The sequence below is a fragment of the Microbacterium sp. Root180 genome (assembly GCF_001428485.1).
GTDB lineage: Bacteria > Actinomycetota > Actinomycetes > Actinomycetales > Microbacteriaceae > Microbacterium.
Genome location: NZ_LMHS01000003.1, coordinates 930,922 through 988,592 on the forward strand (window position 1 = coordinate 930,922; position 57,671 = coordinate 988,592).

General features: G+C 71.1%; 49 protein-coding genes, 1 pseudogene and 1 riboswitch (1 of these 51 running past the window's edge). Of the genes and pseudogenes, 24 read left to right on the top strand and 26 right to left on the bottom strand.

The window, feature by feature from the left end; genetic code table 11:
- Positions 1-159 precede the first annotated feature (159 nt).
- The 5 genes from ASD93_RS11825 to ASD93_RS11845 are packed head-to-tail and all read left to right on the top strand — an operon-like array spanning position 160 to position 3,903.
- Positions 160-486: a hypothetical protein gene (locus tag ASD93_RS11825; protein WP_056122657.1), complete on the top strand. Its 327-nt coding sequence runs from the start codon at positions 160-162 to the stop codon at positions 484-486.
- A 13-nt stretch (positions 487-499) separates the two neighbouring features.
- Positions 500-1,864 (top strand): hypothetical protein, encoded by a 1,365-nt coding sequence (locus ASD93_RS11830; protein ID WP_056122660.1) that lies wholly within the window; start codon positions 500-502, stop codon positions 1,862-1,864.
- 10 nt (positions 1,865-1,874) lie between these two features.
- A complete protein-coding gene (locus tag ASD93_RS11835; RefSeq protein ID WP_056122662.1) occupies positions 1,875-2,471 on the top strand; it encodes a hypothetical protein in 597 nt (198 codons plus the stop codon).
- Positions 2,450-3,010, top strand: a complete 561-nt coding sequence (locus ASD93_RS11840; RefSeq protein ID WP_056122665.1) for a hypothetical protein — start codon at positions 2,450-2,452, stop codon at positions 3,008-3,010. The genes ASD93_RS11835 and ASD93_RS11840 overlap by 22 nt, the downstream gene beginning before the upstream one ends.
- Positions 3,007-3,903, top strand: coding sequence for a hypothetical protein (locus tag ASD93_RS11845; protein WP_056122669.1), 897 nt, complete (start codon positions 3,007-3,009; stop codon positions 3,901-3,903). Before ASD93_RS11840 ends, ASD93_RS11845 begins: the two co-directional genes overlap by 4 nt.
- A gap of 1 nt (position 3,904) precedes the next feature.
- Here ASD93_RS11845 and mmsB read toward each other — a convergent pair whose 3' ends face one another.
- The 3 genes from mmsB to ASD93_RS11860 form a co-directional block, all read right to left on the bottom strand.
- Positions 3,905-4,810 (bottom strand): 3-hydroxyisobutyrate dehydrogenase, encoded by a 906-nt coding sequence (gene mmsB, locus ASD93_RS11850; protein WP_056122672.1) that lies wholly within the window; start codon positions 4,808-4,810, stop codon positions 3,905-3,907.
- Position 4,811: 1 nt separating this feature from the next.
- Positions 4,812-5,975 (bottom strand): acyl-CoA dehydrogenase family protein, encoded by a 1,164-nt coding sequence (locus tag ASD93_RS11855; RefSeq protein WP_056122675.1) that lies wholly within the window; start codon positions 5,973-5,975, stop codon positions 4,812-4,814.
- 127 nt (positions 5,976-6,102) lie between these two features.
- Positions 6,103-6,282, bottom strand: coding sequence for a hypothetical protein (locus tag ASD93_RS11860; RefSeq protein ID WP_056122677.1), 180 nt, complete (start codon positions 6,280-6,282; stop codon positions 6,103-6,105).
- Positions 6,283-6,442: 160 nt separating this feature from the next.
- On the opposite strand from ASD93_RS11860, the gene ASD93_RS11865 reads away from it, so the two are divergent.
- Complete coding sequence (locus tag ASD93_RS11865; RefSeq protein ID WP_056122680.1) at positions 6,443-6,787, top strand: hypothetical protein; 345 nt, start codon at positions 6,443-6,445, stop codon at positions 6,785-6,787.
- A gap of 15 nt (positions 6,788-6,802) precedes the next feature.
- Here the strand turns inward: ASD93_RS11865 and ASD93_RS11870 are convergent, their stop codons facing one another.
- The gene (locus ASD93_RS11870) at positions 6,803-7,279 is read right to left on the bottom strand and encodes a MarR family transcriptional regulator (protein WP_235566947.1); all 477 of its coding nucleotides are present in this window, start codon (positions 7,277-7,279) and stop codon (positions 6,803-6,805) included.
- A 97-nt stretch (positions 7,280-7,376) separates the two neighbouring features.
- Between ASD93_RS11870 and ASD93_RS11875 the strand changes: the two genes are divergently transcribed.
- Positions 7,377-7,715: a hypothetical protein gene (locus ASD93_RS11875; RefSeq protein ID WP_056122683.1), complete on the top strand. Its 339-nt coding sequence runs from the start codon at positions 7,377-7,379 to the stop codon at positions 7,713-7,715.
- A gap of 60 nt (positions 7,716-7,775) precedes the next feature.
- Here the strand turns inward: ASD93_RS11875 and pulA are convergent, their stop codons facing one another.
- From pulA to ASD93_RS11905, 6 genes are all read right to left on the bottom strand, one after another.
- Positions 7,776-13,583 carry a pullulanase-type alpha-1,6-glucosidase gene (gene pulA / locus ASD93_RS11880; RefSeq protein ID WP_056122686.1) on the bottom strand — a complete coding sequence of 1,936 codons (5,808 nt, stop codon included), beginning with the start codon at positions 13,581-13,583 and terminating at the stop codon, positions 7,776-7,778.
- A 310-nt stretch (positions 13,584-13,893) separates the two neighbouring features.
- Positions 13,894-14,349 (bottom strand): hotdog fold thioesterase, encoded by a 456-nt coding sequence (locus tag ASD93_RS11885; protein WP_082569305.1) that lies wholly within the window; start codon positions 14,347-14,349, stop codon positions 13,894-13,896.
- Positions 14,346-15,536 (bottom strand): bifunctional 2-methylcitrate synthase/citrate synthase, encoded by a 1,191-nt coding sequence (locus tag ASD93_RS11890; protein WP_056122688.1) that lies wholly within the window; start codon positions 15,534-15,536, stop codon positions 14,346-14,348. The genes ASD93_RS11885 and ASD93_RS11890 overlap by 4 nt, the downstream gene beginning before the upstream one ends.
- Before the next feature lie 12 nt (positions 15,537-15,548).
- Positions 15,549-16,448 carry a methylisocitrate lyase gene (gene prpB / locus ASD93_RS11895; protein WP_056122692.1) on the bottom strand — a complete coding sequence of 300 codons (900 nt, stop codon included), beginning with the start codon at positions 16,446-16,448 and terminating at the stop codon, positions 15,549-15,551.
- On the bottom strand, positions 16,448-17,974 hold the full coding sequence (locus tag ASD93_RS11900; RefSeq protein ID WP_056122695.1) for an MmgE/PrpD family protein: 1,527 nt from the start codon (positions 17,972-17,974) through the stop codon (positions 16,448-16,450). Before ASD93_RS11900 ends, prpB begins: the two co-directional genes overlap by 1 nt.
- A gap of 7 nt (positions 17,975-17,981) precedes the next feature.
- Positions 17,982-18,608 (bottom strand): GntR family transcriptional regulator, encoded by a 627-nt coding sequence (locus tag ASD93_RS11905; RefSeq protein WP_056122698.1) that lies wholly within the window; start codon positions 18,606-18,608, stop codon positions 17,982-17,984.
- Between the two features lie 173 nt (positions 18,609-18,781).
- On the opposite strand from ASD93_RS11905, the gene ASD93_RS11910 reads away from it, so the two are divergent.
- Genes ASD93_RS11910 through ASD93_RS11925 form a run of 4 tightly spaced genes read left to right on the top strand, consistent with a single transcriptional unit; the run spans position 18,782 to position 22,338 of the window.
- Positions 18,782-19,705 (top strand): ABC transporter ATP-binding protein, encoded by a 924-nt coding sequence (locus ASD93_RS11910; protein ID WP_056122701.1) that lies wholly within the window; start codon positions 18,782-18,784, stop codon positions 19,703-19,705.
- A complete protein-coding gene (locus ASD93_RS11915; RefSeq protein ID WP_056122705.1) occupies positions 19,702-21,321 on the top strand; it encodes an ABC transporter permease in 1,620 nt (539 codons plus the stop codon). The genes ASD93_RS11910 and ASD93_RS11915 overlap by 4 nt, the downstream gene beginning before the upstream one ends.
- A gap of 8 nt (positions 21,322-21,329) precedes the next feature.
- Positions 21,330-21,797: a GbsR/MarR family transcriptional regulator gene (locus tag ASD93_RS11920; RefSeq protein WP_056122707.1), complete on the top strand. Its 468-nt coding sequence runs from the start codon at positions 21,330-21,332 to the stop codon at positions 21,795-21,797.
- 10 nt (positions 21,798-21,807) lie between these two features.
- A complete protein-coding gene (locus ASD93_RS11925) occupies positions 21,808-22,338 on the top strand; it encodes a ribonuclease H family protein (protein WP_056122710.1) in 531 nt (176 codons plus the stop codon).
- A gap of 109 nt (positions 22,339-22,447) precedes the next feature.
- Here ASD93_RS11925 and ASD93_RS11930 read toward each other — a convergent pair.
- Positions 22,448-22,926, bottom strand: a pseudogene (locus tag ASD93_RS11930) (NUDIX domain-containing protein).
- Between the two features lie 220 nt (positions 22,927-23,146).
- Between ASD93_RS11930 and ASD93_RS11935 the strand changes: the two are divergent.
- On the top strand, positions 23,147-28,501 hold the full coding sequence (locus tag ASD93_RS11935; RefSeq protein WP_056122713.1) for a PD40 domain-containing protein: 5,355 nt from the start codon (positions 23,147-23,149) through the stop codon (positions 28,499-28,501).
- Positions 28,502-28,508: 7 nt separating this feature from the next.
- Here ASD93_RS11935 and ASD93_RS11940 read toward each other — a convergent pair whose 3' ends face one another.
- The 3 genes from ASD93_RS11940 to rlmN all read right to left on the bottom strand — a co-directional run bounded on the left by ASD93_RS11940 (position 28,509) and on the right by rlmN (position 33,768).
- Entirely contained in the window at positions 28,509-30,608 is a 2,100-nt protein-coding gene (locus ASD93_RS11940) for an ABC transporter ATP-binding protein (RefSeq protein WP_056122715.1), read from the bottom strand.
- On the bottom strand, positions 30,605-32,338 hold the full coding sequence (locus ASD93_RS11945; protein WP_056122718.1) for an ABC transporter ATP-binding protein: 1,734 nt from the start codon (positions 32,336-32,338) through the stop codon (positions 30,605-30,607). Before ASD93_RS11945 ends, ASD93_RS11940 begins: the two co-directional genes overlap by 4 nt.
- 185 nt (positions 32,339-32,523) lie before the next feature.
- Positions 32,524-33,768: a 23S rRNA (adenine(2503)-C(2))-methyltransferase RlmN gene (rlmN, locus tag ASD93_RS11950; RefSeq protein WP_056122721.1), complete on the bottom strand. Its 1,245-nt coding sequence runs from the start codon at positions 33,766-33,768 to the stop codon at positions 32,524-32,526.
- Positions 33,769-33,826: 58 nt separating this feature from the next.
- Between rlmN and ASD93_RS11955 the strand changes: the two genes are divergently transcribed.
- Both ASD93_RS11955 and ASD93_RS11960 read left to right on the top strand, forming a co-directional pair.
- Positions 33,827-34,462 carry a hypothetical protein gene (locus ASD93_RS11955; RefSeq protein WP_157536942.1) on the top strand — a complete coding sequence of 212 codons (636 nt, stop codon included), beginning with the start codon at positions 33,827-33,829 and terminating at the stop codon, positions 34,460-34,462.
- An 18-nt stretch (positions 34,463-34,480) separates the two neighbouring features.
- A complete protein-coding gene (locus ASD93_RS11960) occupies positions 34,481-35,119 on the top strand; it encodes a LysE family translocator (RefSeq protein WP_056122727.1) in 639 nt (212 codons plus the stop codon).
- 60 nt (positions 35,120-35,179) lie between these two features.
- Here the strand turns inward: ASD93_RS11960 and ASD93_RS11965 are convergent, their stop codons facing one another.
- The 4 genes from ASD93_RS11965 to ASD93_RS11980 form a co-directional block, all read right to left on the bottom strand.
- Positions 35,180-35,557: a VOC family protein gene (locus tag ASD93_RS11965; protein WP_056122730.1), complete on the bottom strand. Its 378-nt coding sequence runs from the start codon at positions 35,555-35,557 to the stop codon at positions 35,180-35,182.
- 112 nt (positions 35,558-35,669) lie between these two features.
- Positions 35,670-36,506: an SDR family oxidoreductase gene (locus ASD93_RS11970; RefSeq protein ID WP_056122733.1), complete on the bottom strand. Its 837-nt coding sequence runs from the start codon at positions 36,504-36,506 to the stop codon at positions 35,670-35,672.
- 98 nt (positions 36,507-36,604) lie between these two features.
- Positions 36,605-37,381 carry an enoyl-CoA hydratase/isomerase family protein gene (locus ASD93_RS11975; protein WP_056122736.1) on the bottom strand — a complete coding sequence of 259 codons (777 nt, stop codon included), beginning with the start codon at positions 37,379-37,381 and terminating at the stop codon, positions 36,605-36,607.
- 9 nt (positions 37,382-37,390) lie between these two features.
- The gene (locus ASD93_RS11980; RefSeq protein WP_056122740.1) at positions 37,391-38,152 is read right to left on the bottom strand and encodes an SDR family NAD(P)-dependent oxidoreductase; all 762 of its coding nucleotides are present in this window, start codon (positions 38,150-38,152) and stop codon (positions 37,391-37,393) included.
- Between the two features lie 169 nt (positions 38,153-38,321).
- Between ASD93_RS11980 and ASD93_RS11985 the strand changes: the two genes are divergently transcribed.
- The 3 genes from ASD93_RS11985 (at position 38,322) to ASD93_RS11995 (ending at position 40,941) form a co-directional block, all read left to right on the top strand.
- Positions 38,322-39,620 (top strand): MFS transporter, encoded by a 1,299-nt coding sequence (locus tag ASD93_RS11985; protein ID WP_056122744.1) that lies wholly within the window; start codon positions 38,322-38,324, stop codon positions 39,618-39,620.
- Between the two features lie 86 nt (positions 39,621-39,706).
- The gene (locus tag ASD93_RS11990; RefSeq protein ID WP_056122748.1) at positions 39,707-40,432 is read left to right on the top strand and encodes an aminoglycoside 3'-phosphotransferase; all 726 of its coding nucleotides are present in this window, start codon (positions 39,707-39,709) and stop codon (positions 40,430-40,432) included.
- Entirely contained in the window at positions 40,429-40,941 is a 513-nt protein-coding gene (locus tag ASD93_RS11995; protein ID WP_056122751.1) for an SRPBCC domain-containing protein, read from the top strand. Before ASD93_RS11990 ends, ASD93_RS11995 begins: the two co-directional genes overlap by 4 nt.
- A gap of 37 nt (positions 40,942-40,978) precedes the next feature.
- Here ASD93_RS11995 and ASD93_RS12000 read toward each other — a convergent pair whose 3' ends face one another.
- From ASD93_RS12000 to ASD93_RS12010, 3 genes are all read right to left on the bottom strand, one after another.
- Complete coding sequence (locus ASD93_RS12000; protein WP_056122755.1) at positions 40,979-41,770, bottom strand: energy-coupling factor transporter transmembrane component T family protein; 792 nt, start codon at positions 41,768-41,770, stop codon at positions 40,979-40,981.
- Complete coding sequence (locus ASD93_RS12005) at positions 41,767-43,230, bottom strand: ABC transporter ATP-binding protein (RefSeq protein ID WP_235566948.1); 1,464 nt, start codon at positions 43,228-43,230, stop codon at positions 41,767-41,769. Before ASD93_RS12005 ends, ASD93_RS12000 begins: the two co-directional genes overlap by 4 nt.
- Before the next feature lie 4 nt (positions 43,231-43,234).
- Positions 43,235-43,882 carry an ECF transporter S component gene (locus ASD93_RS12010; RefSeq protein WP_056122760.1) on the bottom strand — a complete coding sequence of 216 codons (648 nt, stop codon included), beginning with the start codon at positions 43,880-43,882 and terminating at the stop codon, positions 43,235-43,237.
- Positions 43,873-43,984: riboswitch (TPP riboswitch) on the bottom strand. It overlaps the preceding gene by 10 nt.
- A gap of 36 nt (positions 43,985-44,020) precedes the next feature.
- Here ASD93_RS12010 and ASD93_RS12015 point away from each other — a divergent pair.
- Positions 44,021-45,601 (top strand): D-alanyl-D-alanine carboxypeptidase family protein, encoded by a 1,581-nt coding sequence (locus ASD93_RS12015; protein WP_056122762.1) that lies wholly within the window; start codon positions 44,021-44,023, stop codon positions 45,599-45,601.
- A 43-nt stretch (positions 45,602-45,644) separates the two neighbouring features.
- Positions 45,645-46,007 carry a VOC family protein gene (locus ASD93_RS12020; RefSeq protein WP_056122765.1) on the top strand — a complete coding sequence of 121 codons (363 nt, stop codon included), beginning with the start codon at positions 45,645-45,647 and terminating at the stop codon, positions 46,005-46,007.
- Here the strand turns inward: ASD93_RS12020 and ASD93_RS12025 are convergent.
- Genes ASD93_RS12025 through ASD93_RS12040 form a run of 4 tightly spaced genes read right to left on the bottom strand, consistent with a single transcriptional unit; the run spans position 46,004 to position 49,404 of the window.
- The gene (locus ASD93_RS12025) at positions 46,004-46,930 is read right to left on the bottom strand and encodes a nuclease-related domain-containing protein (protein ID WP_056122768.1); all 927 of its coding nucleotides are present in this window, start codon (positions 46,928-46,930) and stop codon (positions 46,004-46,006) included. The two genes, ASD93_RS12020 and ASD93_RS12025, sit on opposite strands and share 4 nt — an antisense overlap.
- 53 nt (positions 46,931-46,983) lie before the next feature.
- Positions 46,984-47,526, bottom strand: a complete 543-nt coding sequence (locus tag ASD93_RS12030) for a hypothetical protein (protein WP_056122773.1) — start codon at positions 47,524-47,526, stop codon at positions 46,984-46,986.
- Entirely contained in the window at positions 47,523-48,341 is an 819-nt protein-coding gene (locus ASD93_RS12035) for an LssY C-terminal domain-containing protein (protein ID WP_056122776.1), read from the bottom strand. The genes ASD93_RS12030 and ASD93_RS12035 overlap by 4 nt, the downstream gene beginning before the upstream one ends.
- Position 48,342: 1 nt before the next feature.
- Positions 48,343-49,404, bottom strand: coding sequence for an enoyl-CoA hydratase/isomerase family protein (locus ASD93_RS12040; RefSeq protein WP_056122779.1), 1,062 nt, complete (start codon positions 49,402-49,404; stop codon positions 48,343-48,345).
- A 139-nt stretch (positions 49,405-49,543) separates the two neighbouring features.
- On the opposite strand from ASD93_RS12040, the gene ASD93_RS15765 reads away from it, so the two are divergent.
- Together ASD93_RS15765 and ASD93_RS12050 are read left to right on the top strand one after the other, a co-directional pair.
- On the top strand, positions 49,544-51,448 hold the full coding sequence (locus ASD93_RS15765; protein WP_157536943.1) for an ABC transporter ATP-binding protein: 1,905 nt from the start codon (positions 49,544-49,546) through the stop codon (positions 51,446-51,448).
- Positions 51,445-52,266, top strand: a complete 822-nt coding sequence (locus tag ASD93_RS12050) for an ABC transporter permease (protein WP_056122782.1) — start codon at positions 51,445-51,447, stop codon at positions 52,264-52,266. The genes ASD93_RS15765 and ASD93_RS12050 overlap by 4 nt, the downstream gene beginning before the upstream one ends.
- Positions 52,267-52,273: 7 nt before the next feature.
- Here ASD93_RS12050 and ASD93_RS12055 read toward each other — a convergent pair whose 3' ends face one another.
- A complete protein-coding gene (locus ASD93_RS12055; RefSeq protein WP_056122784.1) occupies positions 52,274-52,735 on the bottom strand; it encodes a hypothetical protein in 462 nt (153 codons plus the stop codon).
- Between the two features lie 104 nt (positions 52,736-52,839).
- Between ASD93_RS12055 and cofG the strand changes: the two genes are divergently transcribed.
- The 3 genes in view from cofG to fgd are tightly spaced (each overlapping or abutting the next) and all read left to right on the top strand, a layout consistent with a single transcriptional unit that may run on beyond the window.
- Positions 52,840-55,356, top strand: coding sequence for a 7,8-didemethyl-8-hydroxy-5-deazariboflavin synthase CofG (gene cofG, locus ASD93_RS12060; RefSeq protein WP_056122787.1), 2,517 nt, complete (start codon positions 52,840-52,842; stop codon positions 55,354-55,356).
- Positions 55,353-56,894 (top strand): flavin-containing monooxygenase, encoded by a 1,542-nt coding sequence (locus ASD93_RS12065; RefSeq protein WP_056122790.1) that lies wholly within the window; start codon positions 55,353-55,355, stop codon positions 56,892-56,894. Before cofG ends, ASD93_RS12065 begins: the two co-directional genes overlap by 4 nt.
- Positions 56,891-57,671: the 5' portion of a glucose-6-phosphate dehydrogenase (coenzyme-F420) gene (gene fgd / locus ASD93_RS12070; protein ID WP_056122793.1), read on the top strand. The gene runs 233 nt beyond the window's last position; the window shows 781 of its 1,014 coding nt (coding positions 1-781); the start codon lies at positions 56,891-56,893; the stop codon falls past the right edge of the window. Before ASD93_RS12065 ends, fgd begins: the two co-directional genes overlap by 4 nt.

Genomic DNA, 57,671 nt, shown 5'->3' on the forward strand with positions numbered 1-57,671 from the left:
TGGAGAAGGCCATCGAGGGCATCTCCGACATGGGCGAGTCGCTGCGCAAGATGCAGCAGGCGATCAAGGACACCGACCAGGCACTCGCCGGCAACTGACGAAGAGCGGTGGGAGGGGGACGGACGTCCTCTTCCCACCGTCCTGTAGAAGGGGACGGCCATGGCCGACGTCTACATCAAGGTCGACCACTTGAACCGGCTGAACGGGTCGCTCAAGCAGATCATCGTCGAGTTCGAGGATGCGGAGGAGCGCACAGACGACCTCCAGGACCTCATCGGCCGGCCGGACGGCCGGGGCGGGCTGCACAAGCGCACGCACGAGTTCGAGGGCGGCTGGAACGATCGGCGCAAGCAGCTCCTCCAGAAGCTGTCCAACATCCAGGCGGCGGTCGAGTCGACCTGCGAAGGGTGGCAGGAGTTCGATCTCGAACTCTCCCGCGACCTCTCGCTGCGCGAGTCCGACGCCGACAACCTCCCCGTGCGCTGAGCAGGAACGACCGATGACGACGATCCACACCAACAGGCAGCACCGCGTCCACGTGATCGAGGGCGATGCGCAGGGCATCATCGACCGGGGCCGGGAGATCTCGCGCCTCGGCCGGCAGATGATCGGCGCCGCCGGCGTGCTCCGCGCGATCGCCGATGGGGCGGGCGAGGAACGCGGCCGCTCGATCGAGCGCATCCGTGACGAGGTCGGCGACGCTCACGAGGAGCTCGCACTCGCCGGGGAGCGCTACAAGCCCACCGGCACGGCGATGACGACCTACGGTCACGCCCTCGACGGGGTGCAGAGCAAGCTCCGTCCGCTCGTCCTCGAGATCGAGCAGGCCAAGCGCCAGCTCGAGGCCAAGATGTCGGCGGCGCAGGACGCGCAGGAGACGGCGGAGGACTCCTCCGACTACGACCCCACCGACTCCACCGCGCAGGGGACGCACGAGACCGACCGCTGGCAGGCGCGCGAGGCGGGGATCGCCGCCGGGAACGCCAAGATCCACTTCGACGGCCTGCTCGACGACTTCGACGACCAGTGGAACGCGTGGGACGAGGCGTACGACACCGCGCTCAACGCGATCGAGGACGCCACCGAGGGCAACGTCAGCGACTCGTGGACCGACAACATCGCCGACATCGTGCAGGTCATCGTCGACGTGGTCACCGTCATCGGACTGGTGGTCACGATCGCCGCTCTCGTCATCGGCGGCCCGATTCTCGCCCTCATCGCCGTCGCGCTCGCGGTCGTCGTGCTGCTGGGAACACTGCTTCTCTACGACGCCGGTCGCGCGAGCGGGGGCGACCTCGCGTGGGCCATCGTCGGCGTGCTGCCCTTCGGCCGGCTCGGCTCGCTCTTCAAGGCGGGCTCGCGCATGCAGGCGCTGAAGTTCCTGGCCGGCCCGGTCTTCGACATCGGCGACGCCATCGGCGACATCCGTCGCCTTCGCGGCGTCCGCGTCGCGGTCGAGACAATGGGGACCGGACACGGCCTCGGCAATGTCGCCCGTGCCGGTCTCGCCTCGCGCATCGCGGACACCTTCTCGGGTCTGCGCTGGGGCGACATCGGGCGGAGCACGCTGTGGGCCAACATCAACCGCGGCGGCGGCGCCTGGACGGTGAACATCGCCGACGAGTTCGCGGGCCTCTCGGCCCACCACCAGTCCGTGGTCAACGCGGTGTCGGATGCCTCGGACATCGTCGCGCGCGGCAACGAGGTCATCGACCTCCCACAGCGCCTGGCGAACCTGGGGGATTTCGGCGCGAAGGGACTGTCGTTCGGCCGGGACACGGTGGAGCTGGTCAGCGGCGCGTTCGAGCAGCCGTTCGAGCTGCCGGCCGACATCGACACCTGGCGCGAGCAGCTGGCGCGCTAGCCTGATGGTGATGGCCGAGCTCACCAGACCTGTCCCCGACTATCGGCTTCTCCTCCCCGACGGCTGGGAGCAGCTGCCCGCCGACCGAGCGGGAGTCGACGAACTGATCCGGCGGACGTCGGCGGTGTTCCGAGAGCAGCATCGCCCCGAGCTCGACGCCGAGATGCGCACCCTGCTCGAGGTCGCGTACCGGAAGATGCTGCAGGCGAAGGCTTTCGCGCTCTACCTGCAGACCTCCGCCGTCGAGACCCCCCTTCCGATGTCGATCGTGGCCTCCGTCGTGGAAGGTCAGCTGGGTGGCACCCTCGACCGGCAGGTGGCTCAGCTGTTCCGCGACAAGGGGGCGGAGTTCCTCACCGACGACCGCTCGATCCTGCGCTGGGAGGCCGATGTGGCCCAGCGCAAGGAGGTCGAGGGAGCCTCGGCCCACGTCATCGACTACCTGATCCCCGTGCCGGGCACCGAGCGGCGCCGGGCACTGCAGTTCACGACGACGATCCCGGTGCCGACCGGGGTCGACATCGACGTGCGGCCTGTCGTGGAGGGGCTCGTCCACCTCAGCGACCTGCTCATCAGCACCTTCACGTGGGAGTCCCGAGCGGCATGATCGCCTATCACCTCGACTACGACGCCGGCGCGTGGCTTCCCGTGCCCGCCGACAGCGGCGACGGATGGCCCGAGGCCGTCGTGGACCACTACCGGGCCGGCCTCGGCGACCTGACGCCGGCGCTCGAGGGCGCGCTTCGCCGCGTGGGCGAGACGGCTCTGCGTATGCGCACCGAGCTCACCGGTCATCTGCTCGTGTTCTGCCCGGTCTCCCTGGCCCCGGCCATCGGATTCCTTGGCGTCCAAGTGCTCCAGGATGCCGACACCGAGCTCGATGCGGCGGTCATGGACGACCCCGCCGCGGTCCTGCTCCCCAACGTCGAGTCGATCCACGACGAGTACTGGGGATCCGGACGCCGCGCCGCCGTCGTGACCGGATCCTCTCGCGAAGACGTGCAGGGCGGTCGGTTCAACTACGCCTTCCGCCGCGGCGACTCCCTGCTGGTCGCCACGGCCTTCGCCGACACCATCCCCTACGCCACGGTCATGCAGCCCTACGCCGACCGGCTGATCACGTCGGTGCGGCTGGAGGACGAGTGACCGATCTGCGATCCCGCGCTGTGACGGCCGCGCAGGCCCTCGGCCTCACCAGCGACGATGCTCCCCGGGCCGTCGCCCGCGGCCTGCAGGCCCCGCTGATCGCACACCTCGACTCCGGCGTCCGGGATCGGCTGGGGGCGGTCGACCGCCGCTTCGCAGCCCGCGTCGCCGCATGGGAGTCCGGCACCGAAGAGCCCCGCCGCGGGCCCCGACTCGTGACGCCCTGGCCGGACGCTGCCGGCTTTCTCGCCGTCGCCTGGGCCATGGGATCGGCCCTCGGAATGGGCCGCCTCACGGGCGGGACGGACCTCAACAGCCTGCCCGTCGTCGCCCCGACAGTCATCGTGAGCTACGCGATCGCCTTCGTGCTCTTCGCCGTCGGCGCCGGCTTCGTCCGCCGCGAACGCGAGGCCCTCCTCGCGGAGTACGAGGACTCCCGAGCGGTGACGCGCGAAACGGCACTGGGGACGAGTGCGATCTTCGCGGCGCTCTGCCTCATCGGCATGATCGTCCGCCTCTTCACCGACGACGTGTTCCCCACCGCGATCATCGCCGCGGGGGTGTCGGCCCTCGGCGTGATCGTCACCCTCCTGCTGGCGATCTCAGCGCGGCGTCTGGCCAAGGCGAGCGCGGCCGGCGGCCGCTGGATCCACCGCCCGAAAGGCACGACGCGCGGGCGTCAGCGCAACGAGGCGATGAGTGCGTCCGACGACGCCCGCGACGAAGCGGCCGAGGTGATGGAATCCGCCGCACCCGAAGCCCGGGAGGCCATCGCTGACGCATACTCGGCCGCGGTGTCCGAGGTGGCCGCGCGCCGCGTGCTCCCCGCCCAGACGGTGAAGCGGCTGACGTCTACGGATTGGATCGCCGCGCGCTACGTCGTCGAGGTGTGACTCAGGCGCTGTCGTCGCGGATCGTGTTGATGATCCCCGAGAAGTCCTGGCCAGCCCCGTCGCCGTCCGCGTACGCCCGGTAGATCTCGCGTGCGAGCATCCCCATGCGGGCCTCGACGCCGGTCGAGACGATCGCGTGCTCTGCGAGCCCGAGGTCCTTGTTCATGAGCGCGCCGGCGAAGCCCGGCTGGTAGTCGCGGTTCGCGGGACTCGTGGGCACCGGCCCCGGGACCGGGCAGTTCGTCGTGAGCGCCCAGCACTGGCCCGACGCGTTCGAGGCGACGTCGAAGAGAGCCTGATGCGAGAGGCCCAGCCGCTCGCCGAGCACGAAGGCCTCGGCGACGGCGATCTGCGACACGGCGAGGATCATGTTGTTGCAGACCTTGGCCGCCTGTCCGAGGCCGGCCCCGCCGCAGTGCACGATGCGGCGGCCCATCGCCTCGAGGATCGGGCGCGCGGCCTCGAAGTCGTCGTCGGAGCCGCCGACCATGAAGGCGAGCGTCGCGTTCTCGGCGCCGACGACCCCGCCCGAGACAGGAGCATCGAGTGATCGGTGCCCCGCCTCCTCGGCGAGCGCGTGCGCCGCACGCGCCTCGTCGACGGCGATCGTCGAGGAGTCGATGAACAGCGTGCCGGGCGCGGCCGCCGCGAGCAGCCCCTCTCCCCCGTCGACTCCGCGGTACGCGTCGAGGACCTGCCTGCCGGACTGGAACATCGTGATCACGACGTCGGCCGACGCCGCGCGGACGGCCGCGGCGCCGGAGCGCTGGACGGGCAGACCGGCAGCGGCCGCGGCATCCGTCGCTCCCGAGAAGACGTCGAACCCGACGAGCTCGTGGCCGGCGGCGGCGAGGTTGCGAGCCATCGGGAGACCCATGTGCCCGAGTCCGAGGAAGGCGATGCGCATGTCAAGCTCCCAGCAGCTGGCGGCCGATGATGACGCGCATGATCTCGTTGGTGCCCTCGAGGATCTGGTGTACGCGAAGATCGCGCACCACCTTCTCGATGCCGTACTCGTGCAGGTAGCCGTACCCGCCGTGCAGCTGGAGGGCCTCGTTCGCGACCCGGAAGCCCGCGTCGGTCGCGAAGCGCTTGGCCATCGCGCACTGCATCGACGCATCGGGGGCCTTCGCGTCGAGCGCGCCGGCGGCATCCCGCACGAGGGCGCGCGCGGCGCGCAGCTCGGTCGCCATGTCTGCCAGTGTGAAGACGACCGCCTGCTTCTCGGCCAGCGCCTCGCCGAAGGTGAAGCGCTCCTGCACGTAGCGCACCGCGCGGTCGAGGGCCCACTGGGCACCGCCGAGCGAGCACGCGGCGATGTTGATGCGGCCGCCGTCGAGGGCCGACATCGCGATCTTGAAGCCCTGACCCTCGCTGCCGAGCATGCTCGTCGCGGGAACGCGCACCTCGTCGAGGATGACCTGGCGCGTGGGCTGCGCGTTCCAGCCCATCTTCTTCTCGTTCGCGCCGAAGGACAGCCCGGCCGTCTCGGCGGGCACCAGGAAGGCGGTGACTCCGCGTGCGCCAGGCTCGCCCGTGCGCGCCATGACGATGTAGACGGATGCCGAGCCCGCGCCGGAGATGAACTGCTTGACGCCCGTCAGCACGTAGTCGTCGCCGTCGCGGATCGCGGAGGTGGTGATCGCCGCGGCGTCGGAGCCCGCGCCGGGCTCGGTGAGGCAGTAGCTGCCGAAGCCCTGCATCGACGCCAGGACGGGCAGCCACTCCCGGCGCTGCACGTCGCTGCCGTAGGTGTCGATCATCCACGCCACCATGTTGTGGATCGAGACGTAGGCCGCGATCGAGGGGTCGCCGGCGGCGAGCTCCTCGAAGATCGCCACGGCGTCGGAGCGGGAGAGACCCGTGCCCCCGACGTCCTCGCGCACGTAGATGCCGCCGAGGCCGAGCTCACCGGCCCGATGGAGCGTGTCGGCGGGGAAGGTCTTGGCCTCATCCCATTCGAGCGCGTGCGGTGCGAGCTCGGTCTGCGCGAAGTCGCGCACGGCCTCGAGGATCGCGGCGCGCTCGTCATCGGACAGAACCGGGACCGGGGTGGTGATCGTCATGGACATCGTCGCTCCTTCAGCTTCATCGCGACGCCCTCGTGAGGCATCCCGATGAAAGTCACCGTGCCGTCTTCAGCACGATGCTGATTTTACATGGACTTCCATGTATCTGCGAGGGGTTCGGAACATTCCCTCACAGCGCGCGGAGCGAAGTGCCCGCAGAACCTGCGCCCACCCAATCGGCGACCTCGACCGGGATATCCCAGAGCGGCTCCGACGGATCGGGGGCGACGGGGCCCGTCGCGCGATAGCCGCGCGGGAGGTCGTCGACGAGCTGTCGATCCCGTGGACCCCCGCGCAGGAGAAAGGCCATGCGGTGCACGCTACGCGCGATCGATCCCGTGCGCAGGGCGGTTGCGCACCACAGGTTGAGCGGCTAACGGGCGGTGAGGCCGTGAGCGGGCTAGGCACCGCGCCTGCCTGGCCTTAGGTTTGCGAGGAGGGGCCGCCGGTGGCCGGGAGGGAGGGACCCCATGCCGTTTCGCAGTCAGCAGACGCTCGAGCTCTGGCTCGAGGAGTTCCGCTCGCTCGGGTACACGATCGCGGGGACGATCAAGGTCATGCAGCAGGACGGCGGCGACGGCGACGACACCGGTCTCGTCGGCGTGCGGCTGGCCAACGCGGAGACGGTGACCTATGTCCAGCCGGAGGCGCCGTACTCCCCGAAATGGGTCGTCACGATGGAGGCGCGCGAGCAGCCGGTCGTGCTCGACTCGGTCGAGCTGCTGAACCTCGCTGCGGAGCTTTCGGTGGTCTCGGCGCTGTGCGCATTTCTGCAGGCGAAGTCCGCAGCGTATCTCGACCGCGACACGGTCTGAGTCCGGGCTCGGCCCTCAGAGCCGGCCGCGCTCGACCGTCGCCGACGTGAGCGATTCCAGCAGCGCCGTGAAGGTGTCGGACTCCCGTTCGTCGATCTCGTCGACGCCGAGGTCGAAGTCGTTGTCGAACCGCGACAGCTGCGACCACGGCTCCTCGTCGAGGTCGACCGTGACCGAGATGCGGTTCACCCGGCGATCGTCGGGGTCGACATCACGCCGGACCATCCCGCGATCGACGAGCCGATCGATGAGCGCGGTGATGCCCGCGGAGGTGATCCCGAGGTGCTCGCGAAGCTGCGTCGGGCGGATGCCGGGATTCCCGGCGATGTGCAGAAGGGCCTTGGCATCGCCTTCGCCCAGACCGAGCTCGCGGCGTGCGACGGTCAGTGCATCGGTGCGCGCCTGGACGTAGACCTGCAGGGCGGCGCGGACGCGGGAAGGGCCGGTGCGCATGCGGACCCCCTTCTTGTCGGGCACGAACAGGGACAGCATACCCGATATTTAGATGAGTGAATGATTAGATTATTTATCTAACTTAGTGAACTACCGGTACAGTGAGGGTACCGACGAAACCATGAAGGAGGGACGTATGGGACAGCTCTACTACGGCGACACCGCAGAGCCGATCGACATCCCCGATCGCCTGCTCGCCCACCTCAAGGTCGTGATCACGACCAAGCTGCGTCGCGCCGAGAGCTTCACGCTCACGTGGCGCCACCACGACGGCGACGCCGCAGGCCGCTCTTCGCTCTGGCTGCAGGAGTCCATCCCGCTGCGCTTCGTGTTCGAGTCCGCCGAGGCAGAACAGCTCGACGCCGGGGCCCTGCAGGACATGGCGCACCGCGCCTCCTCCTCCAGCGGACTGACCGTCGACTTCGATGACCTCCCCGCCGAACGCGGAATCGCGAGTCTCGCGACCGTCGCCTGACAGGCAGGACCAAAAGAAGCGGCCGCGGCGTATGCCGCGGCCCCTTCCTCATTCATCCGCTCAGCGCATCGGGAAGCAGGGGTGCTTCGGGCCCGTGCGGTCCTGCTTCTGAACCAGGACCGCCACCGAACGTGCGGGCACCGTCACCGTGCCGGTCGCGGCATCCCAGGTCGTCTTCTTCACCACGGCGTCAGAGCCCCGGGACTGCGCGGGCGTGAGCGCGAAGGTGCGTCCGGCAAGCGTCGACACCTTCTGCGTCGTGGCCGCGGGTGAGGCGTTGAACACCACCAGCGCCCCCGCCAGAGCCGGGTCGACGTCCGCGCCGACGCGGTCGTCGATGAGCATCACGATGACGCCGGGCGACGCAGCCGGTCCACTGTTCGGGAAGGTGACCTTCTGCTGGATCAGCTTCGCCGACCCGAGCTGCAGGAGGCCCACCTCTTCGCGCACGCGGAGCAGATCGAGAGCGGATGCCTCGGCCTTCGCGATGTCGGAAGCGCCGGGCTTGAGCGCCGGGTTCTCGAGGAGCGGCTTCATGAACGACCACTTCTCGGCGTTGTCGGATTCCCGCGGCAGGCCCGACCCGAAGGTCGACTCCTTTCCGGTCCAGTCGATGCGGTTGAACCAGTCACCCGAGTTGTAGCTGTTGCGATCCAGGGACTTGGAGCGCAGCAGCTCGGTGCCCGCGTGCCAGAACGATGGAGTCTGCGAGAACGTCGTCGTCGCGAGCGACAGCGTGTTCATGCGGACCCGGTCAGACATCGAGGTGTCGACCGGCAGCTTGAAGATCTGGTGGTCGAACAGCGTCTCGTTGTCGTGCGCATCGACGTACGTGATCACCTCATCGGGCTGGTCGGCGTAGCCGGCCGGTGAGCCGTTGTAGTCGAACTCGTCGCCGGCCTTCACCGTGCCGTCGGCGGCCGTCATCGTGAAGTCCCGCAGATTTCCGGCGAGACCGAGCTTGACCAGGTCGGTCTTGCGAGCGAGGTCGCCGGCCGCATCGCCCGGCACGTCCGGCCGCCCGTTCGGGTCGGTGAACAGGCCGGTTCCGTAGCCCTGGTAGAAGATCGACGAGCCGTCGACGGGGCTGCCGCCGTGGACGGCGTCGCGCAGCCGGTCGCTGAACGTGCCGATGCCCGTGCCGCCGAGCTGCCCCTGCGTGGCCTGCTCGAAGAGGGCGTTGTTCGCGACCTCGCCGAAGTTCCAGCCCTCGCCGTACAGATAGATCGCCTTGCCGTTCACGCCGTCGTTCTTGAGGGTGAGCTTGTCGAGCGCAGCGCGGATCTCGAGCATGTTCTGCTTCGAGTGATGCCCCATGAGATCGAAGCGGAAGCCGTCGACCTTGTACTCGCTCGCCCACAGCACGACCGAGTCGACCATGAGCTTCTGCGCGACCTCGTGCTCGGTCGCCACGTTCTGGCAGCACGTGGAGGTCTCGACGTTGCCCGCGAGATTGAGGCGGTGGTAGTACCCGGGCACGACCTGGTCGAGCACGGACTTGTCGCCCTGACCCGACTGGGCGGTGTGGTTGTACACCTCGTCGAGCACGACCTGCAGCCCGAGCCCGTGCAGGGCGCCGACCATCTCACGGAACTCGTGCACCCGGGCGCCGCCTTCCGGGTCGACCGCGTACGAGCCCTCGGGTGCCGAGTAGTGGTACGGGTCGTAGCCCCAGTTGAAGCCGTCCTCGTCGGCGACCGCCTCGATGCACGCCTGCTGCTCGGTGCCTGCGGGGCCGTACGACTCGAGGTCGCAGTCCGGCACCGCCTGCGCCGAACGGTCCTCCTCGATCGACGCGATGTCGAATGTGGGGAGCAGGTGCACGGTGTTGATGCCCGCGTCCACGAGCTGGCGCAGCTGCTTCGTGCCGTCGCTCTTGCGCGTGAACGCGCGGTAGGTGCCGCGCTCGTCGGCCGGGACGCTCTCGTCGGTGATCGAGAAGTCGCGCACGTGCAGTTCGTAGATCGCCCGGTCGACGGATCGCTTCACGACGGGGGCCTTCGTCTTCTCCCACTGCTTCGGCTTCCAAGCCTTGTCGTCGAGGTCGATCGCGACGGAGCGCTGCGAGTTGGTCGTCAGGGCGACCGAGTACGGGTCGGTCACGAGGTTCTTCTCGATCTCACCCGTGGACGGTGCGTACACGACGACCTCCCACAGGTACTCGTCGCCCGTCAGGGACTTCGCACCCTTCACCGTCCAGATTCCGGATGCCTCGTCCCACATCGCCTCGTGACGCTGCGGGTCTCCCCCGGCGCCCGCCTCCCAGGTGAGGAGCGTCGCCGACTGCGCGGTCGGCGCCCACAGACGGAACGTCGGCTTCTTCTTCGAGAAGGTCACGCCGAGTTCGGCGTCGGCGACCGCGTCTGCGTACAGGTCGTCGAGCACGCCCGGCAGCTGAACGCCGGTGTAGGCCCGCAGCGCACCCGCGGCATCGCGCTGCGACACCATGAGCTGACCCTTCAGCAGGGTGGCGGCATCCGCATCCTCTACGCGCAGCGCGGTGAAGCCGGCAAGCGCGGGGAAGCGCTCCTTCTGCGCCGCGGTGAGCCCGCCGTCGATGCGCGTCAGGTCGTACGCGTCGCCGCCGGTGATCTCTCCGTTCGCCTGCGCGAGGGATGCCTCGTCCGACGCGTGCAGCTGCCACGTCGCGTCCGCGGCCGCAGAGCCGAGGTCGGCCGGCCACGCGATCGTCTCGGCGTCGATCCAGTGCGCACGGAGCTCGCCCGTCCCCGCGACGGGCGGGTCGCTCGCCGTGACCGTCAGCACATGAGTCTCGATGTTGTACCGGAAGGTGACGACCTTGCCCAGGCTGGCGCTGAAGCTGATGTTCGGGCCGTTCGAGACGCCGCCTGCGCCGTAGTTCTCATCCCACGACAGGTCGTGGGCGACCTTGACGTCGTACGAGCCGGTGGGCAGGTCATCGGTCGTGTACTGGAACACGCCGTCGCCGTTCTGGTCGAACATCATCGTCGCGAGGCACTCGGGCTGCCAGTCCCCCGGGCAGCCGAGCTCGCTCTGCAGCGAGCCGGGGAGCGTGATCTCGTCGCCGTCGGCGGTGGACCAGATGTTCTTCGTGCGGGGGTCGAAGTAGAACGTGATCTCGCCGCCGTCGTGGTTCAGCACGATGTCGGACCCGCCCGGGGAGCCGCCTGCGCCGTAGTTCTCGTCCCACGACTTCTCGACCGCGATCTTGTAGGCGTAGTCGCCGGCGGGGAGGTCGTCGACGTGGAGGCGCCAGATGGTGCCGTTCACGAGCTCCATCTGCACGTCCGCGCAGCCGGGCTGCCAGTCGGCGGGGCATCCGACCTCGCTGTTGAAGCTGCCCGTTACGCTGACGAACTCGTACTCGGTGGGGTCCTGGGGCTCGGGCTCCGCCGGCTCCTCGGGCTCCTCCGGCTCTTCGGGAATCGTCGTGCTCACGCGGTTGCCCACCGACGCGTAGGTCGAGCCGGCGGAGCGGTTGCCTGCGGCATCCGTGGACACCGCCCGGTACTCGACGAGCGTGCCCGCCGCGAGGCCGGCCGTGTCGTGGAAGACGCGGGGCGTGGTGTCCTCGGCGGTGCCCAGGGCGTGCCACTCGTCGTCGCCGACCACGCGCCACGCGAAGCTCGTCTCGGACCACACGCCGTCGGCGACGTCGGCATCCACGGGCGCGACGCCGGTGACGCCCGCTCCAGCCTCGGGGACGGTGACGGCGAGGTCGCCGGCCTGTGCGGGCGCGGTGACCTTCTTGTCGGCGGTGAACACGACCGCCGACAGCGCGGGGACGGTCACCGATCCGATGCCGGCGGAGTCGGTCGTGAAGGCCTGGCCGCCGCCGTACAGCGGGGCGAACGACGCGCCGCTCGTCAGAGTCGGGATCGAGACCGTGCGGGCGGAGGTCGCATTGTTCGTCGCGACGAGGTACTCGACCTGGTCGACGCGGTCGACGCGGCTGAACGCGTAGACGCCGGCCGCGGCATCCTCCACGAAGCGCTCGATCTGCGCGCCGGTCGCCAGGGCGGGGTGACTCGCGCGCAGCTCGGCGAGCCCCGCGATGTGCTCGTAGAGCGGGGCGTCGGTGTCGTACCGGTCGGCCTGGCCGAGCTGCCCGCCCGTGACGAGCGGCTGGTTCGCGTACTCCGCGGTCTGAGTGGCGAAGAGGCTCTGGCGGGCATCCTTGTCGCCGCCACTGCCCGCGAAGCCCTGCTCGTCGCCGTAGTAGACGACCGGCTGACCGCGCGTGAGGTACATGAGCTCGTGGGCGAGCTCGTCGCGCTGCTGCGCGTCGGCGCCGGCGAGGAAGTACCCGACGCGGCCCATGTCGTGGTTGCCGAGGAAGGTCGGCAGCGCGGTGGCCGACGAGTCGGGCGTCGTGTACATGTCGTCACCGGCGAACAGCGTGCGCAGGCCGCTCGGCTTGCCGCCGGCCCCCGTGCCCTTGGCGTACGCGGTGGCTGCGCTCTGGAAGGTGAAGTCGAGCACCGAGTTCATGTCGGAGTTTCGAACGTACGGCGAGAGCTTCGCCGGATCGGCGTCGTACACCTCGCCGAACATGAAGAACTCGTCCTTGCCCTGGGCGTGGGCGTAGTCGAGCACCTCGGTCGACCACTTCTCCCAGAACTCGAAGTTCACGTGCTTGGCGGTGTCGATGCGGAAGCCGTCGATCCCCAGGTCCACCCAGTCCTGGTAGACGTCGACGAAGCCGTCGACGACGGTCGGATGCTCCGTCATGAGGTCGTCGAGACCCACGAAGTCGCCGAAGGTCACCGACTCGCCGGCCCAGGTCGAGTCGCCCCGGTTGTGGTACAGCGTCGGGTCGTTCAGCCACGCCGGCACCTTGACGTCCTGGTCGGCGTCGGCGATCACCGGCGTGTACGGGAAGCTCGTCGCGGGATCGAGGGCGGGGAAGGAGTCGGTGCCGGCGAAGGTCGCCGGGTCGAAGGCCGTGCCGCTCGCGTCGCGGTACGGTTCGGCCTCCTTCGTGATGTAGGTCTGCGCGCCCTCCGCGTAGGAGATCACGTCGGCCGTGTGGTTCGTGATGATGTCGAAGTACACCTTGATGTCGCGGTCGTGCGCGTCGGCGATGAGCGCCTCGAGCTCGGCGTTCGTGCCGAGGTGCGGGTCGATCTGGGTGAAGTCGGTGATCCAGTAGCCGTGGTAGCCGGCGCTGGCGTCCGCTCCCGCACCCTGGACCGGACGGTTCTTGAAGCTCGGGGTCAGCCAGATCGCGGTCGTGCCCAGACCCTCGATGTAGTCGAGCTTGTCGCGCAGGCCCGCGAGGTCGCCGCCCTGGTAGAACCCCTTGTCGGTCGGGTCGAAGCCGTTCGCCATGCGGTCGCCGGCGATGCCCGCGGTGTCGTTGGACGGGTCGCCGTTGGCGAAGCGGTCGGTCATGACGAAGTAGAACTGCTCGTCGCTGCCGGCCTGACGGACCGGGTCGGCCACGAGGGCGTCGTCGGCCGCGGTGTAGTCGCCGTCGAGCGCGACCGGCTCGAGCCCGACGCGCTTGGTGTTGTCGTCGAACACGAAGCGGAGCGTCGCCGGACCGGCGATCGTCAGCGGGATGTTGTCGCCGCCGCCGTTCAGGCCATAAGACTCGGTCCAGGCATCGTCGAGGGCGACCTTGTACTCGTACGAGCCGGCCGGCACGTCGAACTCAGCCGCGTAGACGCCGGCCGTGCCCGTCTGGGCGAGATCGGTGGCGTTGCAGTCCGGCTGCCAGTCCCCGGGGCACCCCAGTTCGCTCTGCAGACTGCCGACGAGGGCGACCGTGCGCTCCGCTGCGGAAGCGGGGGCGACGGCGATCACACCCCCGGTGAGGACGACGGCCGCCGCGGTGAGGAGGGCGGCGGAACGGCGGACACGTGCTGTTGTCGACTTCGACAAGGGGACTCCTGGGGAGGAATGGCACGACGACGTGCCGGGATGCAGTGTGCCGCTGACGCTAGCAAGGGTGACGCCGAATCTGCAAGCGCTTACATCGTGAGAAAGCGCTCATCTTCGCGGGACGGCGCGCGGAGGCATCCGCTTTCCGTTCCCGCTGCCGCAACCGCTTGCAGTGGGTGCCGCGCCGCCCCGCGCCGCCCCGCGCCGTCCCCTCGTTCCGTTTGTGCGGGCGAATGCACGAAATTCACACCGCTCGGCCGCCCATACGCCCGCACAAACGGATGCTGGCAGGCGGGGCGGGCGATGGGCGTCAGCCGCGCTCCTCGGCCGTCGCGTACGTCGAGCGCTGCTCGATCACGGCGAGGGTGCACCGGGAGATGCAGACGAGCTTGCCGGCGTCGTCCGTGAGGCGGATCTCCCACACGTGCGACCGGCGGCCGATCGCCGCGGGCGTCGCGGTACCCGTCACCCAGCCCGAGAACATCGGCCGGATGTGGTTCGCGTTGATCTCCTGGCCGACGACGTGGAATCTCTCGCGGTCCACCGCGAGGTATCCCGCCCATGAGGCGAGGGTCTCGGCGAGCGCCACCGAGGCACCGCCGTGGAGCACCCCCGCCGGCTGGACGGTCCTCGCGTCGACCGGCATCCGCCCGACCAGGGCGTCGTCGCGCAGTTCGACGATCTCGATGCCGAGATTCTCGATGAGCGTGCCCGACGCCATCGTCGCGAGGTCGATCGCGGCGACGTCCCCGAACCAGAGGCTCACTCCGCGGCCTCCTCCGCGCGCTCGGCAGCCTCGACGACGGCCGCGTCGGGCACGTAGCCCTCGATGTGCCGCTCGTCGGGGCCGTTGTACTCCGACAACGGGCGGATGAGCGCATTGGAGGAGAGCTGCTCCATGATGTGCGCGGTCCATCCGGTGACACGCGCCGCGACGAACAGCGGCGTGAAGGTGAGGGTGTCGAAGCCGATGAGGTTGTACGCGGGACCGGACGGGTAGTCGAGGTTCGGGTAGATGCCCTTGCGCTCGACGAACTGCGACTCGAGGGCGTCGTACAGCGCGGCGACGTCGGGCCGGTCGTAGTGCTCGACGAGGGTGTCGAGCGCCGCCCTCATCGTCGGCACACGCGAATCGCCGCGCTTGTAGACACGATGGCCGAAGCCCATGATCTTGCGCTTCTGCGCGAGCGCCTCGTCGAGCCACGGGCCGACGTTCTCGGCCGTGCCGATCTCGTCGAAGATGTGCAGCACCGCCTCGTTGGCGCCGCCGTGAAGCGGACCCTTGAGGGCGCCGATCGCCCCGACGACGGCCGAGTACAGGTCGCTGAGCGTCGAGGTGATGACCCGGGCCGTGAAGGTCGACGCGTTGAAGGAGTGCTCGGCGTACAGGACCATCGAGCGGTTGAAGGCGTCGACGACCACGTCGTCGGCCTCCTCGCCGAAGGTCATCCACAGGAAGTTGGCCGAGTAGTCGAGGTCGTCGCGCGGCGCGATCGGCTGCTGCCCGCGACGGCGGCGCTGGCCGTAGGCGACGATCGCCGGCAGGACGGCGAACAGTCGGATGCTGCGCGCCAGGTTCTCCTCGGCGCTGCCGCTGGCGTCGAGCACCGAGCCGGAGCCCGCGAGATCACGGGCGCCGATCAGGCTGACCGCCGTGCGCACCTCGTCCATGGGGTGGGCGTCGACCGGCACGAGGTCGATCGCGGCGCGCACGTCGGCGGGAAGCGAGCGATAGGCGCGCTCGGTCGCGCGCAGGTGCTGGAGCTGCACATCGGTGGGCAGCTCGCCGTGCCACAGCAGGTACGCCACGGCCTCGAACGGCTGCGTCGCAGCCAGCTCCTGCACCGGATAACCCCGGTAGAGGAGGGAGTTGGTCTCGGGGTTGACCTTCGAGACCGCCGTGTAGTCCACGACGACCCCGGCGAGACCCTTCTTGATGTCGGTCATGTTCATGCTCCTTCGCGGTCAGCGCTGGATCTGGAAGTTGAAGACGTTCTGGTCGAAGTGGTTGTACTGCTCGTAGTCGATCAGATCGTAGAGATCGGCGCGATGCTGCATCTCGCCGAGCTTCGACGTGAGGTGGCCGTCCTCGATCAGGGTGTCGAGGGCCCGGGATGCCGCCCCCATCGCGATCCGCAGCAGCGAGACCGGCCAGATCACGATGTTGACACCCACGCTCTGCAGCTGGTCGACGCTGAAGAGCTCCGACTTCCCGAACTCGGTCATGTTCGCGAGGATCGGCACGTCGACGGCCGCGCGGATCGCGGCGAACTCCTCGAGCGTGCGCATGGCCTCGGGGAAGATGGCGTCGGCCCCGGCATCCACCAGCGCCTTCGCACGGTCGATCGCGGCATCCATTCCCTCGACGGCGCGGATGTCGGTGCGCGCCATGATGAGGAAGTTCGGGTCGCGGCGGGCGTCGGCGGCGGCGCGGATGCGCTTGATCGCGGTGTCCTCGTCGACGACGGACTTGCCGTCGAGGTGGCCGCACCGCTTGGGGTTGATCTGGTCCTCGATGTGCGTGCCGGCAAGGCCCGCGTCCTCGAGGGTCTGGATCGTGCGTGCGACGTTCATCGGCTCGCCGAAGCCGGTGTCGGCGTCGATGATGGCGGGGAGGTCGGTCATGCGGGCGATCTGCTGCCCGCGGGCGGCGACCTCGCTGAGGGTGGTCAGGCCGATGTCGGGAAGGCCGAGGTCGGCCGACAGCACCGCCCCGGAGATGTAGACGCCCTCGAAGCCCTTGCGCTCGATGAGCCGGGCGCTCAGCGGATTGAAGGCGCCCGGGAACCGCAGCAGCTCGCCCGAGGCGAGCCGTTCGCGGAACGCCCGGCGCTTCTCGTGGGCGGGCACGGTCGAGTACAGCATCAGAACAGGCCCTTCGGGGCGGGGGCCGCGGCGAGGACGCCGAATTCCGCCGCGATCGTGAGCTGCTGCACCTCTTCGGCCGACAGCTCCGGGAGGCGTTCGGCGAGCCCGAGGAAGCGCTCGATCTCGTCCTCCGAGAGCACGGGCCCCGCCAGCAGGCGGAACTTGCGCACGTAGTCCTCGCGGGCGAACGGCCGGGCCCCGAGCGGGTGGGCGTCGGCGACGGCGATCTCGTCTTCGACGGTCTCGCCGTTCGCCAGCTGGATGACCACACGGCCGCCGAAGGCCTTCTCGTTCGGGTCCTCCGAGTGATAGCGGCGCGTCCACTCCGCGTCCTCGGCGGTCGTGATCTTGTGCCACAGCGCGACGGTGTCCTCGCGGCGCGCGCGCTCGGGCGTGTACGACTCGACGTGATGCCAGCCGCCGTCCTGCAGCGCGACGGCGAAGATGTACGGGATCGAGTGATCGAGCGTCTCCCGCGACGCGGTCGGGTCGTACTTCTGCGGGTCGTTCGCGCCCGAGCCGATCACGTAGTGCGTGTGGTGCGAGGTGTGCAGCACGATCGACTCCACGTTCGCCGGGTCGATGAGCTCGGGGTGCTCGCCGTGGAGCTTGCGGGCGAGGTCGATCCACGCCTGCGCCTGATACTCGGCCGAATGCTCCTTCGTGTAGGAGTCGAGGATGCCGCGCTTGGCCTCGCCCGCGGCGGGCAGCGGCACGTCGTACGCGGCATCCGGTCCGTCGAGCATCCAGGCGATCACGCCGTCCTCACCCTCGTAGATGGGACTGGGCGAGGTCTCGCCACGCATCGCGCGGTCCACCGCCTCGACCGCCATCTTCCCGGCGAACGCGGGGGCGTGCGCCTTCCAGGTCGAGATCTCGCCCTTGCGGGACTGGCGGGTCGCGGTGGTGGTGTGCAGCGCCTGGCCGACGGCCTGGTAGATCGTCTCGACATCGAGGCCGAGGAGCGTCCCGATGCCCGCGGCCGCCGAAGGGCCGAGGTGGGCGACGTGGTCGATCTTGTGCTTGTGCAGGCAGATCGCGCGCACCAGGTCGATCTGGATCTCGTAGCCGGTCGCCAGCCCGCGAACGAGGGCGGCGCCGTCGGATCCGACGTGCTGCGCGACCGCGAGGATCGGCGGGATGTTGTCGCCCGGGTGCGAGTAGTCCGCCGCCAGGAACGTGTCGTGGTAGTCGAGCTCGCGCACCGCCACGCCGTTCGCCCACGCCGCCCACTCCGGCGACGTGCGGCGGTCGAGGGCGCAGCCGAACACGGTGGCGCCCGCACCGCCGACCGAGACGGCGTGGTCGAGGGCCTGCTGGCGAGCGGCGCTCACGGGCGCACGGGTGAGGGATGCCGCGGCCACCGCCGCGTTGTCGATGACGCGGTTGATGATCATGTCGACGACGTCCGGCTCGACCGCGACCGGATCGGCGGCGACCTCGGCGATGTGCCAGGCGAGCTGGCCCTCGCGCGCGAGGTTCTCGTCGCTGCGGTGGACACGGAGGTGGTGGGTGACGGTCATGATCGTCCTATCTCAGTGATTCGAGGATGTTCGAGAGCGCGTTGTGGAGGTGCACATGCGTGGCGTGCGCCGCCAGGTCGGCGTCGCGCGCGGCGATGGCAGACGCGATGAGGCGGTGCTCGGCGACGGATGCCGCGAGCCTGTCGGGGTTGTCGCGCGCGAGCCGGCGCACGCGGACGAGGTGGGTGCGGACGGTGCGCAGTGCAGCCGTGAGGTAGTCGTTGGCGACGGAGCCGTCCAGCTCGCGGTCGAACCGGGCGATGAGGCCGTAGTACGCGTCGAGGCCGTCGGATCCGATGAGGTCGGCCGTCGCGAACTCGCGCTCCAGCTCGGCGAAGGCCGCAGCATCCCCCCGCTCCGCGGCGAGGCGCGCAGCGGACTCCTCGAGCGCGCGGCGCACCTCGAAGATCTCCCGGATGTCGTCGGCGTCGATCGGGGTGACCACGGTCACGCGGGGCGACTGCTGGGCGACGAGACCGTCGGCGGCGAGCCGGCCGAGGGCTTCGCGCAGTGGTGTGCGGCTCACGCCGAGGCGTGTGGCCTGCTCGACCTCGCCGAGCACGGCGCCCGGCGGCAGTGCGCCGTCCTGGATCTCGTCGAGGAGGGTCGCGTAGGCGCGGTCGCTTGCTCGCACGTCGCACCTCCTCGTTCCGGACCGTCGCCATTGTATACACAAACTGTCCTTTGCGGCACTTCAGGAGGGTCCTGGCTTCTATTCGTATACATAAGGCGCGGAGATGAGCCGCCACCGTAAGGATTCCGTTCGGATTCTTCAGGAATTTGTGAAATCGGCGTAGGGTCCGGAGCATGACCACCGTCATCCGCACCCACGGCCTCACCAAGCACTACGGGCGCGTCCACGCTCTGGACGGACTCGACCTCGAGGTCGAGGAGGGACAGATCCACGGATTCCTCGGTCCGAACGGGGCGGGGAAGTCCACTGCGATCCGCGTGCTGCTGGGCCTCGCGCGCAAGACCGGGGGCGCGGCATCCGTCTTCGGCGGCGACCCGTGGCGCGACGCCGTCGCCCTGCACCGGCGCATCGCGTACGTGCCGGGCGACGTGAGCGTGTGGCCGAATCTCTCGGGAGGCGAGGCGATCGACCTCCTGGCGCGTCTGCGCGGGGCGGCCCGCCACGGCGACGCCTACCGGGCCGAGAAGGAGCGCCTGTCGGAGGCCTTCCAGTTCGATCCGCGCAAGAAGGGCCGCGCCTATTCGAAAGGCAACCGCCAGAAGGTCGCGCTCATCGCCGCGCTCTCGGTCCCCGCCGACCTGTACATCCTCGACGAGCCCACGAGCGGGCTCGACCCGCTCATGGAGGTCATGTTCCGGCGCGAGATCGCGCGGGTGCGCGCGGCGGGGGCGACCGTGCTGCTCTCGAGCCACATCCTCTCCGAGGTCGAGCAGCTCTGCGACCGGGTGTCGATCATCCGGGCGGGGCGCGTCGTCGAGACGGGCACGCTGGCGGAACTGCGGCACCTCACGCGCACGGAGATCTCGTTCGAGGGGACGAATGCCGCGACCGCGGCGGGGATCGAAGGGGCCCACGACGCGGTGGCCGAGGACGGCCGCGTGCGGTTCACCGTCGACAGCGACGCGGTGGCCGGCATCCTGCCCGAGCTGTCCCGGCGGAACGTCGCGGGCCTGCGCATCGCGCCGCCCTCGCTCGAGGAGCTCTTCCTGCGCCACTACGGCGACGACCTCGCCGCGATGGAGGGGAACGGGCGATGAGCCGCTTCCTCGCCCTGCTCGGCCAGCGGCTGCGCCGGGACTGGCTGCAGGTGGTGCTGTGGACGGTGGGGACAGCGCTGCTGGCGTACTCGTCCTACGTCGGCGTGGCCGGCACGTACGGCAGCGAGCAGGACCGCACCTCGCTCCTCGCGGCCGCATTGGCGAACCCCGTGATCCTGCTGTTCCGCGGCCTGCCGTCCGGGGCGGACGAGGGCGCGTTCATGGTGTTCCTGATCTTCCCGTGGCTCGCGATCCTCGCCGCGTTCATGAGCACGTTCCTCGCCGTACGGCACACCCGCGGTGACGAGGAAGCCGGCCGCGCGGAGCTCGTCGCCGCCACGCCTGCCGCGCGCAGCCTGCCGATCGTCGCGACGGCGGTGCACGGGGTGCTCGCGAACCTGCTGCTCGCCGCGCTGACCGCCGGGGCGTTCCTCGCGGTCGGGCTCGACGCCGAAGGCTCGCTGCTGGCGGGCGCCGCGGCGGGCGCCGTCGGCGTGGTGTTCCTCGGCGTGGGGCTCTTCGCGGCTCAGCTCATGCGCACCTCGCGCGGAGCGAACAGCGTGGCGGTGTGGACGGTCATGGCGACCTTCGTCCTCGCCGGCATCGGCAACGCGATCGGCACGCCGTCGGACGACCTCACGAGCATGGAGAGCTCATGGCTCGCGTGGCTCTCGCCGTTCGGGTGGGGCGAGAACACGCGTGCCTTCGATGAGAACCTGTGGTGGCCGGCATTCCTGTGCCTCGGGGTCGGCATCGCCCTCGCCGCGACGTCGATCGCACTCTCGTCGGTGCGCGACCTCGGCGGCAGCTTCGTCGCCGAGCGCCTCGGCCGGGGCGCGGCATCCGCCGCCCTTTCGACGCCGATCGCGCTCGTGTGGCGCCTGACGCGCGGGGCCGTGCTGGGCTGGGCGGTGGGCGGGCTGCTCACCGGCATGCTGTCGACCTCGCTCGCCTCGATCGTGCAGGAGGTCGGCGCGCAGAACCCCGCAGTCGAGGAGATCCTGCGGCAGATCTCCGGCGAAGGGAGCATCGAGCAGGGCACCGTGACGACGTTCTTCACGATGCTCGGCGTGCTCGCCGCCTGCTGCGCCGTGCAGATCGTGTGCCGCGCGCGGCAGGAGGAGGCCCACGGCACCGCCGAGCCGCTCCTGGCCGCCCCGGTCGGCCGCGTGCGCTGGCTGGGCGATTATCTCGTCGTGGCGCTGGTCGGGATCGTGCTCGTGATCGCCGCGGCGATCGGCGGGGCGGCGATCGGCATCGCCGGGCAGGACGGCGAGTGGGACCTCATGACCACGGTGCTCGTCACCGGCGCGGGGCAGGTGGCCGCGGCATCCGTCTTCCTCGTCGTGACCGCGCTCGCCTTCGTGCTCGTGCCGCGCCTCACGATCCCGCTCGGCTGGACGCTCGTGCTGGTGGCGATGGTGCTGGGGCTGTTCGGGCCGCTGTTCGGATTCCCCGAATGGCTCGTGCACCTCTCCCCCATCGCCGTCACGCCGACGATCGATGGGAACGACGTGGACCTGCGGGGCCTGTGGTGGCTGGTCCTGGCCGCAGGGGTCGGGGCCGCGGCATCCCTCGCCCTCATGCGCCGGCGCGAGCTGACGGCGGCGGGCTAGGGGCGGCCATGGCGGAGCACCCCGGGACCGGAGCCGCCGAGCAGGCGGCCGCGCTGCTGACCGCGGCGGGCATGGCGCGCATGCCGGCCCGCGTGATGATGGCCCTCGTCGGCTCGCCCGACGAGGGCTACACCGCCGCCGAGCTCGCCGAACGCCTCGGGGTCTCGCCCGCGGCGGTGTCGGGAGCGGTGCGGTACCTCGTCTCGATGCGCCTGATCCAGCGGGTGTCGCGCCCCGGCGAGCGCCGCGACCGCTACGACCTCGTCGACGACGCGTGGTCGGGGATGATCACCGCGAACGCTCCGATGTACGCGGCCCTGGCCGCCGCGATGGACGACATCGCCGACGACAACGCCGACGCGCCGCTGTCGGCGGCTCGCGCCCACGACGTCGCCGACTTCCTGCGCTACCTCGCGGAGCGGATGCCGCGCCTGGCCGACGAGTGGCGTGCGCAGCGCGAGACGGACCGCGGGTAGCCTTGCCCGAGTGACTGACGCCTCCCACTACACCGTGGCCACCGACGGCGCCTGCAAGGGCAACCCCGGACCGGCCGGCTGGGCATGGGTCGGCGAGGACGGGCACTGGGCCGCAGGATCCGTTCCCGTCGGCACCAACAACATCGGCGAGCTGCTGGGGCTGCTCAAGGCCATCGAGGACCACCCCGGCGTCGAGCACCTCGTGGTGCAGGCGGACTCGAAGTACGCCATCGACACGTACACGAAGTGGATGGACGGGCACCGCCGCCGCGGCTGGAAGACCTCGACCGGCGCTCCGACGAAGAACGTGGACATCCTCGAGCAGCTCATCTCCGCCCGCGACGCGCGGCGCGCGGCAGGGCTCCCCGACGTGGTGCTCGAGCACGTGCGCGGCCACTCCGGCCACGTGCTCAACGCGTGGGCGGACGAGCGGGCCGTGCGGGCATCGGAGCACGCCGCCAAGGGCGTCGAGAGCGCGTGGTCGTCCCTCGGCTCGCACGACCCGATCGACGTCTCGGCCGCCCCGAAGAACGGCCGCTGAGGCTCGGCGCCCGCCCGTTCTCCGGAGATCTGCACTTCTGCGGAGGCATCCGCCGCTCTCCGTCCGGAGATGCGCCGATCTCCGCAGAAGCGGCGGAGGGCACGCCGAGTCAGGCTCCCGCGTCGGCGAGCTTCTCCTCGAGGGCGTCGAGCGCAGGGCGCTGGCCCTTCACGAGCTTGGCGCGGGCGTCGGGGAGCGGCATCCACTCGGCCCTGTCGACTTCGGGGAACGACGCCGTCCTCCCCGACCGGGGCGGCCACTCGAGCTCGAACTCGCCGAACGTGAGATCGCCCGGGTCGAACGCCCGGCCGTCGACGACGAAGACCGTGATCCGCTTGCCGGACGAGTACGACCACGTTCCGAGCTCCGCGTAGGGCTCGGGCGGCGGGGCGACGCCGAGCCCTCGTCGAATTCGCGCAGTGCGGCCTCGAGCGCCGACTCCGTGTCGGGGTCGTACTCGCCCTTGGGCACCGACCACGCCCCCTCATCCTTCGAGGCCCAGTACGGGCCGCCCATGTGCGCGATGAACACCTCGGCCCCGGCATCGGTCACGCGATACAGCAGCAGTCCCGCACTGTGCACCGGCATGTCGACCTCCTCGTGAGCACAACGTCGGCGATCCGTGCGGAGTCCGGCCGCTTCGTGGTCCCGTGATACGAGGCTAGGCCGGACCGCCGACCCTGTGCTCGGTGCGGGCCGATGCTGCTCCTCCACGTCCAGCCATGGCGCGGCCGTGCGGGCGGTGTCATAGTTGCTGCACAGCCGTCGGACGGTCGAAATCCGGCGGCGACGGACAGAGAACCAGCACATGGGAACGCGTGCTACCGCGAGCGTCAGCGACCGCGGACCGGCCGGGGGTGCCGGGCGGCCCGCGCATCGTCGCGCGCGGGCGGCGCTCGCGCAGGTGCTGCTCGCCGCCGTGACCGCTGCCGGGCTCGCGGCGATCCCCGCGCCCGCGGCGGCGGAGGTATCGGCGGTCCCTGGTGTGGAGTATGTCGCCGGAGCCGATGTGTACCTCGTCTCGCGCACCGACCGGGGCGAATCGGGCGATCCGTCGATCACTCCCGATGGCCAGCGCGTCGCCTACGTCTCGACCGCGGCCGACCTGACGGACGGGACTCGCCCGGATCTGCCGAACATCTTCCTGGCGACGGCGTCGCCGGGGTCGAGCGACCCGTTCTCCGGCCGGCCGCTCCTCGTGAGCCGCCCCGACCGCTCACTCGCCCAGGTGCCTGCGGACGGCCTGAGCGTCGATCCCGTCGTCAGTGCGGACGGCAGATACGTCGCCTTCGTGAGCCTCGCCGGGAACCTGGCGCCGGGCACCCAGTCCGGCGACCCCGCGAGCATCTTCGTCCGCGACACGGTCGCGCGCACCACCATCCGGCTCGACGGCGGGGTCACCCCCGACGGCTCGTCGGTGCGGCCGGACATCAGCGACGACGGGCGGTACGTGGTGTTCGAATCGGATGCCGTCAACCTCTCACCCGGCGACGTCAACGGCGCGACGGATGTGTTCGTCGCCGACCTCGACGCCGACGGCGACGGCGATCGGGGGGATGTCGCCGTGACCCGGCTGCTGCCCGGTCGCAGCGTGCCGGGCGGACTGAGCCGGCCGGCCATCAGCGGCGACGGGGAGTGGATCGTCTACACCGCCTCGGTCGCCGATCCCGCAGCGACCGTGCCCACGCCGACCAGCGCGGGCGTGTTCCGGATCCACCGCCGCACCGGCGTCTCCGAGCAGGTACTCCCGCGCGCGAGCGCCGGCGCGATCGACGCGAACGGCACGGTGATCGCCGCGCGGGCGGACGACTGCGGCGGGTCGCCGGCCATCGTCGCGGCAGCGCTCGACGAGGGCGGCCGGTGGAACGTCGTCGCCGTCGGCGCCTCTTCCGGCGCCGCCGACGAGCCCGCTCCCGCCGTGTCGGCCGACGGTTCCTCGATCGCATTCGCGGGGTCGCCGGATTCGGGGGATGCCGGTGTCGAGGCGGTCGTGCGCGTCGCCACCCCTCGCTGGCCGGAGGCCGTGCCGGTGGGGTCGGGATGTCCCCGTGGCGGCGCCGCTGTCATCGTGGTCGGACCCGGCCGGACGCCGGCGCTCTCGGCCTCGGGACGGACTGTGGCGCTGGCGGGGCAGGGCGACATGAGCAGGGCGGATCGCTCGGTGACCGCGATCGACCTGCACACCCATGACGGGCTCTCGGTGACGAACACGATGCGCAGTGGCGCCATCGCGCATTATGTGACGGCCGCCGAGATCGCGGGCGTCTCGAGCACCGCCCTCCTCGGGGAGGCGGGCGAGCTCGCCCGGCTCGAGCTCGGGCGCCTGCAGGAGCTGCCGACCGGCATCGGGCCGGAGCTGGGAGAACTCCCGCTCGATCGCCTCCGGCTCGGCGCGACGGTCTTGGCGGACCTGCCGCTGAACGTCCCCGGCCTTCCCGGCGGCTGGCACACTGTGCTGCCGGACTCTCCGTTCGCCGACGACGTCGCCGAGCACGTCACGCTCCAGTCGATCGTCGACTGGGCCGGCGGTGTCGACGGATCTGCGCCGGGCGGACAGTCGGCCGTCGCGACGGCGGTTCGCAGCATCCGGCTCGGGGACATCGCTCGCCTCGGCACGCCCGCAGGCGAGCTGTCCCCGACCTCGCTCCTGCTGGGTGACGTTCCCCTCGCCGACCTGCCGATCGAGGGAGCGGGCGACCCGCTCGACGACTGGCGCGCGGCCGTCCGCGCGCAGCGGGTCGACCTCGACATCACGGGCGAGACCGTGCTCGCCGAAGCCGACGAGGCGGGCCTGGACCTGGGGGCGATCGGCCTCGAGGACCTCGGGCTGGCTGACATCCCCGCCGCGAGCGCGACGGCCGGGCCCGAGACGACCGTCGGCGAGGCCCTCTTCTCGCTCGTCGCACCGCGCGACTACCCGTGGCAGGCCTTCGACCCGTCGTCCCTCCCCGCCGATGTGCCCACCGAGGTCCGTGCCGACGACGACTGCACCGGCGCGGCGTGCGGTGGCAGTGCGCGCTTCCGCTTCACCTTCGACTCCGGGCCCGGCGAACCGACGCGGTTCGCCGACGCCGCAGCATCCGTCCGCCTTCCGGCCACCACCGCGCCCGCCTCGATCCTGGTCGGCGAGACCGGGCCGGAGTCGGTGACCGTCGAGCAGCCGTACGCCGGCGATGTGCAGGTGGACGGTTCGCTCGTCCGGCTGCCCCTGGGCGACGGGATCGCCGGCACGACCCGCTCGGTGTCCATCGCGTACACGGCGAGCCGCGGCCTCGGCGCGTGGGTCACGAGCGCCACACTGACGGGCGGCGGCGTCGTCGCGCGAAACGCGGTGGAACCCGCCGAGTCGCGGACGGATGCCGAGCCCGACGCCGTCGACGACGGCTCACCGTCCGCCGATCCCGCCGGCGCGGCCGTTCTCACGGAGTCGTCGGTGCGCTATGGCGCGGTGGAGGCGAACGGAACGGCCGTGACGGAGGGATGGTATCGAGTCGCACCCCCGCGTCCGGGCCACCGCGTCGTCGTCGCCGCGAGCGCGGCCGATCGCGGGCTCACGGTGACGCTGCTGGAGCCGAGCGCGGCCACCACGCCGCTCGGGATCGCGGCACGGCGGGACGCCCCGTCACGGGCCGTGCCCGGCGCTCCGGGGCTGTCCATCGGCTCGGGCTTCGGGACGACCGTCGACGGCTACGACGTCGTCGACGTCGCCCAGTCGGCGGCGGGCGGAAGCGCCACCGTCGAGGCCCGATGGAGTGAGGTGGACGCCGGTGAGCCGTGGCTCGTGAGGGTGGTGTCATCGGATGCCGCTGCGGACGAGGCCTTCTACGGCATCCACGTCGACTACCCCGCCGAGGACCCGCTCCCACGCTGCACGCCGTGGATCGCCCCGCCGGCGAGCGGACCGGACGAGGTCGACGGATCGGGGACGATCGATCCGCTCGCCCCCTTTGCGCCCTACGGCTCCGTCGACCCCGACGGATCCGTCGATCCGCTCGATCCGGATTCCAACCTCGGGGCGCCGGTCGCCCTGACCAGCGACGCCGTGACCGCCACCACGAACACCGTCTTCGTCACGGACGCGATCCGCATGCGGGATCTGCACGGCCAGGATGGCGTCGACGAGGTGATCGCGGCGATCCGAGCGCTCGACGGCGTCGGCGAGGTCGGCGACGGCCCCGTGAAGGGCGCCGTCCTCACCGTCGACGGCGACGCGGGAGTGGTCGCAGCAAGGGCGGTGCTCGACGCGGACCCGTGCTCGGTCTCGGCGCGCCAGGCGGTGGTGAGGGCGATCAACCGGTACCTCGCCGCGGCGATCGGCGCGCAGCGTGAGCACATCGCGGCGATCGTCATCGTCGGCGGCGACGACGTGATCCCCCACGCTCCCGTCGCCCAGCGCAGCGAGACGGTCACCGAAGTGGGGCACGCGGGAGCCCTGCGCCTGGCGGGGATCGGCGGCACGTCGTGCCCGGCCGTCGAGGCCGGCGCGATCGACCCGTGCGCCACGCCGCAGTCCGCGGCGGCAGCAGGCGGGTTCCTCCTCACCGACGACCCCTACGCGTTCGCGGATGCCTACCCTTCGCGTGGTGGTCATGTCTATGTGCCGGCCGTCGGCATCGGGAGACTGATCGACGCGCCCGATGAGATCCGCGCCCAGCTGGATCGCTTCCGCTGGGCCGAGGGCGTGCTCGAGGGCGACTCCCTCCTGGCCACGGGCTACGGTCCGTGGTCCGATCTCCCCGAGGCAATGAGCGCGGCGCTGAGCTGGCGGACCGGCGGAAGCGACGTGATCCTCGAACCCCGATGGACGACGGCGGATGCCGAGGCTGCACTGTCGCCGCGAGACGGGAGCGATGCGCCGGCGATCATCGCGCTCAACACCGTCGGGGATGAGCGGCGGATGATCTCGGGCGCTGCGGTCGCGGACGGAACCGGGGAGGATTCCGCGCTCACGGCGGAAGACCACCGCCCCTCACCACCTCCGGCCGCCGAAGAGCGCTTCGACCCCGGTGCATCGACGGAGTTCCAGGGAGCGCTCGCGCTGTCGCTCGGGTGCCACTCGGGGGTGCACCTGCCGGAATCGATCTACGGCGACGAGCCGCACTGGGCCGGCACGTTCACCGACGCGGGTGGCTTCGTCGGGAGCACCGGATGCGGCCTCGCCGACGAGAGCGCGCTCGGTCCCAGCGAGCGGCTCCTCGCGCTCTACGCCGGGTGGATCGGCGTCGACGGCGAGAACGGGCCGGTGTCGGCGGGATCGGCACTCGCCTTCGCCAAGCAGTCCTATATCGCCTCGGCTGCGCAGTACACCGAGGCCGACGCGCTGGCTCTCGAGCAGACGATCTTCTACGGGGTACCCCTCTACACGTTCCGCGACTCGACCCGGCCACCCCCGCTCGCGGAGGCGGCTGCCCTCGCGGACGACGGCGCGGGGGTGCTCCGGCTGCGCCCCTCGGTGGCGACGGTCACGCTCACCGACCCGACGGGAGCGGCGAGGGTGTTCCTCACGGCCGACGGGCAGGACCCGCTCAGCGTGGCAGGGCAGCCGCTGGTCCCCGCCGTCACGCGAACCGTGCCCGCTGCCGACGCCGCGGGCGCGGCGGCCAGAGGAGTGCTGGTCACGGGGCTGAACTCGCAATGGCGCGAGCCGGTCGAGCCCGCGGTCGCCGACCCCCGGGCGAGGATGTCGCGATCGGAACCCTCGCCCGCCGCCCCGCCATCGGCGGCAGCACTCGCGACGTTGACGCAGCAGGGGAGTCCCGACGGACCGTTGACGGTCGTCGTGGCGACGGCGGCGCGCCTGTCCACCGAATCCGCGGGCGCGACGCGCTTCGAGGTCTACTCCGACATGGAGCTCGAGCTGCTCTACGGTGACGCGAACGATGCGATCGCGCCCGTGATCACGGCGGCTGTCCCGGGCTCGACGTTCCGTGCCGTCGCGGTCGATCCCTCGGCATCCGGGGGTGTGGCGCGCGCACTGCTCCTCGTCGCCTCGGCGGGCACCGGCGACGACGTCCAGACGTGGCGGGCTGTCGAACTGCAGCCGGGGGACGGCGACGACTGGTCGGCCGCTATTCCGACGGGCGTCGGCACGGACTACCGGTGGGTGCTCCAGGTCGTCGACGACGCGGGCAATGTGACCACCGCTCACAGCGACTGCGAGTGACTCGGGCTCACCGCACCGGTGCGCCCTCCTCCTCCATCTCGTCGAGCTCGTCGAGCTCCGCGGCGTGCTCGGCGGCGCCGATCACGTCGTCGGGATCGGTCGCGGCCTGCTCGAACTGCGACGTGTAGAGGCGGAAGTACGCGCCCTTCGCAGCGATGAGCTCATCGTGGGTGCCCTGCTCGGCGATGCCGCCGTTCTCCATCACCAGGATCAGGTCGGCGTCGCGGATCGTCGACAGGCGGTGCGCGATGACGAAGGACGTCCGCCCCGCGCGCAGCGCTGCCATCGCGTGCTGCAGCAGGAGCTCGGTGCGCGTGTCGACGGAGCTCGTCGCCTCGTCGAGGATGAGCACCGACGGCTGCGCCACGAACGCGCGCGCGATGGTGATGAGCTGCTTCTCGCCGGCCGAGATGTTCGACGCCTCCTCGTCGAGGACGGTGTCGTAGCCCTCGGGGAGGGAGTGCACGAATCGATCGACGTACGTCGCACGCGCCGCCTCGAGGATGTCGTCGTCGGTCGCGTCGGCTCGCCCGTAGCGGATGTTCTCTCGGATCGTTCCGGCGAACAGCCACGGATCCTGCAGCACCATGCCGGTCTTCGCCCGGATGTCACGGCGCGTGAGTTCGGCGATGTTCTGGCCGTTGAGCAGGATGCGCCCGCCCTCCAGCTCGTAGAACCGCATGATGAGGTTGACGAGGGTCGTCTTGCCCGCGCCGGTCGGGCCGACGATCGCGACGGTCTGGCCCGGCTCGACCCGGAAGGACAGGTCGTGGATGAGCGGACGATCGGCCGAGTACGAGAACGCGACGTCCTCGAACTCGATCGTGCCGTCGCCGTCGACCGGAGCGGGGGCGTCGGCGGCGTCGGGCTCCTCCTCGGTCTCGTCGAGGAGTTCGAAGACGCGCTCCGCCGACGCGGTGCCCGACTGCACCACGGCGGCCATGCCGCCGAGCTCGGACAGCGGCTGGGTGAACTGCTGCGAGTACTGGATGAACGCCTGCACGTCGCCCAGTCGCAGCTGACCGCTCGCGACCATGAGCGCACCGAAGACGGCGATGCCGACGTAGGTGAGGTTTCCGATGAACATCATCGCGGGCATCATGATGTTCGAGAGGAACTGCGCGGTGAACGACGCCCGGTAGAGCTCCTCGTTCTCGACCCGGAACGCCTCGCGCGACGCCTCTTCACGGCCGAAGACCTTCACCAGCGCATGGCCGGAGAACGACTCCTCGACGCGCGCGTTGAGACGGCCGACCTTGCGCCACTGCACCCCGAACGCCTTCTGCGACCGCGGTCCGATGACGCCGAACAGGACGGCCATCAGCGGGAAGCTCACCAGCACGACGAGGGTCAGCTGCCACGAGATCGACAGCATCATGATGAGCACGCCGATGACCGTGAGCACCGCGGTCAGCGCCTGCGAGAGCGACTGCTGCATCATCTGGGTGATGTTGTCGATGTCGTTCGTGACACGGGAGATGAGCTCGCCGCGCTGCACGCGATCGAAGTAGCGCAGCGGCAGACGGTTGATCTTCGCCTCGACCTGCTCGCGCAGGCGCCACATCGTGCGCACCATGATCACGTTGATGACGTAGCCCTGCAGCCACATCAGCAGCGAGGACGCGAAGTACAGCGCCAGCACGATCAGCAGTACGCGGCTCAGCGCGAAGAAGTCGACGCCTGCGCCGGGCACGAAATTCTGCATCGCGCCGACGATGTTGGCGAGGTCCTGCTGACCCTGCGCCTCGAGAGCGGCGACGACCTGCTCCTGAGTGGTGCCGGCCGGCGCCATGCCCGACACGACGCCCTCGAAGAGGATGTTCGTCGCCTCGCCGAGCACCTTGGGAGAGATCACCGCGAGCACGACGCCGATCGCACCGAGGACGGAGGCGAAGGCGAAGGCCACGGCGCTGGGCTTCAGCAGTCCGAGCAGGCGGCGGAATGACGGGCCGAAGCGCGCAGCCTTTCCCGGCGCGACCGCGCCGGACCAGTCGTCGGCCGAGATGCGAGCCTGCTCGCCCATCTCGATCTCGAGCTTCTCCTCCGCGGAGAGAACCTGCTCGACGGGCTTGCGCTTGCGCGCGCGGGTGCGCTTCTCGTCGCTCATCGCGCGACCTCCGCTCCGAGCTGGGATTCGACGATCTCGCGATAGGTCTGGCTGGTCTCCAGCAGTTCTTCGTGCGTGCCGAGTCCGACGATGCCGCCGTCGTCGAGCACCACGATGCGATCCGCCTCGGTGACCGTCGAGATGCGCTGCGCGACGACGATCTTCGTCACCTCAGGCAACTCTCGCCACAGCGCTTGGCGCAGCCGCGCATCGGTCGTGAGGTCGAGGGCCGAGAATGAGTCGTCGAACACCAGGATCTGCGGCGTGTGGACGATGGCGCGCGCGATCGCGAGACGCTGACGTTGCCCGCCCGACACGTTCGTGCCGCCCTGGGAGATCGGCGAGTCGAGCCCTTCGGGCATCTGGCTCACGAAGTCGCTCGCCTGTGCGATCTCGAGCGCACGCCACAGCTCGGCGTCCGTGGCGTCCTCCTTGCCGAACCGCAGGTTCGACGCCACCGTTCCGGTGAACAGGAACGGCCGCTGCGGCACGAGGCCGATGGCTGCCCAGAGCGCGTCGAGATCGGCCTCACGCACGTCGACTCCGCCGACTCGCACCGCTCCACCGGTGACATCGAACAGGCGGGGCAGGAGCGAGATCAGCGTGGACTTGCCCGCACCGGTCGAGCCGACGATCGCGACCGTCTCACCGGGCTCGGCCCGGAAGCTGATGCCCGACAGGATCGGGTGCTCGGCGCCCGGGTAGGTGTAGGTCACATCCTCGAACGCCACGGAGCCGGGGGCCGGAAGCTGCGGCGCGGCGCCGGTCGGGCGCGCGAGCGTGGAGCTGGTCTCCAGCACTTCGCCGACGCGCTCGGCCGAGACCGCCGCACGCGGGATCATGAGCGCCATGAAGCTCGCCATCATGACGCCCGAGAGGATGATCATGATGTACTGCATGAAGGCGAACAGGGTGCCGATCTGGATCTCGCCGGCGTCGACCTGCATCCCGCCGAACCAGATCACTCCGATCACCGTGACGTTGAGGATGAGCATCACCGCGGGGAAGAGGACGACGAACAGCGACCCGACCTTGCGCCCGACGACCATGATGTCGGTGTTGGCCTCGCGGAAGCGCTCCTCCTCGATCGGCTCGCGCACGAACGCGCGGATCACCCGGATGCCGGTGAGCTGCTCGCGCATCACCCGGTTCACTCCGTCGAGCTTTCCCTGGTAGCTGCGGAACAGGGGCACCATGCGGAAGATCAGCAGTCCGGCGACCACGAGGAGCACGGGCACGGCGACCGCGATGATCCACGCGAGGCTCGGGGCCTGCTCGATCGCGAGCAGCACGCCGCCGATCGCGAGCAGGGGCGCCGACACCAGGAAGGTCGCGCCCATCATCGCGAGCATCTGCACCTGCTGGACGTCGTTGGTGTTGCGGGTGATGAGCGAACCCGCGCCGAAGCCGGTCACCTCACGCTCGGAGAAGCTCGAGACGCGCTCGAAGATCCCGTCGCGCAGGTCGCGCCCCATCCGCATGGCCGCCTTCGCGGCGAAGTACGTGGCGATGATCGCGGCGACGATCTGCGCGAGCGAGACGGCGAGCATCACGAGGCCCGTGCGCCAGATGTACTCGGTGTCACCCTGGGAGACCCCGTTGTCGATGATGTCGGCGTTGAGGCTCGGAAGGTAGAGCGAGCCCAGCGCCGACGCGAACTGGAACACGAGCACCCCGAGCAGGAGCCACCCGTACGGCTTCAGATAGCGGACGAGGAGTTTTGCGAGCACGGATGTCCCCCCAGGAACTCTGACGGATGCCGCGACCGGCGTCCGAAGGGTGATGCCCTCACCATGCCACGACCCGACGACATCGCGTCAGGGTTGTTCACAGGGAGCGAAACACGAGGTGTGAGGACGCCGGGGCTGCGGCATCCGGCGTACACCGTAACACGATATATCGCGCTTGCCGACCCTCAGACCTCGAGCGGAGTGGCGGCTGCGACGGCCTCGTCGTCCTCGGTGGCGACGAGCTGGCCGCATGCCCCGTCGATCTCCTTGCCGCGCGTGTCTCGCAGCGTCGTCGGGACGCCGGCGTCGTTGAGGCGGCGCACGAACTCGTTCTGCACGGGGACGTCGGACGCGGTCCAGATCGAACCCGGCGTCGGGTTGAGCGGGATGGGATTCACGTGCACCCAGCCGCGACCGCGAGCATTGAGCTTCTCGGCCAGGAGGTCGGCGCGCCACGCGTGGTCGTTCATGTCCTTGATGAGGGCGTACTCGATCGACACGCGGCGGCCGGTCTTGTCGAAGTAGGCGCGGGCGGCATCCAGGGCCTCGTCGACCTTCCACCGGGAGTTGACCGGAATGAGCTCGTCGCGCAGGCGATCGTCGGGCGCGTGGAGCGAGAGCGCGAACGTGACGGGGATGTCCTCGTTCGCGAGCTTCGTGATCGCGGGCACGAGACCCACGGTCGAGACGGTGATGCCGCGTGCGCTCATGCCGAGGCCGTGCTCCTTGTCGGTCATCACGCGCACGGCCTGCATCACGCGGGCGTAGTTGGCCAGCGGCTCCCCCATGCCCATGAACACGATGTTCGACACGCGCTCGGCGGAGTGGTCGTCGCGCTTCTTCCCGCCCAGCCCGCCGTCGGCGATGAGGCGGTTGGCCCGCACGATCTGCTCGACGATCTCGGCGGCCGACATGTTACGGGTGAGTCCGGCCTGCCCGGTCGCGCAGAAGGGGCAGTTCATGCCGCAGCCCGCCTGGCTCGAGACGCACAGGGTGATGCGACCGGGGTAGCGCATGAGCACCGACTCGACGAGGGCGCCGTCGTGCAGCTTCCACAGGAACTTGATCGTGTCGCCGCGGTCGGTCTCGAGTCGCCGCACCTCGGTCAGCAGCGGCGGCAGCATCCCGTGCACGAATTCTTCGCGCCCTGCGGCGGGAAGGTCGGTCATGTCGGCGGGATCATGGGTCCAGTGCTGGAAGTAGTGCTTCTCGAGCTGCTTCGCCCGGAACCCCGGAAGGCCCAGCTCCGTGACCTTCTCCACGCGCTGCTCGGGTGTCAGGTCCGCCAGGTGCACCGGCGGCTTGCCGCGCTTGGGCGAAGCGAACTGGAGGAGCGGACGGCCTTCGGCGTCCTTCTGCTGGGTCCAGCCCTCGGTGGCGGGACGCACCTGGCGGGGCTTGGTGGTGCGCACGGGGGGCTGGTCGGTCATGCTCCGAGGGTAGGGGACGCACCTGAACGATGCCCGGATCGGGACTACCGTGGTGATCGTGGACGTCATGGATGCCGCCACCCGCGTCGACGCGACGCGCGCGCCCGACCCGCCGGCACTGTCCCGGCGGGCGGCGATCACGCTCGCGGCGATCGGCGGCGCCATGATCCTGGCGATCGGCGGCGCCGTTCTCGTTCGCGCAGCGCTGCCCCCAGAACCCGAACCCGCCACCCGTGCGCTGCTCGCGCCGGCCGTGCGCGAGGCCCGCTCCGCCTACTCCTTCGCCTGGGACCGCGAGGCCGTGCCCCTGCTCCAGATCCCGCTGGACGGATCGTTCGGGCGCTACATCGACCTGCCGACGGCGACCGAGGTGCCCGACTTCCCCGCCACCGGGACGGTCGAATGGGCCTACCCGCTGGGCACCTACTTCGGGTGGGATGTCTGGATCGCGGGGGCCTCCGTCGCGGGGACCGGGCTGCAGCGCGAGCACTGCATCGCGATCGAGCGCAACGGCGAATCACGCACCCGCTGCGTGCCCGCGGCGCTGCGGAAGCAGAGCGCGCTCGTCGTCTCGGTGGCGTTCGCGTCGATCACCCCCGAGGACCGTCCCGTCGGGATGATGCCGGACGAGCGCCTGGGGTTCTGGTGGAACCACGACCGTGCGGTCACCGTCCTGCTCGGCGACGATCCCTGACCGGACTATCGTTTCCTCGTGGTCCCTCCCGAGAACCTCCTCGCCTTCACGCTCGCCGCATTGGTGCTCATCGTGATCCCCGGACCCAGCGTGCTCTTCACGATCGGCCGGGCACTCGCCCTGGGCCGCATCGGCGGACTGCTCAGCGTGCTCGGCAACGCCCTCGGCCTGCTGCCGGTGATCGGCCTCGTCGCGCTCGGCGTCGGCGGCATCGTCGCCCAGTCGGTCGTGCTCTTCACGATCGTGAAGGTGGCGGGCGCCGCGTACCTGATGTACCTCGGCGTGCAGGCGATCCGCCACCGCTATCGGGCCGCCGAGCAGGCCAGTGGTGCGCTCCCGCCGCGCTCGGCCTGGCGTCAGCTGGGCGAGGGCTTCGTCGTGGGCATCACGAACCCCAAGACCATCGCGTTCTTCGTCGCCGTGCTGCCGCAGTTCGTCGACCTCTCGGCGGGATCGGTGCCGCTGCAGATGATCCAGCTCGGCCTGGTCTTCTTCGTCATCGCCCTCCTCTCGGACGGCGCGTGGGCGCTCGCGGCCGCGGGCGCGAGGTCGTGGTTCGGCAAGTCCCCGAAGCGCATCGCGCGCCTCTCCGCCACCGGCGGCGGACTCATGATCGGACTCGGCGGCATCCTGCTGTTCACCGGCGCCGAGCACTGACCCGGCCGCGAACCCGGTCTCGGCGCCGAGCGCTGCAGTTCCCGACGGGCGCGAGGAGGCTCAGTCGGGGACGCCGGATGCCTCGGCGCCGAGGTTCACGAGATTCCCATCCGGATCGCGCACCTGCGCGACGCGCTCGCCCCAGGGCATGTCCGCCGGAGCCTGCACGGAGTCCCCGCCCGCGGTCACCCAGCGCTCGTAGACCGCGTCGACGTCGTCCACGTAGAACCACAGCGCGATACGGTCGCCCGCGGGCGGAGTCTGCGCATCGCGGCCGATCCCGAGCGAGGCTCCGCCGACGGTCAGCGAGACGTAGTCGTCCTCGTCGGCGCTGCCGAATCGGTACGTCACCTGCCCGTGGAGGGCGTGCTCGTAGAAGCTCACGAGGCGCGGAAGGTCGCGCGAGAGGAGGATCGGGAACAGGCTGCGCACCGCCATGGCGCCACCCTACGCCCACCACCCCCGCTTGCCGAGAACGCACTCATGGCGACTCCGACGCCTCATTTGCGGACGTTTGTGCGCTTTCGGCAAGCGAGCGGCGGATGCCGGGCTACAGGAAGATGTCGGGGAAGAGCTGGTCGTCGGGGGTTCCCGGCACCGCCGCGTAGCCGGAGAAGTCGCTCACTCCGGACTCCCGCAGCACATCTTCGACGATGAGCGTCTGGCCGGTGTACTCGGCGGCGGGCTTGAGGAAGACCTCGTACGCGGCATCCGCGTAGATCTCCGGTGTGCGGCTCACCTTCATCATCGCGTCCCCGCCGAGGGCGAACTGCACGGCGGCCGTCGCAATCGTCGTCGACGGCCACAGCGTGTTGGCGGCGATGCCGGCCTTCGCGAACTCGGCGGCCAGCCCGAGGGTCGTCATCGTCATCCCGTACTTCGCCAGCGTGTAACCGGTGTGCGCGCCCAGCCACTTCGGCGCCAGGTTGAGCGGCGGCGAGAGCGAGAGGATGTGCGGGTTCGCGGCATCCTTCAGGATCGGCACTGCCGCGCGGCTGAGCATGAACGTTCCGCGGACGTTGACGTCCTGCATGAGGTCGTACTTCTTGGCCGCGAGGTCGAGCGAGCGCGAAAGGTCGATCACCGAGGCGTTGTTGACGACGATGTCGATGCCGCCGAACTCGCCCTGGGTCTTGAGCACGGCCTCGGTGACGTCGTCGTCGTTGCGCACGTCGCCGACGATAGGCAATGCCCGGCCGCCGGCCGCGCGGATCTGCTCCGCGGCCGAGTGGACGGTGCCCTCGAGCTTGGGGTGCGGGGTGTCGGTCTTGGCCAGCAGGGCGATGTTCGCGCCGTCGCGGGCAGCCCGCAGCGCGATCGCGAGGCCGATGCCGCGGCTGCCGCCGGACATCAGGATCGTCTTGCCGGCGAGTGAGTTGTCGCTCATGTCGGGTCTCCTAGGTCATGTCCCCATTGCCGCTCTTCGGGTCCCGATCTCGCTGGTTCCCGGCACCGGGAACGCGCGAAAGTGGGACACGGTCGGCCTCAGGAACGGGATTTGGCGGATGCTGCGGCGAAGGCGGCGACGCGGACCCGTGACTCGTCGGTCTCGAAGCGGGCGCCGATCGAACGGGCTTCGTCGTCGAGGTTCTCGGCGAACGGGCGGTCGGCGCCGACGCGGACGAGGCGCTTGGCCTGACCGAACGCGGCCGTGGCCCCCGCGAGCCAGAACTGCGCGATCGCCTCGGCGCGGGCGGCGACCGCGTCGCGCGGCAGCACCTCGGCCACGAGGCCCCAGTCCAGCGCGGTCGCGGCGTCGATCGTGGTGTCCTGCAGGAGCAGCTGCAGCGCGCGGCGCTGACCGATCGCGGCGGGGAGCAGCGTCGAGACGCCGAGGTCGGGCGTCAGGCCGATGTTGGCGTACTTGCTGACGAACTTGGCGGAGTCGGCGGCGACGATGTAGTCGGCGCTCAGCATGAGGCCAAGGCCCCCTCCGGCGACGGCGCCCTGGACGGCGGCGACGATCGGCTTGTCCGAGTGGGCGAACGTGCGGATGCCGTCGTGGATGACGTGCGCGGTCGCGGTGACGTCGGACCCGGCGGCACCCGAGCCCGCCATCGCGACGACGTCGCCGCCGGCGCAGAACGCCGGGCCGGCGGCATCCAGGATCACCGCACCCACCGAGGGATCGCTCGTCACCGCGTGCGCGATGTCGCGCCAGCGGCCGCCCATCTCGAAGTCCATCGCGTTGAGGAACGCCGGACGGTTGAACGTGACGCGGGCGAGGCCGCCTTCGACGTGGAGGAGGATCGAATCGCTCATGAGTGCTCCTTACTTCGGCGCCATGCGGATGGCGCCGTCGAGGCGGATGGTCTCGCCGTTGAGATAGCCGTTGTCGACGATCGCCATCACGAGCGCGGCGTACTCGTCGGGCTTCCCGAGGCGCTGCGGGTAGGGCACCTGCTGGCCGAGCGAGTCCTGCGCCGGCTGCGGCAGACCCGCGAGCATCGGCGTCTCCATGATGCCCGGGGCGATCGTCGCGACGCGGATCGCGTACCGTGCCAGCTCGCGCGCGATCGGAAGGGTCATCGCGTGCACCGCGCCCTTGCTCGCGGCGTACGCCGGCTGGCCGATCTGTCCGTCGAAGGCGGCCACGCTCGCGGTGTTGACGATGACGCCGCGGTCGCCGTCGGGGGTCGGTTCGGTGCGGGCCATCGCGGCCGCGGCCTGCGACAGCACGTTGTAGGTGCCGAAGAGGTTGATGCGCACGATGCGCTCGAAGCCCTCGAGCGGCGTGGGTGCGCCGTCGCGGTCGAGGACCTTGGCAGGCGGCGCGATGCCGGCGCAGTTCACGACCACGCGGAGGGCGCCTGCAGCGGCGGCGCTCTCGACGGCGTCGGCCACCTGAGCCGCGTCGGTGACATCGGCGGCGGCGAAGGAACCGCCGAGCTCGGCGGCGATCTGCGCGCCGGCCGAGCCGGGCAGGTCGACGATCGTGACGCGTGCTCCCGCGGCCGCGAGCCGGCGGGCGGTGGCGAGGCCGAGGCCGCTCGCGCCACCGGTCACCAGGGCTGAGGCATCCGTGAGATCCATGCGTTCTCCTTCGAACTGCGAGATTGCATCCCACCCTACGCGGGACTCAGTCTCACGATCGAATCGGATGCCACGTCCAGCGTAGCCGCCGGGGCATCATGGTCACGTGGCGCGCAGCTGCGTGATGCGGCGCCGACGGGCGAGGATGCGCGATCGGTACGGTGAACCCGTGGACGACGACGCAGCATCCGGCAGACCCAGTTCTGCGGAACCGTCGCGCGAGATCCTCCGGAGCCCGGGTTTCGCCTACTTCTGGAGCGCGACGACGCTCCGAGCTTTCGGCAGCGCGATCGCGGGCGTGGCGTTCCAGGTCCTCATCGTGACCGTCGTGAACGCCAGTCCGATGCAGATCAGCGTGCTGAGCGCGCTGAGCGTGGTGCCCTACCTGTTCCTCGGGCTGATCGTCGGCGCGCTGATGGACCGCTGGCGCCGGCAGCGCGCGCTGGTCGTCACCACCATCGGACGCGCGGTGACCCTTGCCTCGATCCCGGTACTCCTGCTCACCGACACCCTGAACTTCTGGTCGCTGGCGGCCGTCATCCTGATACTCGGGGTGCTGACGCTGTTCGCGGACTCCGCCGCGCAGCCGCTGCTCCCCCGCATCGTTCCGCGTGGCGCGCTCGTGACCGCGAACGCCCGGCTGGGTCAGAGTCAGACCGTCGCGGCGACCGCGGGGCCGGCAGTGGGCGGCGCGCTGTTCACCCTGCTGGGGGCGCCGATCCTGTTCGCCTTCGACGCGCTCATCAACATCGTCGCCGCATTCCTGCAGGCGCGAATCGACGTCGTCGAGCCCAAGCCCGAACCACGCGCCGCGGGCCGCCATGTGGGGCACGACATCGCCGAAGGCATGCAGTACACGTATCGGCACCGGACGCTCCGGCCCCTCGCCCTGTCCGTCCACGTCTGGTTCCTCGGCAACAGCATCGTGACGACGGTGTTCGCCGTCTTCGTCCTGCGCGATCTCGACCTCCCGTCCTGGGCCTACGGCGTCGCCCTGGCGGTCGGAGGTGCGGGCGGCTTCGTCGGCGCGATGATCGCGCCGCGGGTCGGGTCATGGCTGGGGGCCGGGCGTGCGATCCTCCTGGGCCGGGTCCTCGTGGTCATCCCCTGGCTCCTCCTGGCCGTGGCACCGCTCACGGCCGACAGCGGCACCGGCGTCGTGCTGGTGGTCGTCTCGGCGGCGCAGTTCCTCTACTGCCTCGCCATGGGCGTCGAAGACACCAACGACATCTCGTATCGCCAGGCGGTCGCCCCCGACAGGATCCAGGGTCGGATGAACTCGACCATCCGCACCGTCAATCGGGTCGTGTTCTTCTTCGGCGCCCTCCTCACGGGGGTGCTGATGACCTACCTCGGCTTCCAGCCGACGATCGGGATCGGCGCGGGCGTCTTCGCGGTCGCGGCGCTCATCATCCTGTTCTCGCCCTTGCGCGATGCCCGACATGAGGATGCGGCCGACCCCCGCTGACGCCGGCTGGCGGACCCGAGTCCCGCGGGGGGCATCATGGTCTCATGGCGCCCAGGCTCACGCTCCACCTGCTCGAGAGCTGACGGATGTCGATTCCCGTCGATCCCGTCGACGTGCCCGCACGTGTGCGCGACCTCGCCCGCGACGCCGCGCTCGCGCCGGTGTGGCGGAACAACGACGGCGGGCTCACGTTCCGCACCGACGACGGGCGCTTCATCAAGCACGCGCCGCACAACGCCGAGTCGTCGCTCGCCGACGAGACCGTGCGCCTCGAGTGGGCGGGACGTTTTCTTCGCGTGCCGCACGTGCTCGAGTCCGGGCAGGACGACACCCACGAGTGGCTCGTGACGCGCGCACTCCCGGGTGAGAGCGCCGTCGCGCCGCGCTGGGTGGCGCAGCCGGCGGTGGCGGTGCGCGCCGTGGGCGAGGGTCTGCGCGCGCTGCACGAGGCCCTGCCCGTCGAGGAGTGCCCGTTCGAGTGGAGCGTGCCCTCGCGCATCGCGAACGCGGCGGGGCGCGGCATCCGGATTCCCGACGCCCTGCGCGAGCCGCCGCCGATCGACCGGCTCGTGGTCTGCCACGCCGACGCGTGCTGCCCCAACACGCTCATCGGCGACGACGGGCGCTGGTCTGCGCACGTCGATCTCGGGCTGCTGGGCACGGGCGACCGGTGGGGCGACATCGCCGTGGCGTCGATGAGCACCGAGTGGAACTATGGACCCGGATGGGAGGACGCCCTCATCGAGGCGTACGGCGTCGAACCCGATCGCACGCGCCTCTCGTATTACCGGGAGCTCTGGAACGCGACATGACCGACCGCACCGACATCACGGGCACCGTCACCGACATCGACGGTCACCCGAACCTCGTGCTCACCCGCACGTTCGCCGCGCGCGCCGCCGACGTGTGGCGCGAACTCACCGAGTCGGCGCGGCTCGAGCGCTGGATCGGCCGCTGGGAGGGCGATCCGTCGACCGGCCATGTCGCATTCTTCATGACGGCCGAAGACGACGAGGCGCCGCCCGAGGAGTACACGATCCTCGAATGCGACCCGCCGCGGCGCTTCGCGGGCGACACGTCCGCGGCGACCGGCAGCTGGCACCTGTGGTTCGAGCTCATCGAGAAGGGCGAGGCGACCCTGCTCGTGTTCGGTCAGCGCCTCAATCCGGAGGACGAGGTCGGTTCGATCGGGCCGGGATGGGAGTTCTACCTCGATCGCCTCATGGCCGTGCACAAGGGCCGGGATGCCGCGACCGTGGCGTGGAGCGCGTACTTCCCCGCCCTCCAGCCGGCCTACCAGCGCCTGGTCGCGGGGGGCTGACGCGTTCGGTCGCTCCCCGCTCGCCGGTGGCGCCGGATCACACCCCCGGGCCGAGGATGAAGTTCCACGTGCCGGCGGCGAGCGCCGCGGCCGTCGCGATGAGGGCGATGGCGAGACCGACGCCGATGAGCGCCCACTCGGCGGCGCCGAACCGTGAAGCGCGCGCCCACGTGCGGCGGCCGGGCGCGCCGAACGCGCGGGCCTCCATCGCCGTCGCGAGCTTCGCCCCGCGCCGCAGCGAGAGCACGAGCAGCGCGAACGCCATGCCGAGGAAGCGGCGCAGGCGTCCGCGATCGGCGATGCCGCGGGCCCGTCGGGCCAGCTCCAGCGACCGCCAGTCGTCGAGGAAGAGCCCCACCATGCGCAAGCCCGCGAGCGCGCCCAGCACGAAGCGCGCCGGCAGCTTCAGCACCTGCCCGAGACCGTCGGCGAGGTCGGTCGGGTCGACGCTCGCGAAGAGCACGACGGAGGGCAGTGCGATCGCGAGCACGCGGATCGTCGTCGCCGCCGCGAGCACGAGGGAGCCCTCGCTGACGGTGACGAACAGCCACTGGACGTAGACCTCGCCGCTCGTGCGTCCGTAGAGCGCGATCGTGAGGCCGGTGAGAGGAGCGAGGGCCCACACGATCCAGGTGCGGGTCCAGAACTCGCGCCACCCCAGACCGGCGAGCGGCATGAGCAGCAGCTCCAGGACCAGAGCGACGGATGCCGACACCACATCGAGCGTGAGCACCAGCGGGATCGTGATGGCGGCGGCCGCGCCGAGCTTCGCGACCGGGTTGACCCGCGACATCCGGCTCGTTCGCGCGTGGGCGTCCAGGAGCGTCACGGAGCCCCTCCCCCCGCCAGCTCGAACCGCTCGGCGTGGAGCGCGGCCACGACGTCGAGGTCATGGGTGACGGCGACGATCGCGGATCCCTCGTCGCGCAGGCGCGCGAGCAGCGCGACGAGTTCCTCCCAGGTGCGGGCGTCCTGTCCGAAGGTGGGCTCATCGAGAACGAGCACGCGCGGGGCCGTCGCGAGCGCCGCCGCCACGGTGAGCCGCCGCTTCTCTCCCCCCGAGAGCGTGAACGGATTCGCGCGAGCGAGCGGGGCGAGGCGGAGCCGCTCGAGCAGCTCGTCGACCCGCGCCGCGATCTCGGCCTCGGCGAGGCCGAGCGCCCGCGGACCCACCTCGAGCTCCTGCCGCACGGTCTTGGCGAGGAGCTGGTGCTCGGGATCCTGGAAGACCGTGCCGATCCGCGTGAGCAGCTGCCGCGACGTCCATCGGATCGGCGTCGCGGCGGCGCCGGCAGCGAGCGCTCCCTCCGCGACGAGGGATCCGGATGCCGGTGCAAGCAGTCCCGCGAGCGTCAGGCCGAGCGTCGACTTGCCGGCGCCGTTGGGTCCGGTCACGGCGAGCGCCGCACCTTCCCGTACCTCGAGGTCGATTCCGGACGCGACGGGGTGTCCGGCGACGCGCTGGACGGCGAGACCCGAGGCCGACAGGAGTGCGGCGCCGGGAGCGTGCGCAGGCGCCGGCGGATGCGCGGGAGGGACGCCGGGCACCCATACGCCGCGAGCCGCCAGCGCCGCACCATGCGCGCCGAGCACGACGTCCGGCGCGCCGTCGGCGAGGACCCCGCCCGCGCCGAGCACGATGACGCGGTCCACCACCGGCAGCCACACCTCGACGCGGTGTTCGACGACCACCAGCGTCGCCGGGTGCGTGTCGAGCAGCGCGGTCACGGCGTCGCGCACCTCGGCCACGCCGTGCGGGTCGAGGTTGGCGGTCGGCTCGTCGAGCAGGACGAGTCCTGGCCGCATCGCGAGCAGGCCCGCGAGGGCGAGGCGCTGCTTCTGACCTCCCGACAGGGCCTTCGTCGCGCGGTCGAGGGGCACGTCGAGGCCCACGGCGTCGAGCGCGGACCGCACCCGCGGCCAGATCTCGCCGCGCGGGACGCCGAGGTTCTCGCAGCCGAAGGCCACGTCATCGCCGACGCGGGCGAGGATGACCTGCGCGTCCGGGTCCTGCAGCACGAGGCCCGCACGCCCGCGGGCCCGCGCGGCCGGAACGCCGTCGAGCAGGAGTTCGCCGGTCTGCTCGCCCTCTTCGTCGCCGCCGAGCACGCCGGCGAGTCCATGGAGCAGGGTCGATTTGCCCGCCCCCGAGGCGCCGAGCAGCAGCACGCGCTCGCCGGGCTCGATGCGGAACGAGGCATCCGACACCGCCCACGCGTGGCGGGACGCGTGACGCCAGCCCCACCCGCGCGCCTCGACGGCGGCGGGCCGGGGCAGGTCGCCGGTCACGCGGTCAGACGCGGGCGCGGGCTTCGCGACCAGACGCGAACCGGTCGAGCGCACCCGTCGCGGCGAGGCCGCGCGCGAGGAGCCAGGAGAGGAGTCCCGCGACGACGGCGCCGGAGATCGACGTGCTCACGAGGTACACGACGACGAACGACAGGTCGGCCCCCGCGTACCAGAGGAGGAGGTTGTTCACCCCTCCGGCCAGCGCGGCGCCGATTCCGGCGAGGATCGCGACGGGCAGCGACCAGCGGCGGTAGAAGAACAGGAGGAAGACCAGTTCGGCGCCGAGTCCCTGGATGAGTCCCGCCTCGAGCGTGAGAAACGCGCCCCACGTGTTGCCGACGAGCGTGAGCGCCGAGACTCCGGCGGCGACGACCTCGGTGAACACGGCCGCTCCCGGCTTGCGGATGATCAGGGCTCCGAGCACGCCGGCGAAGAGCCAGGGGCCGTCGAGCAGGCCCTGCAGGCCCGGCAGCAGCGGCTCGAGCAGGGCGCTCGGCCCGCGGTAGGCGACGTTCCACAGCAGGAAGACGAGACCCGACGCGACACCGATGACGCTGGCGACGACGATGTCGACGACCCGCCAGCGGTAGGGGTGCGGCGCCTTCGAAGGGGGCGCCTCGGTGGACGTGGGGGCGGACGCGGATGCGTGCATCTGAACTCCTCCCTGCGCCGGCATGATCCGGATCAGGTTCGACGGTCGAAGCGTGGGTCGCTTCCTCTCAGCCCGGCTCACCGGACTCCCGTGGTTGTGCGCACGAGTATACGCCGTGACGCGGGGTATCTTGGGCGGGTGACTCCGGATGACGCCCTGACCACGACGCGCCGTGCGCGCCGTGCGGCGGTCGGCGACCCCCCGGTCACGCCGACCGATCCCGAGACTTCCGACGGCGTTCTGACGCTCGATGCCGACGTCGCCGCGGCCGGATCGCGCGGCTCCGTCGCGGCCACCGCGACGGTCGCAGCCGACCTCGCGTCCACGACTCCCCTCGGACTGAGCCCGCGCTCGACAGCCTCCTCCCCGGGGAAGGGCGAGCGCCGCATCGCGCTCGCGTGGGTCGATGAGAACGCCGTCTCGCGGCGCACGGCGCCGATCGGCCTCGACGGCGCATCGGCCGCGTACATCCCCGTCGGGGCCGACCTCCTCGCCGATCCGCCCCGGCGGTCGCTGCTGCGCTCGGGAGTCGTCATCCCCACGCTTGCGATCGCCGGCGTCCTCGGCGCCTACGCCGCCACGACCCTCGCGTGGCCGCTGCACGCCGTCACTCCGACGATCACGGCGGTCGCCGTTCAGCCGGCCGCCGCGCCGACCGCGGCCCCTGCCTGGCCCGCGACGGGAAGCGCCGCGGTGTCGGTGGGCGGCATCGCGGGGACCGTGGCCTCCGGTGCCGATCCCGCCGCGATCGCGAGCATCACGAAGCTCGTGACCGCCCTCGTCGTGCTCGATCAGATGCCGCTCGCCGTCGGCGAGCCGGGGCCGGAGTTCCGCTTCGGATACTGGGACTCGGTGGCGTACTGGGATTACCGTGCGGCGGGCGAATCGGCACTGGACGTGCCGGTCGACGGCGCTCTGACCGAGTATCAGATGCTCGAGGGGATGCTCGTCGGATCGGCCAACAACTACGCCGACCGACTCGCCGACAACCTCTTCCCGTCCGACGCGGTGTTCGCGAGCGCGGCGATGTCGTGGCTGCAGACGCACGGCGTCCCCGGCGTCACGATCGTCGAGCCGACGGGGATGGATCCCGGCAACCGCGCGACGCCGGAGGCCCTGATCGCCCTCGCTCGAAAGGCGATGGCGCACCCCGTCATCGCCGAGATCGTCGGCAAGAAGTCCGTGGAGCTGCCGGGCGCGGGCGTGGTCGAGAACACCAACGGCCTGCTCGCCGACCCCGGCGTCGTCGGCATCAAGACCGGCACGCTCGACGCCTGGAATCTGCTGTCGGCCAAGGACGTGGCCGTCGGCGACACCACGGTGCGCATGTTCGCGTCCGTGCTGGGCCAGCCCGATGATGCGTCGCGCCTCGCGGCGGCGCGCGCCCTGTACACCCAGCTCGAGCAGGAGCTTCAGCTGAAGCCGTCGGTGACGGAGGGCACACTCGCCGGATCCGTCGAGACCGTGTGGGGCGAGGACGTGGCCGTCGTGGCCGGCGAGGACGCCGCGGTCGTGCTCTGGAACGGCGGCGCGCCCACCGCGACCACCGCGTATGCCCTCGGCGACCATCGCGATGAGGGCGACGTCGTCGGCTCGCTCACGCTCACCGGCCCCCTCGACGCGGCGACCGTCGACCTGCGTCTGGCCGAGGCCATCGAGGGTCCGAGCGCGTGGTGGCGCCTCACGCACCCCCTGGAACTGTTCGGCCTGACCGACTGACCCGGCGCTCGCGCGTGTCGGCGACCGGTGGTAGACCGGGCGCATGCCCACCCACAACCAGATCGACCTCATCGAGTTCCCGGCGGCCGACGGCGCAGCCCTCGCCGCTGCCCGCACGTTCTACGAAGACGCGTTCGGCTGGAGCTTCACCGGCTACGGCGAGTACTACGACACGGCCGACAGCGGGGTCGTCGCCGGCATCAACGGCGTCGCGGGCGACGAGCACCATCAGAAGATGCCGCTGACAGTGATCTACGTCACCGATCTCGAGGCGGCGCGCGCCGCGGTCGAGGCATCCGGTGGCGCCATCGTCCACGAGATCTACGGGTTCCCCGGCGGACGGCGATTCCACTTCGCGGACCCGGCCGGCAACGAGCTCGCGGTGTGGTCCGAGGCGGCGCCCTAGGCGAATCGCACGGCGTGCTGCAGCCGCGTCCGCACGTCGAACACCTCGTTGCCGCCGATCGGGCGCACACCCGTGATGCCCCGTCGGAGAACCGTCGACAGCGCGCTCCTCGCGACGACGGCGACGGGGAGGCCACGCACCTTGCCGATCTCATCGATGACCTGCATCACGTCGTCGTCGGGCAGCACGACGATCGCGCCGCTGAAGCGCACGCCCGCCGCGCGCGCCAGTCCGCGCGTGCGGCCGACGAGCGTGCCGATCGGAGCGCCCGCGACGCCGTCCCCGACGAGCTCGCCGCGGCGCATCCGGACGTGGCCGCCGAAGTCCTCCGACAGGACGCCGTACAGGCCGCTCGGCCCGAGCACGATGTGGTCGATCTTCGCGTCGGGGTCGGCGTCACGGCCCGAGGCGTCCACGTCGTGCCAGACCGTGTAGCCCATGCCGAGATCGGCCACGATGCGCGCGGTCGCCTCCTCGGCGAGCGCGTCGGCCAGCAGCCGGCGCAGCTGCTGCGGAGCCGACCGCACCAGCGCGGGGTCGTACGGGTCGTCGAGGACGACGCCGCGGCCGGCCCACTCGCGGATCAGGGTGAGGTAGCGCTCGCGCCGCCATCCGCCGGGATGTCCGTAGGAACGGGCGCGCGGGCGGGTGTCGGTGCGGGCCGCCGGGGCGCGCCACCCCGACCACTCCGGCGCAGCCGCCTCCCCGAAGCCGTGCCCGCGGTCGTAGGCGGCGCGGGCGTCGGCGGTGCCGACGAGCTCCCACGCGCGCTGCACCTGGATGAACACCGCCGCATCTCCGCCGGTGTCAGGATGCGTCTGCCGCAGGCGCAGGCGATAGGCGCGCCGCAGCGCCTCATCATCCACCTCCGGGGCCACCCCCAGCACTTCGTACGCCGACGCGGACAGCGGACTGTCGAACACGCACCCTCCCCCGGCCGCCGCTGCGGCGGATCTCAGGGTATGCCACCCAGCGGTCAGGAGGCGCGAGGCCGTTCGTTGCGCCGGGCGTAGGCGGCGGCGCTGCGGCTGGACAGGGCCAGCAGGAGCAGGATGTCGACCGCGAGCGAGACGAACGTGGTGCCGAGGGTGATCTCCTGGCCCTGCGCCCACCACGCGACGAACGTGCTGCTGATCGTGAGCACCGAGAAGAGCATGACGATCACCCGGGCCCAGTTGCGGCCGAGGTAGACGAACAGCGCGAGCACCAGGTCGACGACGGGGGCGATCGCGGCGATCACCGCGAGGACCATGAGACCGGCGGCGCGCCCCTGCGGCGTCGCTTCGAGCCCCTCGAGGTCGACCTCGGGACTGGCGAGGAGCGTGTCCCACGTCAGTGCGAGGGTGACGATCACGAGGAACCCCGCGACAGCGCTCAGCAGCACCAGCACGGTTCCGGCGACGATGGACGCCGGTCGTCGCATGCCGGGGTCGTACCCCGTCGGAGTGAGGAGCCGGGCAGCGGGCTCGAAGGCGGGACGCTTGCCGGGGCGGGGCGCGGGGGCGCCGGATGCCGTCATCCGTCCACCTCCCCGAGCATGCGCACGTCGACGATCGGCAGGTCGCCGTCCGTCGTGATGCTGTCGCCGCCGCCGTTGCGCGCGTGGTAGCCGGTGGCGAAGTCCACGATGACGTCCACGGAGACGCGCGGATCGGCATCCCGCACCGTCGCGACGATGTGGTCCCGCTCGATGTCGGTCTCGGCGTCGATGCGGTGGGTCACCTGGAGCGTGAACAGCGACAGCCCGACGCTCGTGTCGAACGTGCCCGCCGCCAGCCAGTCGACGCGGCGCCCGCCGGGCAGCAGCCAGCCCTCGGGGCAGCGCCAGCACCTCACGTGGTGCCGCTGCGCGGGGTTGCCGTCGACCTCCTGCTGGTACGCGAAGTCCTGCTGACGCCCGAACAGGTAGAGCGGGCTGACCGGCGCGTCGTGATAGCTGCGTCGTGTGAGCGTCGAGACGACGATCCGCCACGAGGAGGCGAACGTGACCGGATCCGCCTTCGTCCAGCCTGCCGCGCGCAGCGCGCGCTCGATCTGCGGCCCGTCGCCCAGGAAGGCCAGGTTCACCGGATCGCCGAGGAGCCCGTCGCTCGTGCGCGTGCGGCCGATGAAGTAGTCGGGCACGTAGACGGTGGTCAGGATGCGGTGGAGCCTCGGCAGCACGAGATAGGCCAGGAGCACCCAGAAGAGGATCGCGAACGGGATACCCCACCAGCCCACGCGGAACGTCTCCGTGAAGCTGAGGTACGCGAGCCAGATCGCGGCAAGGCCGGCGAACACGAAGAAGAACCAGTCGATCGCGATCCCGATCGAGTAGCTCCTCCGTGCCGTCATGTCATCCCCAGAGCGGAGTGTCGGGCCGGTACGCGAGAGCGGAGGCCGCGACGTCGGCGGGCAGATCGGCGAGCGTCGCCGGCTGCCACTTCGGCGAACGGTCCTTGTCGATCACCTGCGCACGGATGCCTTCGGGGAGGTCGGGCTGAGTGGTCGCGAACCACATCACCAGGCCGTACTCCTGCTCGAGCGCGTCGCGCAGACCGGGAAGCTCGCGCGACCGGCGCACCGATTCGAGAGTGACGGCCAGTCCGGTGGGGGAGAGCTCCTCGAGCAGGTCGGCCGTGGCGGAGGCCTTCGCCTCCGGCCGCGCGCGGAGCCGCTCGATGATCCCGACCACTGTGTCGGCGGCGAAGGCGTCGTCGATCCACTCCCGAGCGCGCTCGAGCTTCGAGCCGTCCGGCGTCTCGTCGAACAGCAGGACGAGTTCCGTGGGGCTGGACGGATCGGCTCGCGTCTCGAGCGCGTCGCGCAGGCCGTCGAGGCGGTCGGACGGCACGAAGTGGTCGGCGAACCCCGCATAGATCGCGTCGGCCGCGTCCATGGCCGCCCCCGTGAGACCGAGGTACTCGCCGAGGCGCCCGGGGGCGTGGGCGAGCAGCCACGTGCCGCCGACGTCGGGCGTGAAGCCGATGCGCGTCTCCGGCATCGCCAGCCGCGAGCGCTCGGTGACGATGCGCACCGCCGCGTGGCCGGCGACGCCGATGCCGCCGCCCATCGTCACACCGTCGGCGAGCGCGACGAAGGTCTTGGGGTACTCGGCGATGCGGGCGTTCAGCGCGTACTCGTCGCGGAAGAATCGTGCGGTCTCGGCGGCGTGCCCGCCCGTGACGCGCTCCGCGAGACCCCGCACATCTCCCCCGGCGCACAGACCACGATCGCCGGCGCCGTCCAGGAGGACGACGTCGACCTCGCTGTCGTCCTCCCACGCATCGAGCGCCGCGTGCAGCTGGTGGATCATGTCGAGATCGAGCGCGTTGATCGCGCGCGGCCGGTTGAGCGTGAGCCGCCCGAGACCGCCACCGGTACGGGCGAGGACGGTGGGCGCGGTGTGGTCGGTCACCCCCGTCACGTTACTCGCGACGACCTGCGCATCCGGCCGGGCGCCCGGCCGCGAGGACGCGCCGGTGGATTATTCCTCACGTCGCGGTTCACTTTCCGCAAAGATATGGGGAATAGCTCCCGACGACGAGAGGTTCGGCATGCCCGAAGGACAAGTGCTGGAGTTCTCAGGTGCGACGAAACGCTTCGGCGGAGTCACCGCGGTCTCGGATTTCACAGCACGCGTCGAACCGGGGATCGTCACCGGGTTCCTCGGACCGAACGGCGCCGGCAAGACGACCTCCCTGCGCATGCTGCTCGGACTGATCCGCCCCTCCGCAGGCACGGCCACGATCGACGGCGTGCGCTACGCGAAGCTGAAGAATCCGCTGCAGACCGTCGGCGCGGTGCTCGAGGCATCCAGCTTCCATCCGGGACGCACGGGCGCAGGCCACCTTGCCGTCTACGCGAAGGCGGCCCGCATCCCGAAGGCGCGCGTCGACGAGGTGCTGGGGCTGGTCGGGCTCGCGGACGCCGCGGGCCGCAAGGTCGGCGGGTACTCGCTCGGCATGCGGCAGCGTCTCGGCCTGGCCTACGCGCTGCTCGGTGATCCGGGCGTGCTCGTCCTCGACGAGCCGACCAACGGACTCGATCCGGAGGGCATCCGGTGGATCCGCGGGTTCCTGCGTCAGCTCGCGCGAGAAGGACGCACGGTGTTCGTCTCGTCGCACCTGCTCGCCGAAGTGCAGCAGACGGTCGACGCGCTGCTGATCATCTCGGCCGGGCGTCTGGTTTTCCAGGGTGGCCTCGAAGAGCTCGCCGACCCCGCCGAGCAGGCCACCGTGGTCGACTCCGCCGACCGTGCCGCTCTCGCCGAGGCGCTGCGCGCGGCCGGCATCCCCTTCGAGGTCCTCCGCTCCGGTCTCACCGTGCGGGGCATCGAACCCGTGGACGTCGGTCTCGCCGCCGCCGCCGCCGGCGTGCCCCTGTCGTCGTTGCACCGGCGCGGGCCCGCGCTCGAGGAGGTCTTCCTCGACCTCGTCAACGGCACCCGCGTGCACGCGAGTGCCTCGGGCACGCTTCCGGAAGACGTGATCCCGGCCATCGAGTCGGGCGCGATCACCGTCGTGGACACGGCGGACGAGCGTCCGGATGCTGCGCCTGAAGCCGCGGGGGACGCCGAAGATTCCGTGACCGACCTCGAGGCGGAAGGCGCGGCCGTGGCCGGTGCCGAGGCGCCGTCGGGCCAGGCCGTGGCCGACGACCTGCCGGATGCCGCGCCCGAGGATGTCGAATCGGTCGCCGAGGAGATCGACGCCGCCGGAATGGGCGCCGCACCCGCCGCGGCCATGGGCGCTGCGGCCGGGATGGCGTGGGCGCAGGCCGACGAGGACCGCGGTGACGCCGAGCAGACGGAGACCGCCGAACAGGCGGAGTGGGCGGAGCCCGCGCAGCCGGCCGAGCCGAGCACGCGCACCGCGTCGTTCGCCGTCGCGAGCACGGGTGTCATCGACGTCATCCCGGTCGGGGACGCGACTCCCGATGCCGAGGACGCCGAGGCTGAAGTCGAGGACGCCGAAGTCGAGGACGTCGAGGTCGAGTCCGTGGCCGATGAGGCTGAGCCGGACGATGTCTCCACCGACGAAGAGTCGTCGGACGACGCCGATCGGTCGTGGGACGAATACGTCAGAACCGACGCGGACGAAGAGGCCGATCGATTCTTCGCGGCTTTCGACCCCACGGGAGAGACCGGCGAGGAGCAGCGCGACGGGGCCGAGGCCGGCGAGGAGCAGCCCGACGGCGCCGAGTCCGGTGGGGAGCCGGACACCGCAGACGCGGGCACCGCAGACGTGGCCACCGCAGACGTGGACGCCGCCGACGCGGAGGACGGCGAGATCGCCGGTTTCGCCGACGGCGGCGGAGCCGAGGAAGGCGGGGAGGAACGGACCGGCGAGGACGCGGCATCCGACTCCCCCGACGGCGAGGACCACCCGCCTCCCCCGTCCGACGAGGGCGAGCACCACGACGACGGCCACCACGACCACGACGGGGGTGAGCACCGATGAGCCTGACCGCGGCGACCCGCTCCGAGACCACCAAGCAGTTCTCCACCGCGATGTGGTGGATCCTCGCGCTCGTGCTGGCGCTCTACGTCGGCTTCACCGCTGCCGTGCTCGGCTTCGTGTTCGCGGCGGCGGCGACCGGCTCACTTCCGGGTGACGCGCCGCCGCTCCCCGAGGACGGCCTGGCCGCAACGCTGTACAGCACCGCGACGGCGGTCGGCTACGTCTTCCCGCTGCTCATCGGAACGCTGATGGTGACATCCGAGTTCCGCCACAAGACGCTGACGCCCACCTTCCTGGCCACTCCCAAACGCGGCCTCGTGCTGTGGGCCAAGGTGTTCGTCGGCGTGCTGCTCGGCGTGCTGTACGGCGTCGTGGGCGTCGCGGCATCCGTCGGCGCCTCGGTCGGATTCCTCGCCGGCTACGACCTCGACACCCAGCTGACCTCACCCGACATCTGGGCGCAGTTCGCGCGGATGCTGCTCGCCTACGTGCTCTGGGTGCTCATCGGCATCGGGGTCGGCGCGCTGGTCCGCAACCAGGTCGGAGCGATCGTCGGCGTGCTCGTCTTCACGCAGTTCCTCGAGCCGGTCGGCCGGGCGGCGGCGGCGTTCGTGGACGGGCTCGCCGAGTACACGCAGTACCTGCCCGGTGCAGCGAGCGACGCGCTCGTGGGAGCGAGCATCTTCGCGACGGGTGTGACGGGCGGCGGGACCGCCACGTCGCTCGAGTGGTGGGCGGGCGGCGCCGTGCTGCTCGGCTACGCCGTCGTGCTGATCGTGCTGGGCCACCTGCTCAGCTGGCGCCGCGACGTGAGCTGACGACGCGCTAGACCGCGGGGGCCGGCGCCGGCGTCTTACGGGTGCGCGTCTTGCGCGCGGCGACGGGCACCGCGCCGGTCTCGGCGGCGATCTCGACGACGTCGGTGGGCTCCTCGGCGACCTCGACCTGCAGGGCCTGCACGAGCGCGAGGCCGTGGCGCGTCGTCAGCACGAGTCGCTGGTACTCGGGGTCGCCCTCGAGGTCGATGACCACCCCCGGCCGATGACGACGGATCACGGCGAAGTCATCGCCGCCCGCCGACTTCCACGTGCCGATCGCGACGATGCCGCGCAGGTGCGTGCCGGGGCTGGGAACGCCGCGGAGCCACGTCCAGGTGTCGTCGGTGAGCTGGACCTTGGTGATGGTCGACCGCTCGACGGCCACATTCCCCTTGCGGAATGCCATGGCGCGCTCGGCTCCCGACAGCACGACCTCGAGCCGCGTCGAATCGAGGAGCAGGGTCACCATGGGACTAGTCTGCCAGCGGCCACCCCCGCCCGCGGGGACATTTGCTCACAGGAGGGCAACGATCGGAAGACCCGGGGCGTCGCGCACGGTGCAAGACTTGACCGGTGACCTTCGTGGCCTCCTCCGTCGTCTCGCCTCCGGAGACCGTCCTCGCGCTCGATCGCGCGGCGGCCGGCGAGCGGCTCGACGCCGCCGACGCGGCGGCGCTGCTGGGCGCGACCGGCGCCGAGTTCGAACGACTGCTGGACCTCGCGGGCGCCACCCGCGACGCCGGGCTGGCGGCATCCGGTCGTCCCGGAGTCCTCACCTACTCGCGCAAGGTGTTCGTGCCGCTGACCACGCTCTGCCGCGACCGCTGCCACTACTGCGTGTTCGTCGACACTCCCGGACAGCTGCTGAAGAAGAACAAGCCCGCGTTCATGTCGTCCGAGCAGGTGCTCGCCGTCGTGCGGCAGGGACGCGCGATGGGCTGCAAGGAAGTGCTGCTCACCCTCGGCGACCGGCCCGAGGACCGCTGGCCGGAGGCCCGCACCTGGCTCGACGAGCACGGCTTCGCGTCGACCCTCGACTACGTGGGCCACATCGCGCGCCTCGTCACGGCCGAGACCGGCATGCTCGCGCACCTGAATCCGGGCGTGATGACGGCGGAGGAGCTGCGGATGCTGCGCCCCACCGCCCCCTCGATGGGGATGATGCTCGAGACGACGTCCCGCCGGCTGTTCGAGGAGCCCGGCCAAGTGCACTTCGGGTCGCCCGACAAGGATCCGGCCGTGCGCGTGGCCGTGATCGAGGATGCCGGACGCGAGCGCGTGCCGTTCACCACGGGCATCCTGGTGGGGATCGGCGAGACCGTGCAGGACCGCGCCGACTCGCTCGTCGCGATCCGCGACGCTCACGAGCGGAACATGGTCGACGGCCCCACCGGCCGGCAGGGGCACGTGCAGGAGGTGATCGTGCAGAACTTCCGCGCGAAGCCGCGCACCGCGATGCAGGGCGCCCCCGACGCCGAGCTGCGCGAGTATGTCGCCGCCGTCGCGGTCGCCCGCCTCGTGATGGGCGCGCGCATGCGCATCCAGGTGCCCCCGAACCTCTCCGACCCCGCCGAGTTCGACCTGCTCGTGCGCGCCGGCGCCGACGACTGGGGCGGCGTCTCGCCCCTCACCGCCGACCACGTCAACCCCGAGCGGCCGTGGCCGCACCTCGACGACCTCGCCGCGCGCACCGCTGAGCTCGGCTACACGCTGCGGGAGCGCCTCACCGCCCACCCCGAGTTCGTCCGCGATCCCGAGATCTGGCTCGACCCCGCCATGCGCGGCCCGGTCGCGGCTCTCGCCGACCCCGAGACCGGGCTCGCGGCTGCGTCCGGTCCCGCCACGGCTGCAGAAATCGAGGGATCCGCCGATCGGAGCGAACCCGGACGCCCGAATCTCCCCGGCATTTCACCGACGGGCGTCGGAAACCGAGGAGAAACGCCGCAGGCGGCGTCCCCGGGGGACTCGAACCCGGCGAATCTCCTCGATTTCCGTCCGCAGACTCGGCGAAACGGCGTCCGGCGGCTGGCCGAGGCGGCCGCATCCGATCCCCTGGGCCTCGACGATGCCGAGTGGGTCGCCCTGCTGGAGGCCACCGGCTCCGACCTCGACGCCGTCACCGCCACCGCCGACGACGTGCGTCGCTACACCGTCGGCGAGGCGGTGAGCCTGGTGGTGAACCGCAACCTCACCTCGAGCGGTCTACGCCAGGCAGCCACGGCCGATCCGGCGACCTTCACGCTCGAGGACGTCTCCGCCATCGCCGCCGACGCGGCCGACCTCGGCGCGACCGAGATCTGCGTGCAGGGACTGCTCCCCGCATCCGGGGACCCGGGCGGCTACCTCGCCATCGCCCGTGCCGTGAAGGCCGCGGCGCCGGGCCTCCACCTCCATGCCTACCGGCCGCAGGATGTGCGCGACCTCGCGGATCGCGGCGGCCTCGGCCTCGGCCTCGATGGTGCGCTCGCCGCGATGCGGGATGCCGGCGTCGACACCGTGCCGGGCACCGGCGTGAAGGTCCTGAGCGAGCGCGTGCGCGCCCTCGTCGCGCCCGGCGACCTCGAGATCGACCGGTGGGTCGAGGGGATGACGGCCGCGCATCGCGCGGGGTTCCGCTCCACCAGCGCCCTCTTCTACGGCCACGTCGAGACGGCCGTCGAGCGCGTCGCGCATCTGCGGGCGCTGCGCGCGATCCAGGACGAGACGCGCGGATTCACCGAGTTCGTGCCGATCCCGCTGCCGGGCCCGTCGGGCGGCGTGCCGCTCGTCGCCGGACGCTCGCCGCTCGACGAGCACCGCGCGATGGTCGCCGTCTCGCGGCTGGCGCTGTCGGGCAGCATCCCGCATGTGCAGATCCCCTGGACGCGCGTCGGGCGCGCGGCATCCGCTGTCCTGCTGCAGTCCGGAGGCGACGACCTCGGCGGCACCCTGCTCGACGGCCGCGTGAAGCCCGAAGCGGGCATCGAGCACGGCCTGGAGTTGCCGGTGACGGATGCCGCGGCCATCGCCGCACGCCTGTTCCGCCCCTTCCGGCTCCGCACGACGGACTATCGCACCCTGCGGACCGCTCCACCCGGAGCGACCACGTGACCTCCGCGACGCGCGTCGAGGTCGCGATCGTCGGGGCCGGATTCGCCGGCATCGGCGTGGCGATCGCCCTGCAGCGCGCCGGGCGCGACGACATCGTCCTGCTCGAGCGCGGGGCATCGGTCGGCGGCACCTGGCGCGACAACACCTACCCCGGCATCGCGTGCGACGTGCCCGCGCATCTGTACGGCTTCGCGACCCATCCGAACCCGGCGTGGTCGGGCACGTTCGCGACCGGCGCGGAGATCCACGCCTACCTCGAGCGCGTCGTCGACGACGAGGGGCTGCGCGACCGTCTGCGCCTGAACGCCCCCGTGCAGAGCGCCGAGTGGGATGCCGCGCGCAGCGTCTGGGTGATCCGCACGGCCCCCGCCCATGCCGGCGAGGCCGGCGAGGTCATCGTCGCGGACGTGCTCGTCCTGGCGTGCGGACGGCTCACCGAGCCGGCGATCCCCCGCATCTCCGGGCTGGAGCACTTCCCGGGGCCGCTGTTCCACTCGGCCCGCTGGGATCACACCGCGCAGCTCGCCGGTGCCCGCGTCGGCGTCGTGGGCACCGGAGCGAGTGCCGTGCAGATCGTTCCCGAGCTGGCCCGCACGGCGGCGCACGTGACCCTGTTCCAGCGCACGCCCGCGTGGATCGTGCCGCGCGGCGGGGAGGCCTACTCCGAGGGCGACCGCGCGCGATTCTTCACCGACCCCGCTTCGCTCGAAGCGCTGCGCGCCGACCTGTACGCCGAGGGCGAGGAGCGCTTCGCCTCGCGCTCGGGCGACTCCGTCGCGGCGGCCGCCGCCGAGGCGGTCGCACGCGCCCACCTCGAACGCCAGGTCCCCGACCCCGCGCTGCGCGTCGCGCTCACTCCCGATTACGCGTTCGGGTGCAAGCGGGTGCTGCTGTCGGACGACTTCTACCCGGCCGTGGCATCGGGCGCCGTATCGCTCGTGTCCTCCGCACTCAGCGCGGTCGACGGCTCGACGCTCGTCGCCTCCGACGGCTCCCGCCACGAGGTGGACGCCCTCGTCCTCGCGACCGGCTTCGCATCGGCGCGTCAGCCCTACGCCGAGCTCGTCGTCGGCGAACAGGGCCGGTCACTCGCCGAGCACTGGTCCGGAGGGATGACGGCGTTCGCCTCGACGGTCGTGTCGGGCTTCCCGAACATGTTCGTGCTCAACGGCCCGAACGCCTCGCTCGGCCACTCCTCGTCGGTGCTCATGATCGAGGAGCAGGCGGGATACGTCGCGCGTGTCCTCGACGGCCGCTCCGGCCGCGTCCTGCGCGTGGACCCCGCAGCCGAGCGCGCATACACCGGCGAGATCGCGCGGGCCGCGGCATCCACCCGGTGGATGACCGGCGGCTGCCGCAACTGGTACGTCGACGATCGGTCGGGGCGGCTGACGCTGCTGTGGCCGGGCACCGTCGACGCCTTCCGCGCGCGGCTCGCCCGGGCCGACGGATCCGAGTTCCTCCCGACCACCGACCGGACGCCTGCCGACCGGCACGGCCCCGACCGCGAACCCGCTCTCGAAGGGAGCTCCGCATGACACTGCCCCTGCGCTTCGGCTACAAGGCCTCGGCCGAGCAGTTCGGCCCGAACGAGCTGCTCGACTACGCCGTGCTCGCCGAGGAGGTCGGCTTCGACTCGGTGTTCGTGTCCGACCACCTGCAGCCGTGGCTGCACGAGGGCGGCCATGCCCCGGCATCCGTTCCGTGGCTCGGCGCGCTCGGCGCGAAGACGTCCCGGGTGCTCATCGGCACGTCGGTGCTCACCCCCACGTTCCGCTACAACCCGACCGTCGTCGCGCAGGACTTCGCCACGCTCGGGGTCATGTACCCGGGGCGCGTGATCCTCGGCGTCGGCACCGGCGAGGCCCTCAACGAGGCGAACCTCGGCATCGCGTGGCCCGATCCGCCCGAGCGGTTCCAGCGGCTCAAGGAGGCGATCGGCCTCATCCGCCGCCTGTGGTCCGAGGACCGGGTGAACTTCGACGGCACCTACTACTCCGCGCGCAACATCACGATCTACGACAAGCTCCCCGAGCCTGTCCCGATCTACATCGGCGCCGCCGGTCCTGCGGCGACCCGCCTCGCCGGCCGCATCGCCGACGGCTTCATCACGACCAGCGGCAAGAAGCGCGAGCTGTACACCGAGACGCTGCTGCCCGCGCTGCACGAGGGCCTCGAGAAGGCCGGGCGCGCGCCCGACGCGATCGACACGCTCATGGAGATCAAGGTCTCGCTCGACACGTCGCTCGAGGCCGCCCAGGAGAAGACGCGCTTCTGGGCGCCGCTCGCGCTCACTCCTGACGAGAAGATGGGTG

Bases quoted from the DNA above. Each gene is read 5' to 3' on its own strand.
- ASD93_RS11825 (WP_056122657.1), top strand. From the start codon at position 160: ATGGCCGACGTCTACATCAAGGTCGACCACTTGAACCGGCTGAACGGG.
- ASD93_RS11830 (WP_056122660.1), top strand. From the start codon at position 500: ATGACGACGATCCACACCAACAGGCAGCACCGCGTCCACGTGATCGAG.
- ASD93_RS11835 (WP_056122662.1), top strand. From the start codon at position 1,875: ATGGCCGAGCTCACCAGACCTGTCCCCGACTATCGGCTTCTCCTCCCC.
- mmsB (WP_056122672.1), bottom strand. From the start codon at position 4,810: ATGCGCATCGCCTTCCTCGGACTCGGGCACATGGGTCTCCCGATGGCT.
- ASD93_RS11855 (WP_056122675.1), bottom strand. From the start codon at position 5,975: ATGTCCATGACGATCACCACCCCGGTCCCGGTTCTGTCCGATGACGAG.
- ASD93_RS11860 (WP_056122677.1), bottom strand. From the start codon at position 6,282: ATGGCCTTTCTCCTGCGCGGGGGTCCACGGGATCGACAGCTCGTCGAC.
- ASD93_RS11865 (WP_056122680.1), top strand. From the start codon at position 6,443: ATGCCGTTTCGCAGTCAGCAGACGCTCGAGCTCTGGCTCGAGGAGTTC.
- ASD93_RS11870 (WP_235566947.1), bottom strand. From the start codon at position 7,279: ATGCTGTCCCTGTTCGTGCCCGACAAGAAGGGGGTCCGCATGCGCACC.
- ASD93_RS11875 (WP_056122683.1), top strand. From the start codon at position 7,377: ATGGGACAGCTCTACTACGGCGACACCGCAGAGCCGATCGACATCCCC.
- ASD93_RS11890 (WP_056122688.1), bottom strand. From the start codon at position 15,536: ATGAACATGACCGACATCAAGAAGGGTCTCGCCGGGGTCGTCGTGGAC.
- prpB (WP_056122692.1), bottom strand. From the start codon at position 16,448: ATGCTGTACTCGACCGTGCCCGCCCACGAGAAGCGCCGGGCGTTCCGC.
- ASD93_RS11900 (WP_056122695.1), bottom strand. From the start codon at position 17,974: ATGACCGTCACCCACCACCTCCGTGTCCACCGCAGCGACGAGAACCTC.
- ASD93_RS11910 (WP_056122701.1), top strand. From the start codon at position 18,782: ATGACCACCGTCATCCGCACCCACGGCCTCACCAAGCACTACGGGCGC.
- ASD93_RS11915 (WP_056122705.1), top strand. From the start codon at position 19,702: ATGAGCCGCTTCCTCGCCCTGCTCGGCCAGCGGCTGCGCCGGGACTGG.
- ASD93_RS11920 (WP_056122707.1), top strand. From the start codon at position 21,330: ATGGCGGAGCACCCCGGGACCGGAGCCGCCGAGCAGGCGGCCGCGCTG.
- ASD93_RS11935 (WP_056122713.1), top strand. From the start codon at position 23,147: ATGGGAACGCGTGCTACCGCGAGCGTCAGCGACCGCGGACCGGCCGGG.
- ASD93_RS11940 (WP_056122715.1), bottom strand. From the start codon at position 30,608: ATGAGCGACGAGAAGCGCACCCGCGCGCGCAAGCGCAAGCCCGTCGAG.
- rlmN (WP_056122721.1), bottom strand. From the start codon at position 33,768: ATGACCGACCAGCCCCCCGTGCGCACCACCAAGCCCCGCCAGGTGCGT.
- ASD93_RS11965 (WP_056122730.1), bottom strand. From the start codon at position 35,557: ATGGCGGTGCGCAGCCTGTTCCCGATCCTCCTCTCGCGCGACCTTCCG.
- ASD93_RS11970 (WP_056122733.1), bottom strand. From the start codon at position 36,506: ATGAGCGACAACTCACTCGCCGGCAAGACGATCCTGATGTCCGGCGGC.
- ASD93_RS11975 (WP_056122736.1), bottom strand. From the start codon at position 37,381: ATGAGCGATTCGATCCTCCTCCACGTCGAAGGCGGCCTCGCCCGCGTC.
- ASD93_RS11980 (WP_056122740.1), bottom strand. From the start codon at position 38,152: ATGGATCTCACGGATGCCTCAGCCCTGGTGACCGGTGGCGCGAGCGGC.
- ASD93_RS11990 (WP_056122748.1), top strand. From the start codon at position 39,707: ATGTCGATTCCCGTCGATCCCGTCGACGTGCCCGCACGTGTGCGCGAC.
- ASD93_RS11995 (WP_056122751.1), top strand. From the start codon at position 40,429: ATGACCGACCGCACCGACATCACGGGCACCGTCACCGACATCGACGGT.
- ASD93_RS12010 (WP_056122760.1), bottom strand. From the start codon at position 43,882: ATGCACGCATCCGCGTCCGCCCCCACGTCCACCGAGGCGCCCCCTTCG.
- ASD93_RS12020 (WP_056122765.1), top strand. From the start codon at position 45,645: ATGCCCACCCACAACCAGATCGACCTCATCGAGTTCCCGGCGGCCGAC.
- ASD93_RS12030 (WP_056122773.1), bottom strand. From the start codon at position 47,526: ATGACGGCATCCGGCGCCCCCGCGCCCCGCCCCGGCAAGCGTCCCGCC.
- ASD93_RS12035 (WP_056122776.1), bottom strand. From the start codon at position 48,341: ATGACGGCACGGAGGAGCTACTCGATCGGGATCGCGATCGACTGGTTC.
- ASD93_RS15765 (WP_157536943.1), top strand. From the start codon at position 49,544: ATGCCCGAAGGACAAGTGCTGGAGTTCTCAGGTGCGACGAAACGCTTC.
- ASD93_RS12050 (WP_056122782.1), top strand. From the start codon at position 51,445: ATGAGCCTGACCGCGGCGACCCGCTCCGAGACCACCAAGCAGTTCTCC.
- ASD93_RS12055 (WP_056122784.1), bottom strand. From the start codon at position 52,735: ATGGTGACCCTGCTCCTCGATTCGACGCGGCTCGAGGTCGTGCTGTCG.